44 protein-coding genes and 2 tRNA genes (2 of these 46 only partly in view) are annotated in these 57,375 nt (G+C 73.3%); 33 read left to right on the top strand and 13 right to left on the bottom strand.

Going from position 1 to position 57,375, the window contains the following annotated elements; all coding sequences use genetic code 11:
* Both FJM51_RS13350 and FJM51_RS13345 read left to right on the top strand, forming a co-directional pair.
* A protein-coding gene (locus tag FJM51_RS13350; protein ID WP_140454633.1) for an energy transducer TonB crosses the window boundary here: on the top strand, positions 1 to 826 show its 3' portion. It extends 29 nt beyond the left edge of the window; 826 of the gene's 855 nt are visible here — the last part of the coding sequence; its start codon lies off the left edge, out of view; it ends in the stop codon at positions 824 to 826.
* A gap of 146 nt (positions 827 to 972) precedes the next feature.
* A tRNA-Arg gene (locus FJM51_RS13345) sits at positions 973 to 1,049 on the top strand.
* Between the two features lie 237 nt (positions 1,050 to 1,286).
* Here the strand turns inward: FJM51_RS13345 and proA are convergent.
* The 7 genes from proA to rsmI form a co-directional block, all read right to left on the bottom strand.
* A complete protein-coding gene (proA, locus tag FJM51_RS23790; RefSeq protein ID WP_181164552.1) occupies positions 1,287 to 6,755 on the bottom strand; it encodes an anti-phage protein ProA in 5,469 nt (1,822 codons plus the stop codon).
* Between the two features lie 19 nt (positions 6,756 to 6,774).
* Entirely contained in the window at positions 6,775 to 10,158 is a 3,384-nt protein-coding gene (locus FJM51_RS13310; protein ID WP_140454632.1) for a YhaN family protein, read from the bottom strand.
* Positions 10,158 to 11,420: a metallophosphoesterase family protein gene (locus FJM51_RS13305; protein WP_140454631.1), complete on the bottom strand. Its 1,263-nt coding sequence runs from the start codon at positions 11,418 to 11,420 to the stop codon at positions 10,158 to 10,160. The genes FJM51_RS13310 and FJM51_RS13305 overlap by 1 nt, the downstream gene beginning before the upstream one ends.
* Before the next feature lie 80 nt (positions 11,421 to 11,500).
* Positions 11,501 to 12,091 carry a bifunctional DNA primase/polymerase gene (locus FJM51_RS24900; protein WP_140454663.1) on the bottom strand — a complete coding sequence of 197 codons (591 nt, stop codon included), beginning with the start codon at positions 12,089 to 12,091 and terminating at the stop codon, positions 11,501 to 11,503.
* A gap of 608 nt (positions 12,092 to 12,699) precedes the next feature.
* Positions 12,700 to 12,774, bottom strand: a tRNA-Phe gene (locus FJM51_RS13295).
* A gap of 176 nt (positions 12,775 to 12,950) precedes the next feature.
* Entirely contained in the window at positions 12,951 to 13,325 is a 375-nt protein-coding gene (locus FJM51_RS13290) for a YraN family protein (protein ID WP_140454630.1), read from the bottom strand.
* Positions 13,322 to 14,206 (bottom strand): 16S rRNA (cytidine(1402)-2'-O)-methyltransferase, encoded by an 885-nt coding sequence (gene rsmI / locus FJM51_RS13285; protein WP_140454629.1) that lies wholly within the window; start codon positions 14,204 to 14,206, stop codon positions 13,322 to 13,324. The genes FJM51_RS13290 and rsmI overlap by 4 nt, the downstream gene beginning before the upstream one ends.
* Positions 14,207 to 14,307: 101 nt before the next feature.
* On the opposite strand from rsmI, the gene FJM51_RS13280 reads away from it, so the two are divergent.
* The 20 genes from FJM51_RS13280 to FJM51_RS13190 all read left to right on the top strand — a co-directional run bounded on the left by FJM51_RS13280 (position 14,308) and on the right by FJM51_RS13190 (position 36,293).
* Complete coding sequence (locus tag FJM51_RS13280) at positions 14,308 to 15,504, top strand: penicillin-binding protein activator (protein WP_140454628.1); 1,197 nt, start codon at positions 14,308 to 14,310, stop codon at positions 15,502 to 15,504.
* Positions 15,494 to 18,289 (top strand): [protein-PII] uridylyltransferase, encoded by a 2,796-nt coding sequence (locus FJM51_RS13275; protein WP_140454627.1) that lies wholly within the window; start codon positions 15,494 to 15,496, stop codon positions 18,287 to 18,289. The genes FJM51_RS13280 and FJM51_RS13275 overlap by 11 nt, the downstream gene beginning before the upstream one ends.
* Positions 18,286 to 19,845, top strand: a complete 1,560-nt coding sequence (gene murJ, locus FJM51_RS13270; RefSeq protein ID WP_140454626.1) for a murein biosynthesis integral membrane protein MurJ — start codon at positions 18,286 to 18,288, stop codon at positions 19,843 to 19,845. Before FJM51_RS13275 ends, murJ begins: the two co-directional genes overlap by 4 nt.
* A gap of 86 nt (positions 19,846 to 19,931) precedes the next feature.
* Positions 19,932 to 20,960 carry a tryptophan--tRNA ligase gene (gene trpS, locus FJM51_RS13265; protein ID WP_140454625.1) on the top strand — a complete coding sequence of 343 codons (1,029 nt, stop codon included), beginning with the start codon at positions 19,932 to 19,934 and terminating at the stop codon, positions 20,958 to 20,960.
* A gap of 4 nt (positions 20,961 to 20,964) precedes the next feature.
* Positions 20,965 to 22,074 (top strand): hypothetical protein, encoded by a 1,110-nt coding sequence (locus tag FJM51_RS13260; RefSeq protein ID WP_140454624.1) that lies wholly within the window; start codon positions 20,965 to 20,967, stop codon positions 22,072 to 22,074.
* Between the two features lie 59 nt (positions 22,075 to 22,133).
* Positions 22,134 to 22,589 carry a universal stress protein gene (locus FJM51_RS13255; RefSeq protein ID WP_140454623.1) on the top strand — a complete coding sequence of 152 codons (456 nt, stop codon included), beginning with the start codon at positions 22,134 to 22,136 and terminating at the stop codon, positions 22,587 to 22,589.
* A gap of 134 nt (positions 22,590 to 22,723) precedes the next feature.
* Positions 22,724 to 23,284: a NifU family protein gene (locus FJM51_RS13250; protein WP_140454622.1), complete on the top strand. Its 561-nt coding sequence runs from the start codon at positions 22,724 to 22,726 to the stop codon at positions 23,282 to 23,284.
* Complete coding sequence (tsaB, locus tag FJM51_RS13245) at positions 23,274 to 23,951, top strand: tRNA (adenosine(37)-N6)-threonylcarbamoyltransferase complex dimerization subunit type 1 TsaB (protein WP_140454621.1); 678 nt, start codon at positions 23,274 to 23,276, stop codon at positions 23,949 to 23,951. The genes FJM51_RS13250 and tsaB overlap by 11 nt, the downstream gene beginning before the upstream one ends.
* Entirely contained in the window at positions 23,941 to 24,357 is a 417-nt protein-coding gene (locus tag FJM51_RS13240; RefSeq protein ID WP_140454620.1) for a GNAT family N-acetyltransferase, read from the top strand. Before tsaB ends, FJM51_RS13240 begins: the two co-directional genes overlap by 11 nt.
* 146 nt (positions 24,358 to 24,503) lie before the next feature.
* On the top strand, positions 24,504 to 25,505 hold the full coding sequence (locus FJM51_RS13235; RefSeq protein ID WP_140454619.1) for a BMP family lipoprotein: 1,002 nt from the start codon (positions 24,504 to 24,506) through the stop codon (positions 25,503 to 25,505).
* Complete coding sequence (locus FJM51_RS13230; RefSeq protein ID WP_140454618.1) at positions 25,502 to 27,076, top strand: ABC transporter ATP-binding protein; 1,575 nt, start codon at positions 25,502 to 25,504, stop codon at positions 27,074 to 27,076. Before FJM51_RS13235 ends, FJM51_RS13230 begins: the two co-directional genes overlap by 4 nt.
* Positions 27,073 to 28,164: an ABC transporter permease gene (locus FJM51_RS13225; protein ID WP_140454617.1), complete on the top strand. Its 1,092-nt coding sequence runs from the start codon at positions 27,073 to 27,075 to the stop codon at positions 28,162 to 28,164. The genes FJM51_RS13230 and FJM51_RS13225 overlap by 4 nt, the downstream gene beginning before the upstream one ends.
* Entirely contained in the window at positions 28,164 to 29,129 is a 966-nt protein-coding gene (locus FJM51_RS23785; RefSeq protein WP_181164551.1) for an ABC transporter permease, read from the top strand. Before FJM51_RS13225 ends, FJM51_RS23785 begins: the two co-directional genes overlap by 1 nt.
* The gene (locus tag FJM51_RS23780; RefSeq protein WP_181164550.1) at positions 29,130 to 29,921 is read left to right on the top strand and encodes a purine-nucleoside phosphorylase; all 792 of its coding nucleotides are present in this window, start codon (positions 29,130 to 29,132) and stop codon (positions 29,919 to 29,921) included.
* 122 nt (positions 29,922 to 30,043) lie between these two features.
* Positions 30,044 to 30,955: a sulfite exporter TauE/SafE family protein gene (locus FJM51_RS13215; RefSeq protein WP_140454616.1), complete on the top strand. Its 912-nt coding sequence runs from the start codon at positions 30,044 to 30,046 to the stop codon at positions 30,953 to 30,955.
* On the top strand, positions 30,955 to 31,734 hold the full coding sequence (locus FJM51_RS13210) for a TIGR02186 family protein (protein WP_140454615.1): 780 nt from the start codon (positions 30,955 to 30,957) through the stop codon (positions 31,732 to 31,734). The genes FJM51_RS13215 and FJM51_RS13210 overlap by 1 nt, the downstream gene beginning before the upstream one ends.
* Before the next feature lie 139 nt (positions 31,735 to 31,873).
* Positions 31,874 to 33,166, top strand: coding sequence for a YcaO-like family protein (locus FJM51_RS13205; protein WP_140454614.1), 1,293 nt, complete (start codon positions 31,874 to 31,876; stop codon positions 33,164 to 33,166).
* Positions 33,163 to 34,476 (top strand): TfuA-like protein, encoded by a 1,314-nt coding sequence (locus tag FJM51_RS13200; protein WP_140454613.1) that lies wholly within the window; start codon positions 33,163 to 33,165, stop codon positions 34,474 to 34,476. The genes FJM51_RS13205 and FJM51_RS13200 overlap by 4 nt, the downstream gene beginning before the upstream one ends.
* Positions 34,473 to 35,738 carry a gluzincin family metallopeptidase gene (locus tag FJM51_RS13195; protein WP_140454612.1) on the top strand — a complete coding sequence of 422 codons (1,266 nt, stop codon included), beginning with the start codon at positions 34,473 to 34,475 and terminating at the stop codon, positions 35,736 to 35,738. The genes FJM51_RS13200 and FJM51_RS13195 overlap by 4 nt, the downstream gene beginning before the upstream one ends.
* Before the next feature lie 54 nt (positions 35,739 to 35,792).
* Entirely contained in the window at positions 35,793 to 36,293 is a 501-nt protein-coding gene (locus FJM51_RS13190; protein ID WP_140454611.1) for a hypothetical protein, read from the top strand.
* 18 nt (positions 36,294 to 36,311) lie between these two features.
* On the opposite strand, the gene FJM51_RS13185 is transcribed toward FJM51_RS13190, so the two are convergent.
* The gene (locus FJM51_RS13185) at positions 36,312 to 38,003 is read right to left on the bottom strand and encodes an AfsR/SARP family transcriptional regulator (RefSeq protein ID WP_497707167.1); all 1,692 of its coding nucleotides are present in this window, start codon (positions 38,001 to 38,003) and stop codon (positions 36,312 to 36,314) included.
* A gap of 280 nt (positions 38,004 to 38,283) precedes the next feature.
* Between FJM51_RS13185 and FJM51_RS13180 the strand changes: the two genes are divergently transcribed.
* Positions 38,284 to 38,571 (top strand): hypothetical protein, encoded by a 288-nt coding sequence (locus FJM51_RS13180; RefSeq protein ID WP_140454609.1) that lies wholly within the window; start codon positions 38,284 to 38,286, stop codon positions 38,569 to 38,571.
* Between the two features lie 230 nt (positions 38,572 to 38,801).
* Complete coding sequence (locus tag FJM51_RS13175; RefSeq protein WP_140454608.1) at positions 38,802 to 40,592, top strand: SGNH/GDSL hydrolase family protein; 1,791 nt, start codon at positions 38,802 to 38,804, stop codon at positions 40,590 to 40,592.
* A gap of 35 nt (positions 40,593 to 40,627) precedes the next feature.
* Here FJM51_RS13175 and FJM51_RS23775 read toward each other — a convergent pair whose 3' ends face one another.
* Both FJM51_RS23775 and FJM51_RS24805 read right to left on the bottom strand, forming a co-directional pair.
* Positions 40,628 to 41,935 carry a hypothetical protein gene (locus FJM51_RS23775; RefSeq protein WP_181164549.1) on the bottom strand — a complete coding sequence of 436 codons (1,308 nt, stop codon included), beginning with the start codon at positions 41,933 to 41,935 and terminating at the stop codon, positions 40,628 to 40,630.
* Positions 41,932 to 42,468, bottom strand: a complete 537-nt coding sequence (locus FJM51_RS24805) for a DapH/DapD/GlmU-related protein (RefSeq protein WP_140454607.1) — start codon at positions 42,466 to 42,468, stop codon at positions 41,932 to 41,934. Before FJM51_RS24805 ends, FJM51_RS23775 begins: the two co-directional genes overlap by 4 nt.
* Before the next feature lie 306 nt (positions 42,469 to 42,774).
* Here FJM51_RS24805 and FJM51_RS13160 point away from each other — a divergent pair, with 306 nt between their 5' ends.
* From FJM51_RS13160 to FJM51_RS13125, 8 genes are read left to right on the top strand one after another with little or no spacing between them, the layout of a single operon-like run.
* Positions 42,775 to 43,983, top strand: coding sequence for a polysaccharide biosynthesis/export family protein (locus FJM51_RS13160; RefSeq protein ID WP_181164548.1), 1,209 nt, complete (start codon positions 42,775 to 42,777; stop codon positions 43,981 to 43,983).
* Positions 43,980 to 44,813: a WecB/TagA/CpsF family glycosyltransferase gene (locus FJM51_RS13155; protein ID WP_140454605.1), complete on the top strand. Its 834-nt coding sequence runs from the start codon at positions 43,980 to 43,982 to the stop codon at positions 44,811 to 44,813. The genes FJM51_RS13160 and FJM51_RS13155 overlap by 4 nt, the downstream gene beginning before the upstream one ends.
* 30 nt (positions 44,814 to 44,843) lie before the next feature.
* On the top strand, positions 44,844 to 45,944 hold the full coding sequence (gmd, locus tag FJM51_RS13150) for a GDP-mannose 4,6-dehydratase (RefSeq protein WP_140454604.1): 1,101 nt from the start codon (positions 44,844 to 44,846) through the stop codon (positions 45,942 to 45,944).
* Between the two features lie 4 nt (positions 45,945 to 45,948).
* Positions 45,949 to 46,902: a GDP-L-fucose synthase family protein gene (locus tag FJM51_RS13145; protein WP_210240282.1), complete on the top strand. Its 954-nt coding sequence runs from the start codon at positions 45,949 to 45,951 to the stop codon at positions 46,900 to 46,902.
* A gap of 28 nt (positions 46,903 to 46,930) precedes the next feature.
* Positions 46,931 to 48,598, top strand: coding sequence for a hypothetical protein (locus FJM51_RS13140; RefSeq protein WP_140454602.1), 1,668 nt, complete (start codon positions 46,931 to 46,933; stop codon positions 48,596 to 48,598).
* Positions 48,588 to 49,871: a hypothetical protein gene (locus tag FJM51_RS13135; protein ID WP_140454601.1), complete on the top strand. Its 1,284-nt coding sequence runs from the start codon at positions 48,588 to 48,590 to the stop codon at positions 49,869 to 49,871. Before FJM51_RS13140 ends, FJM51_RS13135 begins: the two co-directional genes overlap by 11 nt.
* Positions 49,868 to 50,836, top strand: a complete 969-nt coding sequence (locus FJM51_RS13130; RefSeq protein ID WP_140454600.1) for a hypothetical protein — start codon at positions 49,868 to 49,870, stop codon at positions 50,834 to 50,836. The genes FJM51_RS13135 and FJM51_RS13130 overlap by 4 nt, the downstream gene beginning before the upstream one ends.
* Positions 50,833 to 52,062 (top strand): glycosyltransferase family 4 protein, encoded by a 1,230-nt coding sequence (locus FJM51_RS13125; RefSeq protein ID WP_140454599.1) that lies wholly within the window; start codon positions 50,833 to 50,835, stop codon positions 52,060 to 52,062. Before FJM51_RS13130 ends, FJM51_RS13125 begins: the two co-directional genes overlap by 4 nt.
* On the opposite strand, the gene FJM51_RS13120 is transcribed toward FJM51_RS13125, so the two are convergent.
* Both FJM51_RS13120 and FJM51_RS13115 read right to left on the bottom strand, forming a co-directional pair.
* The gene (locus tag FJM51_RS13120; protein WP_140454598.1) at positions 52,026 to 53,354 is read right to left on the bottom strand and encodes a sigma-54-dependent transcriptional regulator; all 1,329 of its coding nucleotides are present in this window, start codon (positions 53,352 to 53,354) and stop codon (positions 52,026 to 52,028) included. The genes FJM51_RS13125 and FJM51_RS13120 overlap by 37 nt on opposite strands.
* A complete protein-coding gene (locus FJM51_RS13115; protein WP_140454597.1) occupies positions 53,351 to 55,138 on the bottom strand; it encodes a sensor histidine kinase in 1,788 nt (595 codons plus the stop codon). Before FJM51_RS13115 ends, FJM51_RS13120 begins: the two co-directional genes overlap by 4 nt.
* A 235-nt stretch (positions 55,139 to 55,373) precedes the next feature.
* On the opposite strand from FJM51_RS13115, the gene FJM51_RS13110 reads away from it, so the two are divergent.
* Positions 55,374 to 56,714: a dicarboxylate/amino acid:cation symporter gene (locus tag FJM51_RS13110; RefSeq protein ID WP_140454596.1), complete on the top strand. Its 1,341-nt coding sequence runs from the start codon at positions 55,374 to 55,376 to the stop codon at positions 56,712 to 56,714.
* Between the two features lie 52 nt (positions 56,715 to 56,766).
* Here FJM51_RS13110 and xylB read toward each other — a convergent pair whose 3' ends face one another.
* Positions 56,767 to 57,375, bottom strand: the final stretch of a protein-coding gene (xylB, locus tag FJM51_RS13105; protein ID WP_140454595.1) for a xylulokinase. 864 nt of this gene lie beyond the right edge of the window; only the last 609 of its 1,473 coding nucleotides appear in the window; its start codon lies off the right edge, out of view — the gene reads right to left on this strand; the stop codon is at positions 56,767 to 56,769.

The following is a 57,375-nucleotide window of genomic DNA, read 5'->3' as shown; positions in this document are numbered from 1 at the left end:
CGTCGGGGACCTCACCCGCGCATGGCCGCGGCATCCGCTGCGCGAAGCCGGCGCCTACGCCGCCGCCGGCATGGCCGTCCTCGCGCTTCACGCCGGCGTCGCGGTCTGGGCGACGCGGAGCGGCCCGGAGCCGCTTTCGGACGCTCCCGCCGCCGCCGAGGCCGTGCTGATCGACCTCGCGCCCGAACCCGTCGCGCCGGTCGCCGAGGAGACCCGGATCTCGGACAGCCTGACCGATGCGCCGCCGGCCGAGACGGAGCCGCTCGACCCGCCGACCGCGCTCGACGAGGTGGAGACCGTCGCGCCTCCCGACCCCGCTGAGGAGGCGCCACCCCGGGACGAGACGCCCCGGCAGGTGGCCGAGCCCGCCCCCCCGGCCGAGCCCGATCCGCCCGCGCTCGACACCGCCGAGGCGGTGCTCCCGGCGAAGCCGCCGCCCCGGCCCCCGGCCGAGACGCCGCGGGCGGCCGAACCGGCGCCCCCGAAGAAGACCCCGCCCCGGGAATCCGTGCGGCGGACCTCGAAACAGCCCGCTGTCCCGGCCGCCGCCACGCGGAAGTGGCAGTCGCGGCTGCTCGCGCACCTCGAGCGGCGCAAGCGCTATCCGGCGGCCGCGCGCCGCCGCGGCGACGAAGGCGTGGCGACGCTCAGCTTCTCGATCGACCCGGCCGGCAACGTGCTGAGCGCGCGCCTGTCGCGCTCCTCCGGCGTGGCGGAACTCGACGCGGAAGTCCTCGCGATGGTCCGCCGCGCCTCCCCCGTACCGCCGCCCCCGCCCGGCAGCCGGCTCGACATCGCCGTCCCGGTCCGCTTCGCCATCCGCTGAGCGCGATCCGGCGTCCCCGGATCGCGCCGCCCCCGGACCTTTCCGGCCCGCGTCGGCCCCGGTGGCGAAAACTTCGGGAAAGAAGCGAAAAATCCGCCACCCGCCCCTTGCGAATCCCCGCCCGCCCGGCTATCTGCACCCCCGACGGATTGGTAGCTCAGTTGGATAGAGCACTTGACTACGAATCAAGGGGTCGGGGGTTCGAATCCTCCCCAGTCCGCCACTTATCTCCCAGAACTTCAGTAGATATGCTCGCGGGACTTGATGCCTCGCCATGACGGAATCCGCTGGCGTCACCGCGAGACGGGGACGGTCCGGCCACTGGATCCTGTCTCCAGGGCAAGTGATCTCCGGCCGTGAGTCGGAGGGCCCGCGCCCGAGGCCCAAGACCGGATCAGGGGTCGTCTCCGCCTTGCCCTGAGCGCGGGATCCGACCTCGCAGGCGGTCGCGCCTCGGCCGTCACGGGTCGCCCGATCGCCACGACCGCGCGACGAGCGCCGCGAGACGCGGCGTGTAGCCGGCTTCGAAGGGAGGGTCGGGCTCGGTCTCCACGTCCCCCGCCTCTGCCCTCAGCTCACCGAACTCCGGCGCGCCCGCGGGCTCGTCGCGGGGCGGCGCGGGCGCCGGGATCTCGGCGGCGGAGTCCGGCGCCGCGGCGTCGGGCGCCACGGCTTCCTCCTCCGGCGGCGCCGGCGCGGCGTCCTGCGCCGGTTCACCGGCCTCGGCCTCGGCCGCGGCGGCGCGGCGCCGGCGGTCGGCCTCAAGGATCTCGCGCAGCCGGGCGTCGAGCCCGTTCGCCACCCGGACGGGATCGCGGAACCAGTCGGTCGACCAGACGCGCAGGATCGTCCAGCCGAGCCCCTCCAGCACCGCCTGGCGGATCCGGTCGCGGTCGCGCGCGGTGGCCGCGGCGTGGTAGCGCGCGCCATCGCATTCGACGCCGGCGAGCCAGACCCCGGCATGGTCGGGATGGCGCAGCCCGAGGTCGATCCGGAAGCCCGAGACGCCGATCTGGCTGCGCGCCTCCCAGCCCCGGTCCGCGAGCGCGTCGCGCACCGCCTGTTCGAACGGCGACTCGACGCCCCCGAGCGAGCCCTCGTCCCGCGCGGCGAGCGCGACGGGCCCGCGCGCGGCGAAATCGAGGAAGGTCCGGAGGTCCCTCACGCCGCGCGCGCCGGTGCGCGCGAGATCGATCTGCTCGGCGCCGAGCGAGCTGAAGACATGCAGTTCGGCCCGCGCGCGGGTGACGGCGACATTGAGGCGCCGCTCGCCCCCGTCGCCGTTCAGCGCGCCGAAGTTCATCGTGGTCTTGCCCGCCTGGTCGGGGCCGAAGGTGATCGAGAACAGCATCACGTCGCGCTCGTCACCCTGGATGTTCTCGAGATTCTTCACGATCACCGGCTCTTCCCGCTCGTCGGAGAAGAACCATTCGAGCGTGTCGTCGGCCTTCCGCTCCGCGTCGAGCAGGTCGAGGATGAGGCTCTGCTGCTGCGCGTTGAAGGTGATGACGCCGAGCGTGGGCCGCTCCTTCTCCGGCAGCCGCGCCCACTCCGTGAGGCGCGCGCGGATCATCGCGACGATCGCGCGCGCCTCCTCGGGATTGGTCCGGGCCGTCCCGCGCTGATAGGTGCCCGCGACCGGGACCAGCCGCACCGCGCGGTGGGTGGCGTCGGGCGAGGGGAAGGTGACGAGGCGGTCGTCGTAATAGAGGTGGTTCGAGAAGGCGATCAGCGACTCGTCGCGGCTGCGGTAGTGCCAGTTGAGCCGGTGCGTGGGAATGCCGGCGGCGGCCACCTCGTCGAGGATCGAGGGCATGTCCTTCTCCACCTCGGCGATGTCGGGATCGTCCTCGTCGGAATCCGCGCGGCCGAAGAAGTTGGTCGGCGGCAGCTGCCTCGGGTCGCCGACGATGATCGCCTGCCGGCCGCGCGCGATCGCGCCGATCGCGTCCCAGGTCGAGATCTGCGAGGCCTCGTCGAAGATCACGAGGTCGAAACAGGCCTGACCCGCCGGCAGGTACTGCGCGATCGAGAGCGGCGACATCAGCACGCAGGGCGCGAGCTTGCCGAAGGTGGTCGGCATCTGCGCGAGGAGGTTGCGGATCGAGACCGAGGGGCGTTGCAGGCCGATCTGGTGGCGCAGCGTGCCGAGTTCCGAATTGCGCGGCACCGAATCGCGGGCGGGCAGGTCGTTGCCGAGGCGGCGCATCGCCTCCGCGGCCGCCATCCCGGTCATCGCGTCGTCGAGTTCCCGGAACCGCGCGATCAGCGCCTCGTGCTCCCAAGAGGCGAAGCCCCGCAGCGCCGGCTCGGAATCGAGCGCGAGCGGAAGCCACCAGGCGCAATAGGCCCGTTCGAAGGCGAGGGCGGCGTCCGCGACCGGCTCCCCCGCCTCCAGCGCGTCCACGAGCGGTTCGAGCCCGCCCGCGACCGCCCGCTCCCGGACCGCCAGCCATTTCATCCAGTCGGCGAGATGACCCTTCGCCGCCTCGAGCGCGTCGAGCTCCGCCGCGAGCCGGTCGGGACGCGCCCCCGGCCGCCCCCCCGCCGCCGCGAACCGCGCGAGATCCGCCCGCAGACGCTCCCCGGCCGCGGCCAGGGCGCGCAGTTCGGGTTCCAGCACGCCGCCATCGCGCAGCGTCAGGTTGCCGCGCAGGAGTTGGAGCCAGTCCTCCGGCGCGCCGATCGCGGCGAACCGCGCCTCGAGCCGCAGATAGGCCTCGGCGGCGTCGAGTTGCGCCGCGAGCGTGTCGGGATCGCTCGCCTCCCCCGCGAAGCCCGGGATCCCCGCGAGCGGCGAGGCGGCGATGCGCGTCAGCGCGCGCGCGAGCCGCCGCAGCGCCGGAAGGTCGCGCTCCGGATCCGCCGCGCCGGACTGGGCATGCGCCTGGAGCCGCTTGCGGACCTTGCCCTGGGCGAGCCCCGCGAGCGGCCAGACCTTCCCGAGCGCCTCCCGCCACTCCTGTTCGAGCGCGTCGAGCGGCAGGGCGAGGATCGCCTCGTCGGAATAGCGGGCGGAGAGCATCGCCCGTTGCGCCACGCAGTCCCGGCAGGCGGCGGCGAGTTCGTCCAGCGCGGCCCGCCCGCCCTCGGGATCGGCGAGCGCCGCCGCCGCGAGATCCCGGCGGCCGAGCCGCGCGGCGGGCAGGAGCGCGAGCACCTCCGCCACCTCGGGCCGGTCCGCCTCGCCCGGCGGGCAGCCGAGGCGATCCGCGAGCGCGTGCCGCGCGGCGTGCTCGGCGCGCAGCGAGTCGCGCAGGGCGCCGAGGGCGGCGAGAAACCGCTCCTGCCAGCCGTAGGACCATTCGCCCGGCGCGACGAGGCCGAGCGGCCCCGCCTCCCCGAGCTCCGCGACGATCCGGCGCCGCTGGCCCACCTCCTCCGCGAGGGCGCGCAGGCGCGACCAGCTTTCCTCGTCATGGCAGTCCCGGCCGGCGAAGGACAGCCGGAACGGCGCGGGCGCTCCGGTCGCCTGGCCGATGGCCTCGAAGATGCTGAACCCCTGGCTGCCCGGGCGATGCAGCGCGGCGACATAGGTGTTGAGCCGATCGCGCGCGGCGCGCAGATCCTCGGTCGCGCGGCGCCATTCCCGCGTGCCCTGCCCGGCGGCGCGCTCCCACGAGCGGCCGAGCTGGGCCAGCACCGCCTTGCGGTCGGCCTTGTTCGAATGCAGTTCCAGCACCGCCTCGCCGAGCCCCGCCCGCGCGAGCCTGCGCTGCACCACGTCGAGCGCGGCGGCCTTCTCGGCGACGAAGAGCACCGTCCTGCCGCGGCCGAGCTGGTCGGCGATGATGTTGGTGATGGTCTGGCTCTTGCCGGTTCCGGGCGGGCCGATCAGCACGAAATCCCGCCCCTCCGCCGCCGCCAGCACGGCCGAGAGCTGCGAACTGTCGGCCGGGAGCGGGGTGAGCAGGTCGCCCGGCGCCAGCCGGTGGTCGATGTCGGCGGCGCGCGGCATTCCCGTCCCGCCGCCCTCGAAGGCCTCGGTCGGGTTGTCGACGAGATGGCGCACGAGCCGGCTTTCGCGCAGGCTGTCGACACGGTCGACCAGATCCTTCCACATCAGGTATTTCGCGAAGGAGAAGGTCGAGAGCGCGCATTCCTCGACCACCTCGAACCCGGCCGCGTCGCGCACGCGCCGGCGGAAGATCTCGAGGATGCGGGGAATGTCGAGGCCGTTGCCATCCGCCGGCAGCGCCCCCTCGAGTTCCGGCAAGCGCAGCTCGAAATCCCGCTTGAGCAGTTCGAGCAGCGTGGCGTTGACGCGCGCCTCGTCCTCGAGCAGCGAGAGGCGGAATTCCGAACGCGCCGAACGGCGCTCGAGCTTCACCGGCAGCAGCAGGAGCGGCGCGCGGTAGACGCGCTCCTCGGCGGCGTCGCGCTTCCAGCGCAGGAAGCCCACGGCGAGGAAGAGCGTGTTGGTCCCGCCCTCCTGCGCGTCCGCGCGCGCCTTGCGGTAGAGCTCGGTCAGGCGGACCAGCATCTCCCTGCCCGTCAGCGGCGTCGCGATCTGGCCCCGCTCCAGCGCCTCGCGGGCCAGATCCGCCTCGATCCCGCGCGCCTCCTCCGCGGGCAGATCGCGCCCGGCCAGCGCCCGCTCGTCGCTGAGCGCGAGCAGCCGGAAGGCCTCGCCACCCGCGAGCCGGTCCTCGAGCCGCGGCAGGTCGGGACAGATCATCGGCACCGCGAGCTTCGTCTCCCGGAAGTTCAGCAGGCGGTTGGCGAGCGAGAGGTCGAGGAGCTTGCGCTGCCAGCGCTCGATCCGGCCCTTCGGCGTCGTCGGCGCCTCGTCGATCACGTCGCCGGGAAGCTGCCCGAGGTCGAGCGGCCGCGGCAGGGCCGCGGGCGCGACGCTCTCCTCCTCCGCCCCCGCCTCCTCCTCGCGGAGCCGATGCGAGGCGAGCGGGCGCACGCGGGCGGCGCGGGCGCGGTTGATGTCGACGGCCTGGATGAATTCCGCCTCGCGCGCCTCCGAGAGCCGGTCGCGCCCGGCGGCCACCGCCGCCTCGAAACCGACGCTCGGCCGCTTCGTCAGCAGCGTCGTCTCGAGCGGCACGAATTCGCGCGCCGTCGCCGCCTTGCGCACCGCGACGACATCGGGCTCCACCAGCCGGCCGAAATCGCGCGGCGTCAGCCAGACGCCGACCCAGGCGTGTTCCCGCGCGAAGAGGATCGCCGTGTTGAGCCCGGCCGCCTCGAAAGCCGCGGCCAGCAGGAGCGACGCGTCGAGGCAGGTCGCGAGCCCTTCCGCGCCGATCCGCTCCGGATCGCGGACCTTCTGCCCCGCGCTCTCGAAGGAGGCCGGCGGCACGGCGTAGCTCAGCCCGAGGCCGGTCGCGGCCGACCAGATCGCGCCCGCCATCATCCAGACCCGGAGCGGGTCCTTCGACTGGTAGCCCTCCATCGCCCCGGAATGGCCCGCGCGCTCCAGCAGCAGCGACGCGTCGCGCAGGAGCCGCGCGACGAGCGGCTGGTTCGGCGAGACGAAGGCCGCGAGGATGCTGTCCTGCTCGGCGAGTCCGCCCCATTCGTCCCGCGCCAGCAGTTCGATCGGATGCCGGCTCGCCTCCACCGTGGCGCCGTCCACCGTCACGCGGAAGTCGAGCCGGCCGATCTCGGCCTCGTCGAGACCGCCGAGGATGGTGGTGTCGAGCGGGGTTTCCAGATCGCCGAGCGCGATCTCGCCCCCCGGGGCGACGCGGTCGAGGCGCCAGGTCTTCTCCCGCAGGATCCCGGGCGAGGCGGAGAGCGTGAGCGTGACCGCCTCGGCCGCGGCCTCGCCCGTGTTGACGATCGCGAGCTCGCGCAGCACCGAGACGCCGTTCTGCGCGGCGGCGAAGTTCACCCTGGTCCGGACCCTCGCCCGGACCGCGAGCCGATGTTCCGGAGCGTCGTCCGCCGGGGCGGAGGAAGGGATCGCGTCGGTCATGATAGCCCCCGATGCGCGCTCAGCATGCGCGCAGGTCGATGAATTTGCATCGCGGGCACGCGGCGCGCGCGATGTCGCAGAGATGCTGGTGATGGGTCAGGTAGATGACCTGTCCGAGGCGCGACATGTCGCCGAGCAGCGCGAAGGCCTCCGCGGCGCGGTCGTCGTCGAAGGTCTCCATGATGTCGTCGGCGATGAAGGGCACCGTCGGCCGGCTCCGCGCGAGCTCGTGATAGCCCGCGATCCGGAGCGCGAGATAAAGCTGGAACCGGGTTCCCTTCGAGAGGTCCACCGCCCGTTTCGCGCCGCTGGGCGCCAGCGCCACCAGCGTCTCGCGCCCCCCCTCCGGCACGGCGGCGAGCCCGGAATAGGCGCCCCGGCTCAGCTGCCGGAACGCGTCCGAGGCTCGCTCCAGCATCGCGCTCCGGTGCTGGTCACGGTAGCGTCGAAGCCCCGTCTCGAGCGCGGCCAGGCCGAAGCGCGCGGCGAGATGGGCGCGGGCCTCGACGCGAAGCCCGTTCAGCAGGTTCTCCCGCTCCGCGTCGAGCCTGGCGACGGCCTCGTCGGCGCCGATGGCCTCGACCTTCCGGCGCGCCTCGCTCAGCGCCGCGAAACACGCCTGCGTCTCGCTCCGGCGCAGTTCGAGATCCGAAGCGGCCTCGGCCTCTTGCGCGGCGAGCCCGTCCGGATCCGTCGGCCCGGAGGGCGCGGGATGCGCGGCGAGCGCCGCCAGGGTCTCGGCGATCTCGCGCCGGAGCCGGCTCGCGCGGAGCGCGTCGGCGAGACGCGTCTCCAGCTCACCCCCCTCCTCCGCCCCCGCGCCGAGCGCCGCGCCGAATTCGCCCCGCGCCGCCGCGTTCTCCGCGGCGAGGCGCGCGTCGTCCGCCTGTTCCCGCTCCGCCTTCCCCAGCTCCGCCGTCAGGCGCCGGTGCTCGGCCTCCGCCGCCTCGGCGGCGCGGAGCCGGGCGGGGATGCTCTGCCAGGGCATTTCGGACGGGAGATCGAGCGCGGCGAAAACCCCCGCCACCCCGTCGCGGAACCGGGTGACATTGGCCTCCATCTTGGCGATCCGGTCCATCAGCCCGAGGCGCCGGGCGCTGGCCCGCCCCAGCGCGTCGAGCAGGTCGAGCATCTCGCCCGCCCCCTCCGGCGGAACCTCCGCGAGAAGACTCCCGCGCGCGGCCCCGGTCCAGTCCGCCTGCCAGGCCTCGGCCTCCGCCTCGGCCCGCGCCGCGGCCGCCGTGCGTTCCTCGAGTTCATGGCGGAGCTCGGCCAGCCGCCGCCGGATTTCCCGCCGCTCCGCCGCGTGGTCGAGCCGGCCCTCCGCCTCGGCCCGAAGCGCCTCGAATTCTCCCCCGGAAGCGCCGAGCAGCGCGCGGAGCGCCTCCGCCGCGGCGTCCCGCGCCGCCTCGGCGCGGGTGAGCGCGTCCTCCGCCGCGCGGAGCGCCGCGCGCTCCGCGAGCGCGGCGGTCCGTGCCACGAGCCACGCCCGAAGATCGCCGAGCGGCGCGGCGCCGATCCCGAGCGCGCAGGAGGCCTGGGCCACCTCCGCCTCATGCGCCGCGCGCCGCGACCGCGCCTCCTCCACGCGGGAACGGGCCTCCTCCTCGGCGGCGCGCAGCCGCGCGAGCTCTCCCGCCGCCGCGCCCGCCCGCCGCGCCTCGGCCAGCGCCTCCGCGAGCAGCGCGGCGATCTGGTCGTCCATCCGCATCGCCGCCTCGAATGCCTCGGCGCTCTCCGGCGTCAGCGCGGCGCGATGCGCGGTCCAGGCACGCTCACGCCGGCCCCTCGCCTCCGCCGCATCTTCGAGCGCCAGCCCCGGCGCGCCGCCCCGATCCCGCCGCTCCTCGTCCTCCGCCTCGGCACGGTCGCGTTCGGCGCGGCGAAGGGCATGCTCCTGCCCGGCCTCCGCGCAGCCCCGCCGGAGCGCCTCGGCCTCCGTCTCCCAGGACTCGAGACACCGGACCGGCGGGACCGGCAGCGCCGCGAGGCTCTCCGCGTCACCCCGCCACGGCTCCAGCGCGCCGAGCGCGGCGGCGAGGCGCGCGCGCGCCGCGTCGCGGGCTTCGCCGGCCCGTGCCACCTCCGCCGCCGGATCCTCGGCGCGGAGCCGGGCCATCAGCGCGGCGAGCGCGCCGGGCTCGGTCTCCGGCCCCGGATCGCCCTCGCGCCGCTCGGTCCCGGCCAGCCGCGCGCGCGCCGCCTCCGCCTCGCGCCGCGCGTGATCGCGCGCCGTCTCGACGCCCGACCGGCGGCCCAGCAGCTGGCGGAGCCGGGCGAGCCGGGCGGGGTCGAGCAGAAGCGCCTCGGCCTCGGCCCCCGGCCGGCCGAGCCGGGCCAGGGTCTCGCGGATCCCGCCTTCCTCCTGCTCGGCCTCCCGGCGGCGGCGGGAGAGATCGTCCAGCGCGGTCTCGTACGCGGGCCGCGCCGCCTCCGTCGCCGCGATCGCCTCCGCCGCGGCGAGCACGGCGGGATCGGGCACGACCCGGTCGAGCGCCTCCCGCCACCGCGCGATCCGTTCGCCCCGGTCCGCGATCCGTGAGGCGAGTTCGATCTCCGCCGTCCTCAGCCGCTGGAACCGGCGTTCCTCCTCCTCCCCCGCCCCGGGAAGGTCGGCCAGCGGGGCGAGCTCCGCCTCCAGCCGCGCGAGCCGGTCGCGCTCGGGACCGAGCGCGCGGAGTTCGCGCAGCCGCCCGAGCGCCTCCGCCGCCGCGTCCTCCTCCGCGCGCGCCCGCCTCCAGGCGGCCTCCGCCTCCCGCGCCTCGCGCGCGAGCCGCTGGCTCGCCGGCGCCGAGACGTCGATCTCGCGGCGCTCGCGCTCGATCTCGGCGAGCCGCGCCTTGGCCTCCCGCAGCTCGCCCTTGCGGCCGCCCGGGCGATGGAACGCGTCGAGTTCCGACCGGATCTCGCCCAGCCGCGCGCCCAGCCCCGCGAGCCCCGCGCTCGCCGAGAACAGCATCTCGCCGAGATCGCCGTTGCTCGCGAGGATCCCGTCGCCGCCCTTCTCCAGCGTGTCGTCGTCGAGCGAGAACATCGCCGCGTAGCCCTCCCGCGTGAGCCCGCCCAGCACCGACTGGAGCACCGCCTCCGGGATCGGCGCGTCATGGGCGTCGCGCAGGCTCGGCGCCGCCCGCTTCAGCCGGGAGAGCACGAGCCCGCCGCCCGCGTGGGAGAGTTCCGCGCCGAGGCGCAGCGTCGGGCCGGGATGCAGGAATTCGTAGCCGCAGCGCTGCGGGATCCCGAAGAGCAGGTCGAGCCAGCCCGCGAAGAGCGTGGACTTTCCCGCCTCGTTCGGCCCGAAGACGACATGCAGATCCGCCTCCCCCGCCGCCGGCGGCTCGAAGACCAGTTCCGTGTCGGTGAAGCGCCCGTAGCGCGTGAGCGCGAGCCGGTCGAGACGCATCAGCCCTCCCTCGGATCGATCAGCCGGGCGAGAACGAGGCGCGTGCCCTCGTCCAGGAGCTCCGAACAGGCCGCGGCGAAGCTCGCCTCGTCGGTCCCGAACACCGCGCGCGCCTCCCCGGGCAGGTTTCCCTGGAAGTCCCGCGCGAGATCCGCGAGCGCGGCGGAGAGCGCGGGATCGCCCGGCAGTTCCTCCTCGACGATCCGCAGCAGCTCGTCCGGCAGCGCGCCGGTGCCCGCCAGCCCCTCCGCGCCGCCGTCCGTCGCGTTCTCGATCCGGTCGATCGAGAGCCCGTCGAGAAGCCCGGCGGTGGCGCGCGCCTCCTCCGTCAGCGCGTCGAGGTCGCGTGCGATGCGCCAGGCGAGCGGCGTCGCGCCCCGCAGCCGCGGACGCGCGACCAGACGCGCCTCCGCGCGCGGCTCCGCCGCGAGCGCGCGCAGCGCGTGATCGAGACGGGCGACCGCCTCGCTCCAGTCCCCGACGCCGTCGAGATCGACCTCCCGCCGCTCGAACCGGACCGAGGCGACGACCCGCTCGGCGATGTCGAGCCGGCCGTCGTCATGGAGCGTGACGAGCGTGACCGAACGGTGCCCCGCCTCGCCGATGTCGCGGCCCTGCGGGATGCCCGGCATGACCACGGCGCAGCGCCCGCGATGCTCGCTCCGCCGGTGGATATGCCCGAGCGCCCAGTAGTCGTAGCCATGCGCCTCGAGATCCGCGAGGCGGCAGGGCGCGTAGACGTCGTGGCCCGCGCTGCCGTTCAGGCTCGTGTGCATCATCCCGATGTTGAAGGCGCCCGGCTCGGGCGGCGGATAGGCCGGCAGCGCGCTCTCCGGCGCCCGCGCCTCGGCGAAGCTCAGCCCGTGAACGGCGATGGCGCGCCCGCCGGCCTCGAACCGCCCGGTCGCCGCGCGCGCGCCGAAGATCGTGGTATTGGGCGGCGGATCGAGCTCCCGCGTCACCTTCGACAGCGCGTCGTGGTTGCCCCGGATGACGAAGACGCGGATCCCGGCGTCGTGAAGCCGGGTCAGCTCCCGCTTCAGGAACCGCGGCGCCTTCACCGAGACCTGCCCGCCATCCCAGAGGTCGCCCGCGATCAGGAGCGCGTCGACTCCCTCGGCGAGGCAGAGCTCGACCGTGGCGGAAAAGGCCGCGCGCGTCGCGACGCCCACCTGCCGGGCAAGCTCCGGATCCCGGAGCGACAGGGCGACGAGCGGGGAGTCGAGGTGAAGGTCGGCGGTATGAACGAATCGGAAGGTCAAGGTCGCGGGCGCATCCCAGGTGGCAACGGTCAGGTATCCGATTGATAATCAACGAAGCGCCCGTTGAACATCCACGATTTTCACGTTTTGTACCTGCGCCGGGGTCGCGGCCGGGCCGATGGCGCCCCGCCCGCCGGCTTCGCACACGCACGAAAAACGGTCGGCCCCATATCGTTCACCCGACGGCGCCCTCCCTCCGCGAGATCGGGGATCGGCCGTCCATGGGCGCGGCACGGCTCATGCCAGGGCGGGCGTCGGTCGTCTCGAGCCAGACCGGCGCGTCGGCCGGCAGGCCGCTCCCCGGGACCCACCGGCAGGTACCTTCGCATCCCGCTCGCCTCGACCAAGCGACCGAAGGGGGCAAGGACGTATCCGACGCCGACACAGAGCTTTCCTCCATATCTCGCGCCGGGTCCGGCTCTAAAGCAGAAGTGCATCCCGCCGCTGGGCGTGATCACTCGGGCCGTTTCAGGAACAGGCAGCCCATGGTCAGACAGAAACTGCCTCCAAGCCTCGACATCATCGATGTCGACAACCACGAGTCCGCTCGCCGCGCAGGCGACGCCGATCTGAGGGTCATCGAGGGTGGCGGCCCATTGCTCGATCGCGTGGGGGCAGGTGGTGGCGTCCTTGTACCCGTTACGGTCATCGGTTCCTTGGTCCGGAAGCAGGGAAAGACGTGCATGCCCGACTTGGCGAAAGCCAGAGTACTTGCGGCGAACTTTTCGGGACGGGTGCGAAGATTGGTCATGGGGTTCTGGGGAATCTTCGAGCCGACGGAGGAGTGGGCGCCTTCGCTCCGGTCAGCCTCCGGGCTGCGAAGGCCCGACCGGAGGGGCGCCGACCACGCACCTAGCCGGCGGCGCGGGCAGCCTTGCGCGCTCCGATGAAGGCCGCGACCTCCGAGGCCGGCTAGCGCGAGGCGCTGCCGCATTTGACAGGCCTCGGAAAGGCTTGAGGTGGCGGCGCTTCTTCGAGCATGACGCCGAGCGCGGCCTACGGTTTGCATCCTGATCCAGGCCGGGCCCTGTAATAGGGTCGCGCAGCCGCTCAGACCGTGGGAGGAGCGGCTGCGAGGTGATCCGCGGGTTGTAAACGCCAACGCAAGCGGCGCGGCCGCTCCTCCCAAGGTCCTCGCTGTCCTTCCCCGTTGTCCTCGTCGTCGGGGCGGAGCAGGCCCGAGTCGCAAGCAACAGCCATAAGCGCCCCCGGAGCGCCCCAGCGGACAGGTCAGTGCCGGAAGGAAGCACTGTGGAACGCTCTAACTCATTGATTTCAATGGTGCCCGGGGGCGGATTTGAACCACCGACACGCGGATTTTCAATCCGCTGCTCTACCCCTGAGCTACCCGGGCGTCGAACCGGATCACCGGTTCGGGCGTCTCACTAGGCCAGTCGCGCGCCGGTGTCCAGAGGGGCGCGCGAAAATTCCGTCCGGAAACTCCGTTGGAAAATCGGCCCGGGGAACCGGCCCCCGGACCGGGCGGCGAGCGCGCGCCCTCCGGCCCGCGCGGGAGGTGGCGGCGGGCGGTCAGAAGGTGTCGAAGCTCAGCGCGTTCTCGACGCGCTCGACCCGGCCGGCGCGGTCGACCAGGACGAGGTCGAAGCGGCAGGCGCGGCCTTCGCGGCCGGCGAGGTAGACCTCCGCCGCGCGGGCGAGGCGCGCCGCCTGCGCCGGGCGCAGCGCCTCGGCCGCTCCGGCGAGGTCGCGGCGGGCCTTGACCTCGACGAAGACCGTCTCCGCGCCCAGGTCCACCACCAGATCGATCTCGCCGCCCCCGCCCCGCCAGCGGCGCGCGGCGATCCGGCCGCCGAGGCCGAGATAGAGCCGCTCCGCGATCTCCTCCGCCGCGCGGCCCGACTGCGCGGCGACCCGCCCCTCACCCCGCCGCGGGCCGGGCGTCACTCCGCCCGCTCCAGCGCGCGGGCATAGACGAGGCGCCGGGGCAGGCCGAGCGCGCGCGCGACCTCCGCCGCCGCGTCCTTGACCGAGAGCCGCGCCAGCGCCGCGTCGAGCGCCGCGTCGAGCGCCTCCTCTCCGACCTCCTCGGCGGCGGGCGGGCCGATCACCACGACGATCTCGCCCTTCGGCTCCGGCTCCGCCGCGAAGGCCGCGGAGAGTTCGGCGAGCGTGCCCCGGCGGGTCTCCTCGAACCGCTTGGTGAGTTCGCGGCAGACCGCGGCCTGGCGCGCGCCGCCAAGCGCCTCGGCCATGTCCGCGAGCGCCGCCGCGAGCCTTCGCGGCGATTCGTAGAACACCAGCGTCGCCGGCACCCCCGCCACCCCGGCGAGGAAGCGCAGCCGCGCCGCCTGTCTGGGCGGCGCGAAACCCGCGAAGAGGAAACGGTCGGTCGGCAGCCCGGCGACGCTCAACGCCGCGAGCAGCGCCGAGGCGCCGGGCGCGGCATGCACCCGATGGCCGGCGGCGATCGCCTCGACCGCGAGCCGGTAGCCCGGATCGGCGACGAGCGGCGTCCCCGCGTCGGAGACGAGCGCGACCGAGCGTCCCTCGGCGAGCGCGGCGAGCAGCCGCGGCCGCTGCCGCGCGCCGTTGTGGTCGTGATAGGGCACGAGGCTTCGCGCGTCGCGCCGCACGCCGTGGATGTCGAGCAGATGCCGGGCGCGGCGGGTATCCTCGGCCGCGAGCAGATCGGCCCCCGCGAGGATGTCGAGGGCGCGCAAGGTTATGTCGCGCGCCGAGCCGATCGGCGTCGCCACCAGATAGAGTCCCGGCGCCAGCGCGCGCGGGCCGTTGGCGTCCGGGTCGCCGCCCGTCCCCGTCTCCATGATCGTCTGGCCATCCCGGTTTACTTCACGGGGCCTTGACCCTAGCTTGGGGGTCCGACCACCGGTAGACGTTTCGCAAGATTAGGTCACGACGGGGAACCATGCTGTCAACACGTATTTCACGGCGCGGCCTCGGCCTGCGCGCGCTCGCGGGCGCCGCGGCGCTGGCGGTGATCAGCGCCTGCGCGCCGACGAAGCCGATCGCGTCCGGCGAGACCGGAATCAGCGTGGATCCGAACCAGACCGTGAAGGTGGCGCTGCTCGCGCCGCTCGGCTCGGGCGATCCGGGCAAGGAGCGGATCGGGACCAATCTCGTCAACGCGGCGAAGCTCGCCCAGGCCGACCTGACCAACGCGAGCATCGATCTCGTCGTCTATCCCGACTCCGGCACCTCGGCGGGCGGCGCCGCGGCGGCGCGCCAGGCGGTGGACGAGGGGGCGAAGATCATCATCGGCCCGCTCTTCTCGACCGCGACGGCGGGGGCGGAACCGGTGGCCCGCGCGGCCGGGATCACGGTGCTGAGCCTCTCGAACAACCCCGACGTCGCGGGGGGCAACGTCTATATCCTCGGCAATACCTTCGCCAATTCCGCCGACCAGATCGTCGCCTTCGCGCAGTCGCGCGGGCTGAACAGCTTCGGCGTGGTCTATCCGAGCGGCATCGAGGGCGAGGCGGCCCGCGCCGCCGCCGAGGCCGCGGTCCAGCGCCGGGGCGGCCTGCTCGTCGCGTCGCAGGCCTACGACCTCTCCGTCGAGGGCATCAATTCCGTCGCCCCGGCCGCCGCCGGGCGGCTCCAGAGCGCGGGGGCGAACGCGATCATCCTGACCGACGGGCCGACCGGCGGGCTCGGGCTGATCGCGAAGGGCCTGCGCGACGGCGGGCTCTCGCAGGATTACGCCCAGTTTCTCGGCATGCAGCGCTGGGACGTCTCGGCCGAGGCGGTGGGCGATCCCGCGCTGCAGGGCGGCGCCTTCGTCGCACCCGACCCGAGCTACGCCGGCGCCTTCGTCGGTCGCTACCAGAACACCTATGGCGAGGCGCCGCACGAACTGGCGAGCCTCGCCTTCGACGGCGTCGCCGCGGTCGGCGCGCTGATCTCGGAGGCGCGGAGCTCGGGCGGCGAGCCGTTCGATCCCGGCCGGATCACGCAGTCCTCCGGCTTCGCCGGCGCCTCCGGCCCCTTCCGCCTGCTGCCCGACGGCACGATTCAGCGCAACCTCGCGATCATGACGGTGCAGAACGGCACCGCCTCGCTCGCGCAGGGCGCGGCGAGGTCCTTTGACAGTCTTGGCAACTGAGCGGCGACCCGCGCCGCCCCCTCCCGGCTGGGCCGGGCTGATCGGATCGCCGCGGACGATCCTCGACATCGAGACCGTGCGCGCGGCGATCGGCCAGGCCGCGGTCGGCGCCGAGGACCGCGGCGCCATCCGGGCGGCCGCGGTGCCGATCCTGCGCGCCGCCTATCAGGCCGGACGCGCGGAGATCGCGGCCGAGGTGGCCGCCCGCCCGCGCGAGGCCCATCGCGCGACGCGGGACTACGCCTGGCTGATGGACCAGATCGTCCTGCTGACCTTCGAACTGGCGACGACCTGGCTGCATCCCAACCCGAGCCCGACCGCGGCCGAGCGGGTCGCGCTGCTCGCCGTCGGCGGCTACGGCCGGGCCGAACTCGCGCCCTTCTCCGACGTCGACCTGCTCTTCCTCACCCCCTACAAGCAGACCCCCTGGGGCGAGAGCGTGATCGAGAGCATGCTCTACTGCCTCTGGGACCTGCGGCTGAAGGTCGGTCACTCGGCGCGCACGATCGAGGAATGCCTGCGCCTCGCCAAGACCGACGTCACCATCCGCACCAGCATGCTGGAATTGCGCTTCCTCGTCGGGGAGCAGCCGCTGGCCGAGGATCTGTCCGACCGGCTCTGGAGCGAGCTCTTCGAGCGCACCGGCCCCGAATTCGTCCAGCTGAAGCTCACCGAACGCGCCGAGCGTCACAAGCGCCAGGGCGGATCGCGCTACCTGCTCGAGCCGAACGTGAAGGAGGGCAAGGGCGGGCTGCGCGATCTGCAGACGCTGTTCTGGATCGCGAAATACCTCAACCGCGCCCAGACGCCGGGCGAGCTCGTCAAGGTCGGCGCCTTCACCCCGGCCGAATACCGCGTCTTCGCCGAGGCGGCCGATTTCCTGTGGATGACGCGGGTGCATCTGCACCTGCTCGCGAACCGCGGCGTGGAACAGCTCACCTTCGACACCCAGGTCGAGATCGCCTCGCTGCTCGGCTACCACGCGACCGAGGGCCAGCGCGCGGTCGAGCGGTTCATGCACGACTATTTCCGCCATGCGAAATCCGTCGGCGATCTCACGCGCATCTTCCTCGCGGTGCTGGAGGCGCGGCATGTCAAGCCGAGGCCGAGCATCCGCTCGATGCGGCGGGTCTTCACCTTCGGCCGCGAGGCGGCGCGGCAGGGCTACCGCCTGCGCAACGGCCGGCTCGACCTGATCGACTACGAAGCCTTCCTCGCCGATCCGGTCAACATCCTGCGGCTGTTCCAGGAGGAGGCGACCAGCGGCATCCCGATCCATCCGGACGCGCTGCGCCTCGTCTCCTCGAACCTCGGCCTGATCGACCGGAAGACGCGCGAGGATCCGGAGGCGAACCGGATCTTCCTGACGCTGCTCTGCTCGCGCGAGGTGGAGCGCACGCTGCGGCTGATGAACGAGGTCGGCGTGCTCGGCGCCTTCATGCCCGAGTTCGGCCGGATCGTCGCGATGATGCAGTTCAACATGTACCACCACTACACGGTGGACGAGCATACGATCCAGGCGATCGCGACGCTCGGCAAGATCGAGGCGGGCGAATACAAGGAGGCGCTGCCGACCTCGAGCGCGATCATGAACGCCGGCGTCAACCGCCGCGTGCTCTACGCCGCGCTGCTGCTGCACGACATCGGCAAGGGGTCGGGGCGCGACCATTCCGAATACGGCGCCGAGATCGCGCTCGACGTCTGCCCGCGGCTCGGCTTCGACGAGGCCGATACCGAGCTCGTCTCCTGGCTGGTCCGCCACCACCTCGTCATGTCCGACGTGGCCCAGAAACGCGACCTGACCGAACCGCGCACGGTCCGCGACTTCGCCAAGACCATCAAGACGCCGACGCGGCTCCGGCTGCTGACCGTGCTCACCGTCTGCGACATCATCGGCGTCGGACCCGGCGTCTGGAACAACTGGAAGGCGGTGCTGATCCGCGCCCTCTACCACACGACGATGGAATACCTGACCGGCGGCGGACAGCCGAACGGCCGGGGCGAGCGCGAGCAGGCCGCGAAGGAGGCGCTGGCCGCCGCCCTGCCCGACTGGCCGGCCGAGGAGATCGAGGCGGAAACCTCGCGGCACTACCCGCCCTACTGGATCGGGTTCGACACGCGCACGCATGTGGTCTTCGCCGAACTCGCGCGCGACATGTCCGACGACAGGCCCGCGATCCGGATCGAGCTCGACGCGGCGCGCGACGCGACCGAGGCCTGTTTCGCGATGCCCGACCATCCGGGCATCTTCGCCCGGCTCACCGGAGCGCTCGCGCTGGCGGGCGCCAACATCGTCGACGCGCGCACCTATACCTCGAACAACGGCGTCGCGACGGCGGCCTTCTGGATCCAGGACAACGAGGGCCGGCCCTACGAGCGCGCCAGGCTGAGCCGCCTGCGCGACAGCGTCTCGCGCATCCTCGCCGGCAAGGTCAGCGCCCGCGGCGCGCTGCGCGACCGCGATCGCACGCAGATGAAGAAGCGCCACGGGGATTTCATCGTGCCGACGCGGATCCGGTTCGACAACCTCGGCTCCGACATCTATACGATCATCGAAGTCGAGACGCGCGACCGGCCGGGCCTCCTCTACGACCTCGCCCGCACGCTCACGGCCAACAACATCTCGATCGCCTCGGCGATCATCGCGACCTATGGCGAGCAGGCGGTGGACGTGTTCTACGTCAAGGATCTCTTCGGGCTGAAGCTGCACGCCGAGAACCGGCGGCGCGCGCTCGAGACCCGGCTCCGGGCCGCGATCACGCCCAATTCCGGACCCGAGCGTTGAACCCCATACGGCTTCTGCCAGCCTTCCTTTCCGTTGGATCCTGGACGATGCTGAGCCGCGTGCTCGGCCTCGTCCGCGACATGCTGATGGCCGCGATCCTCGGCACCGGGCCGGTGGCCCAGGCCTATCTGATCGCCTTCACGCTCCCCAACATGTTCCGCCGCTTCTTCGGCGAGGGGGCGTTCAACCTCGCCTTCGTGCCGATGTTCGCGAAGAAGCTGCACGACGGCGACGACCCGCGCGGCTTCGCCGAGGACGCGCTCTCCGGGCTCGGCGCGGTGCTGATCGTCTTCTCGGTGCTCGGCCATCTCGCGATGCCCTGGCTCGTGCTCGCGATGGCCTCGGGTTTCGCGGGGGACGAGCGTTTCACGCTCTCGGTCGTCTACGGGCGCATCGCCTTTCCCTACATCCTCTTCATCTCGCTGACCGCGCTGCTCTCGGGCGTGCTGAACTCGCTCGGCCGCTTCGCCGTGGCGGCGGCGGCGCCCGTGCTGATGAACGCGATCATGATCGCCTTCCTGATCGTGGGCGCGCGCGGCGACTTCCTCGACGTCGGGCTCTGGCAGATCTGGTCGGTGCCGATCGCGGGCGTCGCGCAGCTCTGGCTCTGCTGGTGGGCCTGCGACCGGGCCGGGATGCGGATCCGGCCGCGCTGGCCCCGGATCACCCCCGAACTCCGCCGCCTGGCCGTCGTGGCCGCCCCCGCGATCCTCGCGGGCGGGGTGGTGCAGATCAACCTGCTCGTCGGCCGGCAGGTCGGCTCGTTCTTCGACGGCGCGGTCGCCTGGCTCTCCTATGCCGACCGGCTCTACCAGCTGCCGCTCGGCGTGGTCGGCGCGGCGATCAGCGTCGTGCTGCTCCCCGACCTCTCGCGCAAGCTCCATGCCGGCGACACCCAGGGCGGGCAGGACGCGCTGAACCGGGGCGCCGAATTCACGCTCGCGCTCACGCTGCCGGCGGCGGTGGCGCTGGTCGCGATCCCGGGGCCGCTCGTCTCGGTCCTGTTCGAACGCGGCGCCTTCGGCCCGGCGGACACGGCGGCGACCGCGGTCGCCGTCGCGATCTACGGCGCGGGCCTGCCCGCCTTCGTGATGCAGAAGGTGGTCTCGCCGCTCTATTACGCGCGCGAGGACACCCGCTCGCCCTTCCGCTTCGCCTGGCATTCGATGATCGTGAACGTCGTCGTCGCGATCGGTCTCGCCCCGGTGCTCGGCTTCGAGGCGGCGGCGCTCGGCACCACGGTGGCGGGCTGGACGATGTACTGGCAGCTCTGGCGCGGCACGCGGGCCATGGACGCCTCCGCCCGCGCCGACACGCGGCTGCGCCGCTCGGTGCCGCGCATCATCCTCGCCTCGCTCCTGATGGGCGGCGTGCTGGTTGTCGCGGCGCATCTGATGGGGGGCTGGCTCGCGACGCCTCTCGTCCGCTATCCCGCGCTGGCCCTGCTGGTCGCGATCGGGCTCGGCTCCTACGCGCTCGCGATCGTCGCGACCGGCGTGATGAGCTTCTCGGATCTGCGCGGCCTCGCGCGGCGGCGGCGCGGCGCGAACGCCTGAGCCGCCTTCCGCCCGGCCTCGGTTGACGCCGCGCGGGCGGGCGGCGATAACCCGCCGATCACAGCGAAGCTCCCGGAGTTCCTTCCATGTCCGACGCGGCCCCCCGTTCCCCGCGTGTCTTTTCCGGCATCCAGCCCTCGGGCAACCTGACGCTCGGCAACTATCTCGGGGCGCTCCGCCGCTTCGTCGAGAGCCAGGAGCGCGGCGTCGAGTCGATCTACTGCGTGGTCGACCTCCACGCGATCACCGTCTGGCAGGATCCCGAGAAGCTGCGCCGGACGATCCGCGAGCTCGCCGCCGCCTTCATCGCGAGCGGGATCGATCCTGAACGCTCGGTCCTCTTCAACCAGTCCCAGGTCAGCGCCCACGCGGAACTGTCCTGGATCCTCTCCTGCGTCGCCCGGCTCGGCTGGATGAACCGGATGACCCAGTTCAAGGACAAGACCCAGGGCAAGAACGCCGAGAACGAGAGCCTCGGCCTCTACGCCTATCCCGCGCTGATGGCCGCGGACATCCTCGCCTATCACACGACCCATGTGCCCGTGGGCGAGGACCAGAAGCAGCATGTCGAACTCACGCGCGACATCGCGGCGAAGTTCAACCACGACTACGGCGTCGATTTCTTCCCGATGCCGGCCCCGGTGATCGAGGGCACGGCGACGCGCGTCATGTCGCTCCGCGACGGCACGAAGAAGATGTCGAAATCCGATCCCTCGGACCAGAGCCGGATCAACCTGACCGACGACGCCGACACGATCGCGGCGAAGATCCGCAAGGCCCGCACCGACCCCGAGCCGCTGCCCGAGACCTGGGACGAGCTTTCCGAACGGCCGGAGGCGCGCAACCTCGTCAACATCTACGCCGCGCTCTCGGGCGAGGCGCGGGAGGTGGTGATGGAGCGCTTCGCGGGCCAGGCCTTCTCGGTCTTCAAGCCGGCGCTGGCCGAGGTGACGGTGGCGAGCCTCGCCCCGATCAGTTCCCGGATGCGCGAGCTTCTCGCCGACCCGACCGAGATCGACCGCATCCTCGGCCGGGGCGCCGAGCGCGCGGCCGAGATCTCGCTGCCGATCCTCGCGAAGGCGAAGGAGATCGTGGGCTTCGTGCGGAGCCGGTAGGACGATGCACGCGCTCGCGCGGCGGGCCGCGCGCCTCATCCTCTCGCTGCTCCTGCTCGTCTCGCTTGGCCTCGCGGCCTGGAACGCCTGGACGCTCGCGGCCAGCCCGGTCGGAGCCATGCTCGTCGCCCGGAGCGAGACCGAGATCGCCGCGCGGCTCGAGCGCCTGCTGGCCCGCGAGGTCACGCCCGAGGCGCTCGACCGCAGGCTGACCGCCCATCTCGACGCGAGCCCGCGCGACTGGGCGGCGATCGACGCGCTCTCCCGGCTCGCAGAGGAACAGGGCGTGGCGCCCTCGCCGGAGGTCGCCGCGCGGCTTTCGGCGGCGGACGCGGAGGACCGGAGCGCCATGGCGCGCACGCGCGACTGCCTCGCCTGCGCCTGGGATCCCGCGCGGTGCGACCTGAGCGCGATCGCCCTCTGTCAGGTCGCGGTCGCGCTCATCCCGTTCGGCGACGCGGTCTCGGTCGCGCGGGAGAGCGGCCATCTCGTCGCCGGCGCGGAGGTGGACGAGATCGATCTCGCGCTCTCGACGGTCGGCCTCGCCGCCACGCTGGCCGTGCCGCTGACGGCGGGCGCCTCGACGCTCGTGGACGCGGGCGCGGGCGTGATGCGGACGGCCTACCGGATGGGCGCGCTGTCGGAGCCGGTCGTCGCCACGCTCCGCCGGGGCGCGCGCACCGGAATCGACTGGGGACGGGTCTCGAAGCTGCGCCCGGGGCGGGGCTTCGGAGACGAGCTCGCCGCGGCGATCCGCCCGGGCGCGCTCCGGCCCGCGACGGCCTTTCTCGAGGACGCGGGCGGCCTCGTGAAATCGGCGGGCACGCGGGACGCGATCTTCATGCTGGGGAAGGCGAGACGGGCCGAGGACGCGAAGGTTCTCGCCGCCACCGCGAAGCCCCTCGGCCCGCGCGCGGCGGGCACGGTCGAATGGGCCGGGATGAGGCACCTGGGGCGGCTCACCCTGCGCTACGCGGACGAGGTCTGGTACGCCGCCGCCTCGGCGCTTTCCGCCGCCGCCGCGCTCGCCGGCCTCCTCCTCGCCACGCTGAAGTCGCTCACGCTGCGCGCGCTCCGCCGCCTCGCGCGCGAACCCCGGCTCGCGCGCGAATAGCCGTTGCGCCGGACCATCGCTTCGCGCGATCATCCCCGCGCCTTCCCGAGGACCTCCCCTTGCGCAAGTTCCTGATCATCCTCGACGACACGCCCGAGATGCTGAACGCGATCCGCTACGCGGCGATCCGCGCCTCCAAGACCGGGGGCGCGATCGAGATGCTCGGGATCATCTCGCCCGTGGACTTCCAGCCCTTCATGGGCGTGGCCGACGTGATGCGGGCCGAGGCGCGCGAGAAGATCGAGGCGCATTTCCAGGTGTTCAAGAGCCGGCTCGAGAAGCGGGAGGGGCTGACGCCCACGCTCGCGATCCGGGAGGGCGACAGGATCGAGCAGGTGATCGCGCATGTGAAATCCGATCCCGAGATAGGCGTGCTGGTGCTGGGCGCGGGGACCGACAAGGGACCCGGGCCGCTCGTGGCGGCGCTGACCGGGCGGCGGATGAACGAGATGCACGTTCCGATCACGATCGTGCCGGGCGGCATGACCAAGGAGGAGATCGCCGCCGTCAGCTGATCCCGCCGGGGGGCGACGGCCCGGCGACGGGTTCCCGGATCCGTGAGCCTTCTTAGAAGCATTCCAGAATAATTCTTGACTCGATCGCTCATGAGGTCCACCTAACGCTCCAAGCGACCGGAGGTGCTCCGACCATGTTCATCCAGACCGAATCCACGCCGAACCCGGCGACCCTGAAATTCCTGCCCGGCCGGGCCGTGCTCGCCGCCGGGACCGCCGATTTCCCGACCGAGGAGGCCGCCAGCGCCTCGCCCTTCGCCCGCCGCGTCTTCGGCGCGGGCGGCGTCGCGGGTGTGTTCTTCGGCCCCGATTTCGTCACCGTGACCAAGACCGACGAGGCGGACTGGGCGCATATCAAGCCGGGCATCCTCGGCGCGATCATGGAGCACTACCAGTCCGGCGAGCCGGTGATGGAGGGCGAGGCCGGCTCGGTCGAGCACGCCGCCCATGACGGGCCGGACGAGGAGATCGTGAGCCAGATCAAGGAACTGCTCGACACGCGGGTGCGCCCCGCCGTGGCGCAGGATGGCGGCGACATCACCTTCCACGGGTTCGAGCGCGGGGTGGTCTACCTGCACATGCAGGGCGCCTGCGCCGGCTGCCCCTCCTCGACGATGACGCTGAAGATGGGGATCGAGAACCTGCTCCGGCACTACATCCCCGAGGTGACGGAGGTGCGGCCGGTTGCCGGCTGATCCGCTCGTCCTCGCCTTCGACACCGCGGCCGCGCATTGCGCGGCCGCTTTGGTTCAGGGCGCCTCCGTGCGCGCCCGCGCCGCCGAGCCGATGGCCCGCGGCCAGGCGGAGCGGCTGATGCCGCTCCTCGGCGAACTGCTCGCCGGGGCCGGCGCGGGCTGGGGAGACGTCGGGCTCGTCGCGGTCGGCACGGGGCCGGGCAATTTCACCGGGCTCCGGATCGGCGTCGCCGCCGCCCGCGGCCTCGCGCTCGGCCGGGGTATCCCCGCGATCGGCGTCAGCCTCTTCGAGAGCCTCGCGCACGGCCATCGCGGCCCGGCGCTGGTCACGCTCGACGACCGCCGGGGCGGGCTCTTCGCGCGGATGCTCCGCGATGGCCTGCCGGCGGGACCGGCGATCGAGACCGCGGCCGGCCGGCTCGCCCCGGATCTCGGCCCGCTTCCCGCCGGCACGCTCTGCCTCGGCCACGCGGCCCCGGAGGTCGCGGCGGAACTCGGCCTTCGCGCGGGGAACGACGCGGCCCTGCCCGATGCGGTGGCGATCGCGCAAGTCGCCGCGCTCCGCCACCTCCGGGGAGAGGCGCCGAGGCCCGCGCCGCTCTACATCCGCCGCGCCGACGCCGCGCCGCCCGGCGAGGCGCCGGCGGTGATCCTCGATGACGCCTGAGGCGCTCGCGGCGCTGCATCTGCGCTGTTTCGAGGACACGCCGCCGCCCTGGTCGGCGGGCGAGTTCTCGCTGCTCCTCGCCCTGCCCGGCGCGCGCCTCGTGACCCGCGCGGGCGGCTTCGCGCTCGCCCAGACGGCGGGGCCGGAGGCGGAACTCCTGACCATCGCCGTCGATCCGGAGCTGCGGCGCCGGGGCACCGGCCGGGCGCTGCTCGAGACGCTCGCGGAAGGGCTCGCGGCCGAGGGGGTCGAGGAGATCTTCCTCGAGGTCGCGGTGACCAATCTCCCGGCCCGGGCGCTCTACAGGGCCGCGGGCTATGTCGAACGGGGGCTCCGGCGCGGCTATTACCGGCGCCGGAACGCGCCCGCCGTCGACGCGCTGGTGCTGGCGCGTGCGGCGCGCTGATCACGCCGCCCGGGCGGCCCCGGTCCCGCCCACAAAGCATTTGACCCATCGCCCCCCTTCGGCCTTACTTGGCCCGTTCCGGGCCGGCCCGCCGCCGCCCTCCCCCGATCCGAGGGCGCCGCGCGCCCGCGTTCCTGGAGTAGACGATGATCCTAGCCAGACCTCTCGCGACCGCCGCCGCGCTCCTGCTCGGAACCTCGGCGCTCTTCGCCCAGGAGGCCGAGCCGGCGGTCATCTTCGATCTCGGCGGCAAGTTCGACCGCTCCTTCAACCAGGCCTCCTACGAGGGGGCGGAGCGGTTCAAGGCCGAGACGGGCGTCGGCTATCACGAATTCGAACTGCAGTCGGACGCCCAGCGCGAACAGGCGCTCCGTCGCTTCGCCGAACAGGGTTACAACCCGGTCGTCGTCGCCGGCTTCTCCAATGAATCCGCGGTGAAGACCGTGGCGCCCGACTATCCCGACACCGATTTCGTGGTCATCGACGCGGTGGTCGACCTGCCCAACGTCCGGTCCGTGGTCTTCAGGGAGGAGGAAGGCTCCTACCTCGTCGGCCTGCTCGCCGCGATGGCCTCGAAGACCGGCGAGGTCGGCTTCGTCGGCGGCATGGACATCCCGCTGATCCAGAAATTCGCCTGCGGCTATGTCCAGGGCGTGAAGGACACCAATCCCGAGGCGACCGTCTTGCAGGCGATGACCGGCACCACCGGCGCGGCCTGGAACGACCCGGTGCGCGGCGGCGAACTCGCGAAGAGCCAGATCGACCAGGGGGCGGACGTGATCTATCACGCCGCCGGCGGCACCGGCATCGGCGTGCTGCAGGCGGCGGCCGACGCGGGCAAGCTCGGCATCGGCGTCGATTCGAACCAGGACTACCTCCATCCCGGCAACATGCTGACCTCGATGCTGAAACGCGTCGACGTCGCGACCTACACGGCGATGATGGATGCGAAAAACGGATCCTGGACGCCCGGCGTCCAGGTGCTCGGCCTCGCCCAGGACGGCGTCGGCTACGCGGTGGACGAGTACAACAAGCCCCTCCTGACCCCGGAGATGCTCGCCGCCGCCGAGGAGGCGAAGGCGAAGATCATCTCGGGCGAGATCAAGGTGCACGACTTCACCACCGACGGGAGCTGCCCCGCGAAGTGACCGTCGGCACGGATACCCGGGGCGCCGGGAAGCCCGATCTCGCGATCGAACTCGCCGGCGTCTCGAAGAGCTTCGGCCCGGTAGAGGCGAACCGCGACATCCATCTCGCGGTGCGCCGGGGCACGATCCACGGCATCGTCGGCGAGAACGGCGCGGGCAAGTCCACGCTCATGTCGATCCTCTACGGCTTCTACCAGGCCGACGCCGGCGAGATCCGCGTCGACGGCCGCCCGACGCCGATCCCCGACAGCCGCGCCGCGATCGCGGCCGGGATCGGCATGGTGCATCAGCATTTCATGCTGGTCGAACCCTTCAGCGTGCTCGAGAACGTCGTGCTCGGGGCCGAGGACGGGCGGCTGCTGCGCCCCTCGCTCGCCCGGGCACGCGACGCGCTGCGCCGCCTCGAGCGGGATTACGAGCTCGAGGTCGATCCGGACGCGATCGTCGGCGATCTCTCGGTCGGGGCGCAGCAGCGGGTGGAGATCCTGAAGGCGCTCTACCGCGAGGCCCGGATCCTGATCCTCGACGAGCCGACCGGCGTGCTGACCCCCGCCGAGGCCGACCATCTCTTCCGCGTCCTCGCCGCGCTGCGCGACGAGGGCAAGACGATCATCCTCATCACCCACAAGCTCCGCGAGATCATGGCGATCACCGACGCGGTGAGCGTGATGCGCCGGGGCGAGATCGTGCGGACGCTGCCAACCGCGGAGACGAGCCCCGCTGAACTCGCCGAGCTGATGGTCGGGCGCCGCGTGCTGCTGCGCGTGGACAAGGCGCCCGCCCGCCCCGGCGAGGTGGTGATCGAGGCGCGCCGCCTGTCGCTCACCGACGCGGGCGGCGCGCGGCGGCTCCGCGACGTCTCCTTCGAGGTCCGCGCGGGCGAGATCCTCGGCATCGCCGGGGTCGCCGGCAACGGTCAGTCGGAACTGCTCGAGATCCTCGCCGGGATCCGGCCCGCCACCTCGGGCGCGGCGCTGCTGCGCGGCCGGCCGCTCGATCTCTCGCGCGCGACGAATGGCGCCGACCGGCGTGCCAGGGGCATCGCCCATGTTCCCGAGGACCGGCACCGCCGCGGCCTCGTCATGCCCTTCGCCGCCTGGGAGAACGCCTGCCTCGGCTATCAGGACGAGGCGCGTTTCGCGGCGCGCTTCGGCCTGCTCGACCGGGACGCGATCCGCGCCGCGGCGCGCGCCGATATCGCGCGGTTCGACATCCGCCCGCCCTCCTGCGATCTGAAGGCCGCGAATTTCTCCGGCGGCAACCAGCAGAAGATCGTCATCGCCCGCGAGATGGACCGCGAGCCCGACGTGCTGCTCGTCGGCCAGCCGACGCGGGGCGTCGACATCGGCGCGATCGAGTTCATCCACCGCCAGATCGTCACACTGCGCGACCGCGGCAAGGCGATCATCCTCGTCTCCGTCGAACTCGACGAGATCCAGGCGCTCTCCGACCGGATCCTCGTCATGTTCGACGGCGCGGTCTCGGGCACGCGGCGCGCGGAGGAGACGGACGAGCGCGAACTCGGCCTGCTGATGGCCGGGATCGATCCGAAGGCGAAGGGCGCGGCATGAGGACCTCCCCGCCGCGCTGGGCCGATCTCGCGCTGATCCCCGCGGTCAACCTGCTGCTCGCGCTCCTCGTCGCCGGGCTCGTCGTGATCCTGATCGGGGAGAACCCGCTCCGCGCGGTCGAGCTGCTCGTCACCGGCTCGCTCGGCTCCTCCTACGGGATCGGCTTCACGCTCTATTACGCGACGACCTTCGTCTTCACCGGGCTCTCGGTCGCCGTCGCCTATCACGCCGGCCTCTTCAACATCGGCTCCGAGGGGCAGGCGCAGCTCGGCTGCCTCGGCGTCACGCTGGTCTGCCTCGCGCTCGACCGGACGCACTGGCTCCTCGTCCTGCCGGCGGCGATCCTCGCCGGCGCGGCCTTCGGCGGCGCCTGGGCCTTCCTCCCCGGCTGGCTCCAGGCGAAACGGGGCAGCCATGTCGTGATCACCACGATCATGTTCAACTTCATCGCCTCCGCGCTGATCGTCTACCTGCTGGTGAACACGCTGAAGGTGCCGGGCTCCATGTCGCCGGAATCGCGCACCTTCGAGGCCGGCGCGCATCTGCCCTTCTTCCACGAGATGCTGGCCGCGATCGGGATCCGGGTCTCGCGCACGCCGCTCAACCTCTCGGCCCTGATCGCGCTCCTGGCCGCGGGCCTCGCCTGGGCGCTGATCTGGCGCTCGCGCCTCGGCTACGAGATGCGCGCGCTCGGCCATTCGGAACCGGCGGCGGTCTACGCGGGGATCGACCCGGCGCGGATCATCGTGATCGCGATGGTGATCTCGGGCGCGCTGGCGGGGCTGATGGCGCTCAACGTCATCATGGGCTCCCAGCACCGCTTCGTGCTCGATTCCGTCGGCGGCGCGGGATTCGTCGGCATCGCGGTGGCGCTGATGGGGCGCAACCATCCGGCCGGCATCCTGCTCGCCGCGCTCCTCTTCGGCATCCTCTACCAGGGCGGATCGGAACTCGCCTTCGAGATGCCCGACATCAGCCGCGACATGATCGTCGTGATCCAGGCGCTGGTGATCCTCTTCACCGGCGCGCTCGAGAACCTGACGCGGGCGCCGATCGAACGGCTCCTCGCCCGGCGGGGGGCGGGCTGATGGATCCCGAGACCCTGCTCCAGCTCGCGGGATCGAGCCTGCGCCTCGCGACGCCGCTCCTCCTCGCCTGCCTCGCGGGGCTCTGGTCCGAACGCGCCGGGATCTTCGACATCGGGCTCGAAGGCAAGATGCTGGCCGCGGCCTTCACCGCCGGCGCCTTCGCCGCGGTGACGGGCTCGGCCTGGCTCGGGCTTCTCGGAGGGATCGGCGCCTCGCTCCTGCTCGGGCTCCTGCACGGCTTCGCCTCGATCACGCTCCGAGGCAACCAGATCATCTCCGGCGTCGCGATCAACTTCCTCGCCTCCGGGCTCACGGCGCTCGTCGGCCAGAACTGGTTCCACCAGGGCGGCCTGACGCCGCAACTCTCGGGCGCGGCGCGGTTCGAGCCGATCACCCTGCCCTTCGCCGCCGCGCTCTCGCAGGTGCCCGTGCTGGGGCCGGTCTACGCCGGGCTCGTCTCGGACCACAACATCCTGCTCTATCTCGCCCTCGCCGCGGTGCCTCTCACCTGGTGGGCGCTGCATCGCACGCGCTTCGGGCTGCGGCTGCGCGCGGTGGGCGAGAACCCGGCGGCGGTCGATACCGCGGGCATTTCCGTCACGCGGCTGCGCTATGGCGCGGCGCTGATCGCGGGCCTGCTGTGCGGGATCGCCGGCGCCTATCTCTCGACGGCGATGGCGGCGGGCTTCACGCGCGAGATGACGGCGGGCAAGGGCTTCATCGCGCTCGCCGCGCTCGTCTTCGCGAAATGGCGGCCCTGGCCCGCGCTTGGCGCCTGCCTGCTCTTCGGGCTGCTGGAGGCGATCGGGATCCGCTACCAGACGATCACGCTTCTCGGCTGGACAGTACCGGTCCAGCTGATGCAGGCGCTGCCCTACATCCTGACGGTGGTGATCCTCGCGGGATTCGTCGGCCGGGCCGTCCCGCCCAGGGCCGGCGGCAGACCTTACGTGAAGGAGCGCTGAATGGCCGCCATCGACATCATCCGCGACCGCGCGGGGGCCGAGCCTGTCCGCCTCGGCCTCATCCTCGGCTCCGGCCTCGGCCATCTCGCCGAGGCGGTCGCGGGCGTGGCGATCGACTACGCCGACCTGCCCGGCTTTCCCGGCACCGGCGTCTCCGGCCACGCGCCGAAGCTCGTGATCGGCATGCTCGAGGGACAGCGCGTCGCGGTCCTCGGCGGGCGGGCGCATTACTACGAGCGCGGCGACGCCCAGGTGATGCGCGCGCCGCTCGAGACGCTCGGCGCGCTCGGCGCGGAGGCGCTTCTGCTCACCAACGCCGCCGGCTCCCTGCGGCCCGACATCCCGCCGGGCGATCTGATGCTGATCCGCGATCACATCAACTTCTCCGGGCGCAACCCGCTGATCGGCGAGCCGACCGACGCGCGGTTCGTGAACATGGTCGACGCCTACGACCCCGCGCTCCGCGCCGCGCTCGCCCAGGCGGCGAAGGCGGAGGAGATCGCGCTCGCCGACGGCGTCTATGCCTGGTATTCCGGCCCCTCCTTCGAGACCCCGGCCGAGATCCGGGCGCTCCGGGTGCTCGGCGCCGACGCGGTCGGCATGTCCACGGTGCCGGAGGTGATCCTCGCCCGCTTCCTCGGCCTCCGGGTCGCGGCGATCTCGACCGTCACCAACATGGCCGCCGGGATGAGCGACGAGGCGATCAGCCACGAGCACACCAAGGCCATGGCCCCGCTCGGCGCGGCGAAACTCGAACGCATCCTGCGCGCCTTCCTCCGCGCCCTGACCTGAGGCGAGGCGCGCGGATATGCATATGCATATTCGCCAAGGGCCACCCGCCGGATCACCGAAATTCGGGATGAAAAGCCGCGGCGGACCGGCTATGCCAGAAGAACCGCATCGGGGTCGCGCGCATGCAGATCTACCTCCCCATCGCCGAGGTTTCCGTCAACCTCCCGCTGCTGCTCGCCATCGGGACGATGGTCGGCGTGCTCTCGGGGATGTTCGGCGTCGGCGGCGGCTTCATCCTGACGCCGCTCCTCTTCTTCATCGGCATCCCGCCGACGGTCGCGGTCGCCTCCGCCGCGAACCAGATCGCGGGTTCCTCCTTCTCGGCCCTGCTGGCCCATCTCAAGCGCCGGACGGTGGACTTCCGGATGGGCACGATCCTGCTCATGGGCGGTCTGCTCGGCTCCTGGATCGGCGTGCACATCTTCTCGCTCCTGCGCCGGGCGGGGCAGTTCGAACTGGTGATCAGCCTGCTCTACGTCGTGATGCTCGGCACGATCGGCGGGCTGATGCTCGCCGAGAGCCTCCGGGCGCTGCGCCGGGCGAAGGATCCGAACGCCGGGCTCATCCGGCGGCGGCGGCATACCTGGGCGCACGGCCTGCCGCTCAAGATGCGCTTCCGCACCTCGCAGCTCTATGTCAGCGCGATCCCGCCCTTCGCCATCGGCGCGATCGTCGGCGTGCTGGCCGCGGTGATGGGCGTCGGCGGCGGCTTCGTCATGGTGCCGGCGATGATCTACATCATCGGCATGCCGACCCAGGTCGTGGTCGGAACCTCGGTCTTCCAGTTCCTCTTCGTGACCAGCTTCACGACGATCCTGCAATCGATCTCGAACCGTTCGGTCGATGTCTTCCTCGCGCTGATCCTGCTCGTCGGCGGCGTGATCGGGGCGCAGATCGGGGTGCGCTTCGCCGCGAAGCTCCGCGCGGAGCAGCTCCGGATCCTGCTCGCGCTCCTCGTCCTCGTCGTCTGCCTCAAGCTGCTCGTCGATCTCGTGATCCGCCCGGCCGAGGTCTACTCGCTCCTGGCGGGCTGATGACGCTCGCGCGGCTTCTCCTCGCCCTCTGGCTCGCCGGCCTCGCCGGTCAGGGGGCGGCGGCGCGGGAGTCGGTGGTGACCGGCCTCTCGACCGACCGGATCGCGCTCACCGCGCGCTACGAAGGATCCGAGATCCTCGTCTTCGGCGCGATCCGCCGCGACGCGCCGACCCCGCCGGGCATGGGCCCGCCCGATGTGATCATCACGCTGAAGGGTCCGCCGAAATCGGTGATCATCCGCCGCAAGGACCGCCGCCTCGGCATCTGGCTCAACACCGAGGCGGTGCGGGTGCGCGGCGCGCCGAGCTACTACGCCATCGCCTCGACCCGGCCGCTCGACGCGGGGCTGCTGACCGAGACGGAGCGCCTGCGCCACCAGATCGGCATGGACCAGGCCGCCCGCCGCGTCGAAGGCGTGGCCGGGCTGACCGACACGAGCCGCTTCACCGAGGCGCTGGCCCGGATCCGCGAGGACCGCGGCCTCTACAGCGAGCAGGACGAGGGCGTCGACCTCGCGCAGGAGACGCTGTTCCAGGCACGGTTCGAACTGCCGGCCAACCTGGTCGAGGGGGATTACGACGCGGAATTCTTCCTCGTGCGCGACCGGCGCGTGATCAGTTCCGCCCATACCGTCATCACCGTCGAGAAGGAGGGGATCGAGCGCTGGCTCTACAATCTCGCGCGCCAGGAGCCGCTGCTCTACGGGCTGCTCGCCGTGGCGCTCGCGCTCGTCTGCGGCTGGCTCGCCAACGCGGCCTTCGCCCGCGGCCGGCGCTGAGGCGCGATCGGGGCTTGCCAGAACGGCCCCGCCCGGGGAAGAATGCGCGGAGCAATTTGGCACGGGATCCCGCGTGGATCCGCGCAAGATCATTTCACGGGCGGGCGCTTCGACCCGCCGGCGTCAGGGCGGGGGCTCCATGACCGTCGGAACGGCCGGGAAGGCGGAAGGACGGCGCCACGCCGGGGGAAACGCGCCGTTCCCGGGCATCGAGACACTGTCGCCGGAGCGGATGGACCCGCTGCCGAAGGCGCTCGCCGAGGGCACGCACCGGACCGAGCGGCTCGAGGTCACGCTGGCGCGGATCCTGCCCCGGATGGCGGAATTCGGCATTACCAGGCTCGCGCGGCTGACCGGGCTCGACCGGCTCGGGATCGAGGTGACGATGGCCACGCAGCCGAATGCGCGCGGCGTCTCGGTCGCCAACGGCAAGGGGCTCTGCCTGCCCTCCGCCAGGGTCTCGGCGCTGATGGAGGCGGTCGAGCGCTGGCATGCCGAGCGACCCGATCTCGCGCCGCGCTTCGGCCTGCCCGAGGATGTGGCGAGGCCGGGATGTCCCGCCTGGCTCGACGGACTGCCGCGCCGGCCAGAGGCCGCGGCGGAGCCGGGGCCGATCCTCTGGGCCGAGGCGCGCGACCTCATGACGGGCGGCCCGGCGCTTCTCCCCTTCGATCTCGTGCATTGCAACTGGCTCGAAGGCGTGTCCGACCATGGCTTCCACACATCGACCAACGGGCTCGCCTCCGGAACGCATCCGGTCGAGGCGGCGCTGCACGGGCTTTGCGAGGTGATCGAGCGCGACGCCTGCGCGCTCTTCGACCTGCTGCCGCCCGAGCTTCGCGCGGGACGGCGGCTCGGCCTCGCGGAGGCCCCCGGGGGCGCGGTCGCGGCGCTCGTCGCGCGGGCGGAGGCGGCGGGGTTCCGGCTCGCGCTCTGGGACGCGACGAGCGATGTCGGCGTGGCGGTCGTGATGGCCGCGCTGATCGACACGCGCGCGCCCGACACGCCGCCGGGCTTCGGTTCCGGCTGCCATCCCGATCCGGGCGTCGCGGCGGCGCGGGCGATCACCGAGGCGGCGCAGACCCGGCTCATCGCGATCACCGGCACGCGCGACGACCTCGGCCCGGAGGTCTTCGCCGGCACGACGGGGCTCCGCTTCCGCTGGGCCGCGCGCGAGACCGGGGCGCCGGCGCGGGACTGGGCGGCGCTGCCCGACCTCGCGGGCGATTGCCTGCGCGCGGATCTCGCCCGGGTGGTCGCCGCGCTGGCGCGGGTCGCGAAGGCGGCCTTCGCCGTCGATCTCTCGCGCGAGCCGGGGATCGCGGTCCTCCGGGTGATCGTGCCGGGCCTCGAGCCGGCGGGCCCCTCCGAGGTCCGGCCCGGCCCCCGGGCGGCGCGGGCGGCGGAGATCATGGCGGGAGCGACGGCATGAGGGCGGTCGTCTTCGCCGGGCCGAGCCTCGGGAGCATGCCGGTGCCTCCGCCCGGCGTGGAGATCCGGGGACCGGCCGTGGCGGGCGATCTTCACGCCGCCACGTGCGCGGGCGTCGCGGTGATCGGACTGGTCGACGGCGCCTTCGAGGATCGCCCGACGGTCTGGCACAAGGAGATCCTGTTCGCGCTCTCGCAAGGGGTCCGCGTCCTCGGCGCGGCGAGCCTCGGGGCGCTGCGCGCCGTCGAATGCGCGTCCTTCGGGATGGAGGGCGTGGGCGAGATCTTCGCGCGCTTCCGCGACGGCGGGCTCGAGGACGACGCGGAGCTCGCGCTCGTCTTCGGCCCGGCGGAAATGGGCTATCCGGCGCTGAGCGTGCCACTCGTGAACATCCGCGCGACGCTGGAACGGGCGGAGGCGGAGGGGATCCTCGGATCCGGCGAGGTCCGCGGCATGCTCGCGCTGGCGCGCGCGGTCTTCTTCAAGGAGCTGACCTGGCCCCGGCTCCTCTCCGGCGCGGCCGGGATCGGCTGGGCGCCGGAGACGGCGGCGCGCTTCGCCGGCTGGTTGCCCGGCGGCGCGGTCGATCTCAAGCGCGCCGACGCGCAGGCGCTGATCGCCGCGGCCGCCGCCGCGCTCGACGGGCCGGCGCCCGCGGTCCCTACCTTCCGCTTCGCCGGGACGCGGACCTGGCGCCGCGCCGTCGAGTGGTTCGAGCGCCGGGGCGGCGCGCTCGCCCCGGCCGAGGAGGCGGTGCTCGACGAGATGCGGCTCGACCCGATCCGCTTCGAACGGGCGCTGATCCGCGCCTATGCCCGCCGCGCCGCCCGCGACAGGGTGACGGAGGCGGAGCGGTCCGAGAGCGAGATGATCGAGGAACTGCGGCTGCGCCTCGACCTGCCGACGGCCGAGGCCTTCCGCGGCTGGCTCGCGGAGGTGGGGGGCGAGGCGCGGGCGCTGGTGCGGGCGCTCGACGACGAGGAGCGGCTGCAGACGGCGCTGGAGGGGTCGATCCCCGAACTCGCGCCCGCCGTGCTCGACGACGCGCGGATCGAGGGGCGGTTCGGGGCGCTGGCCGCGCGGGCGGAGGCGAAGCGCGCGATGCTCGGCCACCGCCCCCCGCCGCGCTACGACGAGGCGGAACTGCGCGCGATGCTCGACGTGCTCGGCGCGCGGCGGCGCTTCACGATCGAGATCGACGACCTCGACCTGCTCGCGCGCGCGCTCGGGCTCACCGACCGGCGGGCGCTGCACCGGCTGCTCTGGCGCGAGGAGGCCTTCGCCGCCGCCCCGCGGGAGAAGAGCGCATGAGCCACGCGGAGGCGAAGCCGGAGCGGACGCGGGCGCGGCTCTATCCGCAATCGCCCGTGGCCGGAACCGCGCGGCTCGAGACGGTGGAGCTCGCGCCCCGGCGGGGCATGGTGCGCGCGGGGCCGGAGGACGACCGGATGTACGTCGCCGTCGCGCCGGGCAAGCGGCCCTATGGCGAGGACCGGGGGCGCGGGGCCTTCCCGCCCTACGAAGGGCTGATCGGGCCGGCGGTCGCGCCCGGACCGGACGGGCATTTCGACCATCTCGGCCCCGGCGATCCGGGCTTCCGGCAGGTGCATCTCTACGGCTGCGCGCGCATGGCGCTCGACATCTGGGAGGGCTATCTCGACCGGCGCATCCCGTGGCATTTCGAGCGGGATTTCGACAAGCTCGAGGTGCTGGCGCTCAGCGCCTGGAACAACGCGCACATGGGCTACGGCTATCTCGAGGCCGGGGAATGCCCGCTCGAGGACGGGACGACGGCCGACTACGCGCTCGATTTCGACGTGCTCGCGCACGAGGTGGGCCATGCGATCATGATGAGCTTCGCGGGCGAGGTGCCGGCGCAGGCGCAGACCGCCGAATACGGCGCCTTCCACGAGGCCTCCGCCGACTGGGCCGCGCTCGTCGCCTCGATGCATTTCGAACAGGCGGTCGCGGATTTGCTGGAGATGACGCGGGGCGATCTCGACGGGTTCAACCAGCTCACCCGCTTCGGCGAACTGAGCCCGAAGGCGCAGATCCGGCAGGCGAACAACACCTTCACCATGTGGGACTTCCAGGCGGGCTGGCATGACGAGCACGAGCTCGCGCTCCCGATCATCGCAGCGCTCTACGACGCCTTCGTGCAGATCTACAAGACGATCCTCGTGCGCGGCGGCGTGATCCCGCCCGGCCTCTCCCGCCTCGCGGAACGGGCGGAGCTCGCGCCCGGGCTACGCGCGGAGGTGTCGCGGCGCTTCGCGCGCTGGTATGCGCGCCGGCCCGAGGCCTTCCACGACGCGCTGGTCGAGGCGCGCGAGATCGCGGCGGTGATGCTGATCGGGCTCTGGGAGATCGCCGATCCCCGGCGCTTCAGCTTCGCCGCGCTGCCGGGGCTGCTGCGCGAGGTCGACCGGCGCGAATTCGACGGGGCGATCTATCCCGTCGTGCGCGGCTGTTTCGGCCGGCGCGGCGTCGGCCTCGTCCCGCCCGGTCCGCGACTGCGCCCGCCCGACGCGTCGAGCCACATGCATTCGGCGCGAACCGCGATGCCCGATTGACGCGAATCTGTTCACGTAAGACATTCCCAAGTATCACCAAGGAGATTTCAAGACATGGCAGAGACATTATTGTCAGGATCGACCGTCTGGCTCTTCGGCGGTGTGATGACCGACATCACGTTCACGCCGCCCGCCGGCCAGAGCGGGCCGGGGCCGCAAGGCCGCCTCTTCGAATCCATGAAGCACAAGGACGCCAGGCTTGCCCGGATCTTCAGCTTCGGATTCGAGGGCCAGTTCGTGTCCCTCGAGAAGCCGGCCATCTTCCTGGTCCATGGCGACGGCGCGGAAATCACGAAGGAACTGCTCGCCGGGATCGGGCTGCCACTCACGCAGAAGGATTTCGCCGCCGGCGTGAAAGCGTGGGAATACGACCGCGACGACATGACGCTCCGGCTCGATCAGGTGACCGGGAGCTTCAGCCGGGTGCTGATCGACTACGAGATGGGGCGCGAGGGCTTGCAGGATTACGTGCGGGGCGGCCGGCAGGTCGGCGCGCCGACCGCGCTGAGCCCGGCGCCGCGCCGCGGGCGCCGGTTCCGGTCCGACGACGACTGATCGCGCGCGCGGGCCCGTTCAGAGGCCCGCGAGCCGCATCCCCTCGAGGAAGCGCAGGCTGTCCTCCTCGCAGCGGTCCGGCACCATCCGGATCCAGGTCTCGGGATCGAAGTTCGGGAAGACCGAGCGCACCTCCCGCGCCGTGCGCCGGGCCGCCTCGATATCGCCGGCGAGGCCGTAGCTCGCGGCGAGGATCACGTTCGAAAGCTGCGGCCGGCGCATCCGGTGGATCGTCCGGATCGCGAGATCGTATTCGCCGCAGACGAGATGGGCGCCGGCGAGATCCTTCAGGTAGTGGTCCGACGCGTAGGGATTGAGCCGGATCGCCCGTTCGAACAGCGGCACCGATTCCGCCGCCGAGCCGTTGTGCGTGAGCGCGTCGGCGTATTCCGCGAGGATGTCCGCGTCGCTCGGGTTGAGCTGCATCGCGCGGCGGTAGGCCTCGATGCAGCGGTCGTGCTCCCGGCGATAGAGCGCGACCCAGCCGAGACCGGCGTTGGCGCTGGCGTCGTTGATGTCTGAATCGATCGCGCGCAGCGCGAATTCCTCGGCCCGGTCCATCGCCGCCGCGCGATCCTGCGCCCAGCGGTATTTCCACTGGAAGCCGTAGGCGCGCGAGATGCCCGAGAGCGCGCGGGCATAGCCCCGCTCACGCTCCACCGCCTGGTTGAAGAAGCCGATCGCGCGCAGGCAGCAGTTCGGATCGACGCGCAGGATCTCGTCGAGGCCGCGGATGCAGAGTTCGTAGGCGGCGAGCGAACTCGGGTCGCGGGCGCGCACGCGCGCGCGCTCGATCTGGTCGATCTCCACCATCAGCCCGGCGGCGACCGAGGTGGCGATCTCCGCCTCGACCTCGAACATCTCCTCGCAGGCGGTGGTGATATTCTCGCTCCAGACGACGCGGCTCGTCTCCGCCTCGATCAGGTCGAACTTCAGCCGCATCTTCGAGCCCATGACCCAGAGCGTGCCCTGGGTGATGTAGCGCGCGCCGAGCCGCGCGCCGATCTCGGCCGCGCCGAGCCCGGCGGCGGCGAAGTTCATCGTGGTCTGGTGCGCGATCACGTCGACCCGGCGGAACCGCGTCAGATGGCCGATGATGTCGACGACGAGACAGGTGGCGAGGAACGACCCGTCGGAGGGATCGCCGAGCGCCACGATCGGCAGGATCGCGATCGAGGGCGGATGGAAGGCCGGCGCCTCCGCCACCGGGGCGAGGGCGCGCGCCTCCACCGCGGCGGGCGCGGGCCGCATCGCCTCGTAGCGTTCGGAGAGCGCGATGCGCTGGTCGCGCACCCAGTCCTCGAATTCGGGATCGGGCACGTCGAGCCCCTCGACGAATTCAGGCGGCTCGCCCGCGATCTCCCAGTCCTGGGGCTCCGGATCGACGCGCACGCGCACGCGCCTCGGGTCGAGCCCGAGACCGCCATGGTCGGAGAGGATGCAGTCGCGGCTCTCCCCCAGCAGCCGGCGCAGCCGCGCCAGTTCCTGCCGCAGGCTGGCGCCGCCGAGCTCGCTCGGCTGCGTGCTCCAGAGCTTGTCCTGGAGCCAGGCGCGGCTCCGGCGGTATTCGGGCGCGACGCCGAGCAGCGCGAGCAACCCCTGCGCCTTTCGCCCGGTCGGCGTGACATCGGCGCCGTCGCTTCGTGTCAGGCGCAGCCGCCCGGCCAGACGAAGCTCGAGTTCGAACTCGGCGCTCTCCGTGTTCACCATCAAGTTCAACTGCCTGGCCCTCCGGGGCCCAATTCTCCAACACCGAAAGGGCGCGAGGCAACCGAAACTTGGCACCTCCGCCCGAAACACGAATGACATTTCCCCGATGCGCGGCGCGGCGGGGAGCAATGCGACCAGCCTAATCGATCGGCGACGATCCGCCACCCGAAAACGCGAGCGGCTGACGCCTTTCTGGGCACTTGGCGCGCGGGGCCGGCTGGATTAAGCGCGCGTGAAGGGTTGGTGCGCGGAGAATCAGTCGGATGCTGGAGATGTTCCGATGACCCGCCTGACCGCCCTCGCGGCCCTTCTCTGCCTCGCCACCCCCGCCGGCGCGCTGACGCTGAGCGAACTTCGCGCCGATCCGCGATGGGTCTGCGCGCTCTACCGCGCGCGGGGGGACCTGCTCGCCGAGGAGGTGGTGCGCCCCCGTGGCCTCCCCGCCGGGACCGACGCCGCGCCCGAACGGGTCGCGCTTCTGCTGCGCGAGGCGGAACGGCGCGGCGATCGTTACGCGACCGCGGCGCTCGGCTGGTGGAAACGCGCGGACGAGGCCGGCTGCGACTGAGCCCCCGCGCGGGGCGCGTTCATCACCCGTTAACCCTGGCCGTCTATCAGACGCGAGCCGGCATTCTTCGTCCGGCCCGCGCCCCGTTCCCGGACCGCGCATCCCGCCCCCCGAGCACAGCCCTTCAGGAAAAGGACGGCACCCTTGCGCCTGGCCTCTCACCGCATCTCGCGCGCGACCGCCGTCCCCGGGGGGCCTCCCCTCCCGTCCGTCAGCCCCGAGGACCCGCGATGATCACCATCGGCATCACGATCGAGCGCCTGCCGCTGCCCGCCGCCCCGCCCGTCCGGCCCGTCTCGGCGGGCGTCGTCGCCTTCTACGGCGACAGTTTCGCCGAAGGCTCCTCCGGCGGCGGAGACGTGGCCGCCTTCGACTCGCTGCAACCGACGCTGCGGCGCTATCTGCTCGCGACCGGCCTCGGCTACCGGACGGTGAACCACGCGGTTCCCGGCTCCGCCTCGGAGGTGGCCGTCGCGGCCTGGCGCGCGCGCGCGGTGCATCGCCAGTACAACTACGTCTGCGCCGGCCGCAACGACGCGACGCGCACGGCGGCCGAGATCCTCGCCGGCATCGACGCGATCCTGGCCGACCGGGTGCCGGGCGAGGTGGTGATCCTCGGCTCGGTCCACAACTACAACAACGGAACGGAGAATCCGGGTTCGGCCGGCTATGCCAAATGGGCCGAGGTCAATGCCGGGCTCGCCGCGCGGGCGGATGGCGCGGCGGTCTTCTTCGCCGACCACCGCGCCGAGGCGGTACGCGAGCACAATGCCGACTGGGCCGATGACGTCGCCCGCGCGGCGAACGACCTGCCCTCGGCGAGCCTCGTCGTCTCGGCGGAGGACGCGCTCCACCTGAACGCGGCGGGCTGCGAGACGCAGGCGCGGGTGATCCTGAAGGCGATCCTCGCCCATCGCGCGCTGACCGAGCCGCTGCCGAACCTGCTCGCCAATCCCGGTTTCGCCGGCGGCTCGACCGGGGGCTGGACCGTCCCGGCCGACACCACGCTCGCGGCGAGCGGCGGCGCCGTCGCGGTCTCCGGCGCCAATCCCTTCAAGGGGCTGTCGCAGCAGGTGCTGACCGGAGGCGCCGCCGGGCGCCGGTTCTTCGCGCTCTGGGACGTGCCCGCGATCGCGACCGGCGGCGGCGCCGGCCTCGCCGTCCGGCTGCGCGAGAGCACCGGCGGGGGGGCCATCTACGCCGCCGCCGACGCCGCCTACGCGCGGACCGGGCGGGGCATGTTCCTCGCCGCCGCGCCGACGGCGGAGGGGCTCGCGCTGCAGTTCGAGGCGATCAACAACGCGGCCCTCGACTGGTCGATCGCCGCGCCCGTCGTCTGCGAGGCCTATCCGCTCGACGTCGCCGATTACGCGCCCGAGAACGTCGCGGCGCCCGCCATCGCGCCCGCGCCCTCGGTCGGCGCGACGCTGAGCGCCAATGCCGGCGCCTGGGACGCCTATCCGGATGCGACGCTCAGCCACCGCTGGCTGGTGGACGGCGCGGTCGTGGCGGAGAACGTCGCGACCTTCACGCCGGACGAGTCGCTCGAGGGGGCGGTGCTCTCGCTGGAGGTGACGGCGACCAACGCCGCCGGCACGACGGTCGCGCATTCGGCCAGCGCGCTGGTCCTGCCCCGCCAGCCGCTGGTGCGCGAGACCTTCGAGAGCCTCGCCGGCTGGGCCGCCGGGGCGGGCAATGCGATCTCGCTCGTCGAGGGCCGGCTGCGCTGCGCCAACAACGGCGGCGCCTGGAGCAAGTGCCACCGCGCCGCGCCGATCCCCTGCGAGGCGGGCGCGCGCTACCGCGTGAGCTATGATTTCCTGAAGGCGGGCCATGACGGCGTGCTCCGCCTCGGCTGGGCGCCGGACGGGGAGGACGTGCGCCTGGCTCTCTCGGCGAGCGGGACCGGGCAGCACAGCTTCACCGCCGGGGCCCCGGCCATGTATCTCTCGCTGGCCTGCGACAGTCCGGCCACGACCGGCTATTGCGACTGGGACAACATCCTGATCGAGAAGCTCTGACCGCGGGGCCGCGCCGGATCCTCCCGGCGCGGCCGTCATGGCGCTTCGCGCTCCGCCCGGCGCAGCATGGCCGCCTGCGCGCCGGCGAGGAAGTAGAAGGGCACGGCGACGAAGCTCACCTCCATCCCGCCCTCCCCCAGCGCGTAGATCGCATGCATCCCGAGGAAACAGGCGATGGTGAGCGCCGCGGCGGAAAACTCGGCGTCGCCGCGGGCGAGGCGGATCAGCCGCGCGCTCGTGCCCGCGGTCGTCGCGAGGAAGGCGAGGAAGAGCGCGATCCCGACGCAGCCGAGCCTGCCGTAGACCGAGACGTAGGAATTGTGCGGCTCGCGCACCACGTCGTCGCTGACGCCCCGAAACGGGGTCAGCGGCATGCCGTAGCCGAGGCCGAGGAACCATTCGGCGGGGCTTCGCGCGAGATCGCGGTGGATCTCCGCCCACCAGCCGAGGCGCAGATCCACCCCCGCCGCGGCGTCGCGCGTGCTGGCGCCGCCCCCGCCCCAGGTCGCCTGGACGTGGCTCACCAGGAAATCGAGCGAGACGGTCTGGCCGAGCCGGCCCGGCAGATGGACCCCGCTCGCGAGGAAGAGCGCCAGCAGGAGCGCGGCGACGGCCCCCGCCCGCGCGAACCGCGCGAGTTCCCGGCGCGCGGAAAGGCCGAGCAGCGCGGCGAGGAAGACGATCTGCGGATAGGTGATCCGCGTCTGTGCGAAGGCGATCAGCACCATCACGACGAGCCCCGCCACGAGGCTCCGCGCGAGCGGCGGCCAGCGGTCGCGGAGCAGGATGTGGCAGACCGCCGTCAGCGCGACCGAGGAGGTGTCGACGAAGGTGAAGAAGAGCGGCGCGTCATAGCCCGACATCGACGCCACGCTGGGCGAGAACCGGACGAGCCAGGCCTGGAACGGATAGAGCAGCGCGTAGCAGGCGGCGGCGGGGAAGACCGCGTTCAGCCAGCGCGTCAGCGCCGGCCGGAAGCGCCCGTCCTCCGCCAGCGCGAAGCCGATCACGAAGAACCCGCCCTCGATCATGTTAGCCGCGTCGCGGATCGCCCAGGCGCCGCGGCGCGGCACGTCGAGGATCAGATGGCCCGCCGCGAGCACCCAGAGAGCGCAGAGCGCCGCGAAGGCGGGCGTCTCCGCGATCCCGCCGAGCCCGCGGCCGCCGAGCAGCAGCGCGCCGAGGCCGAGGCCGAGCACGATCTCGTTGACCGGCACGCCCGGGCCCACGGGGGGCACGCGCAGCAGCATGAAGCCCCCCGTCAGGATGATGTCCGCGGCCAGCGTCGCCAGCATGAGGTGGAGGAGCGGGCGGTAGAGCCGGCCGGGCAGCGCCGGGGTCATGACCAGCCGCGCGCGGCGAGCGCCGCCTCGTGCGCGGCGATCTCCTCCGCCCCGAAGCGCATCCCGAGGCGCCGGGCGGGATCGCCGCCCCGGATCTCGTAGGGCGCGACATCGTCGATGACGACCGCGCCCGCGGCGATGACGGCGCCCCGGCCGATCCGGACGCCGGAGAGGATCACCGCGCCATAGCCGATCCAGACGTCGTCGCCGATCTCGACCCGGCCCGACTGGCCGCCGCGCCCGGGATCGCCGACCCAGGGCGCGCGGCGCACCGGGACGCCGACCGAGCGGAAATCGTGGTCGCGCCGGCCGACGATGCCGACCGCGTTCGCGATCAGGACGCCCCGGCCGATGCTCCCGTCGACCTCGATCGTGCACCAGCGGCCGATGTAGCTGTCTTCGCCCACCGTGAGCCGCCGGGGCGCCCAGAGGCGGGAGCCGGGGCCGACATGCACGCGGGGCCCGAGCGTGACCCCCGCCCCCACCGCCAGCCGGCGCCAGACAAAGGCGCGCACCCTCTCCGGAAGGATCATGCGCTCAGCCTCGCCGCCGTCGCGACGGGAGAGCCGCGATGGTCCGCCGCCTGGCCACGTGTCCCGGACGGGCAACCGGCGCGGCTTCTCGCGGACGACGGGGCGGGCGGCCTTGCTTCACAACGGGGATTCCTTCGCGGACCGGGCCAGATCAGCGGCGAAACCGTTAAGAAGCCGATAAGAGGCGCGGTCCGGCGGCCAGGGCATCGGAAAGGAAGCCGACGCGCCGCTTCGCGCCCGAAACGATGGCTTAACCTTCCTCCTCTAGCCCTGAGCGGCGCCGGATCACGCCACAGGGAGGGACCGATGGCCACGCACCTCCGTCTCGCCGCCCTCCTCGCCGCGCCGCTCCTCGCCGCGCCCGCGCTCGCCGGATCCTACCTGCTCCAGCCGGGCGACGTGCTCGAACTCTATGTCGCCGGACGCGCCGAGATCCGCGCGCGCATGCCGGTCGACATCGACGGCGAGATCGTGGCGCCGCTCGCGGGCGTGCTGCCCGCCGCCGGCCGGCCGCTCGCCGAGATCACCGAGGAGATCCGCGCGCGCATCGCGATGGCCGCCCTGCCCGTCACCGGCGGGAACGGGCTCAGCAGCGCCGAGCACATCCATCCGAGCCTCGTCAGCGTGGGCCTCGGCGGCTATCGCCCCGTCTATGTGGATGGCGCGGTACGGCGCCCCGGCGCGCATGATTTCGTGCCCGGCCTGACGGCGCGCCAGGCGATCGCGCTCGCGGGCGGGATCGGTCCCGCCGGCGAGAGCGGCGATCCCGCGCTCCGGACGATCGAGCTCCGCGCCCGGATCGACGGCCTCCGCGCCCGCCTCCGCGCCTCGGAGGCGCGGATCGCGCGGCTGCGGGCGGAGGCCGATCCCGAGCCCGATTCCGCGACCGATCCCGAACCCGAGGCCGGGGACGCGCCGGAACCGGTCGCGCTCGAACGGCTGACCGGATCGCTCCGCCGGGCGCGGAGCCAGGCCGATCTCGCCTATCTCGACGCGGCGGCGGGCCTCGCGGCGACCGAGCACGACGCGCTCGCGCGCCAGCTCGCGGCCGAGACCGAGGGGGCCGCGGCCGACGCGGCCGAATTCGCCCGGCTGAGCGAGGCGGGCAAGGCCGGTTCGATCACCGCCGCGCGGCTCGCCGAGTCGCGCCGCGGCCTGCTCTTCGCCCGTTCCGGCCAATGGGAGACCGAGGCCCGTCTCGCCAGCCTCGCGCGCGACCAGCGCCTGCTCGGCAACCTCCGCGCCCAGCGCGCGCTCCAGGCCCGCGAGGAGGCGGCGGCGGCGCTCGCCGGCGAACTGCCGGCGCTGGAGGGACTCCGCGCCGAACTCGCCGCGGCCGGGGAAACGCTCGCCCGCGTCGCGGGCGCCGGCGCCGCGTCGCGGCTCCGCGTCGAGGTGAGCCGGGGCGCCGCCCCCGCCCTGGCCGTCGCGCCGGGCGAGGACGCGCCGCTGCGGCCGGGCGACATCGTCCATGTCGCCCCCGCCCCCGATCCCGCCAGAGGAGACCGCGAATGACCGACTGGAGCTTCCCCGCCGCGGCCGCCTGGGCGCCCCCCGGGACGCGCGAGACCGCGTGCGAACTCGACGCCGCGCTCGGCGCGGCGCGGGCCGGGATGCGCTTCTTCCTCGGCGACATGCCGGAGCTTCTCGACCTTCTCCGCTCCGCCCCCGCGGGCGGGCGGATGATCACCGTCTGCAACGTCCACATGCTCGTCGCCGCCGGCCGCGACCGGGCGCTCGCGAGGGCGATGCGGGGCGCGGCCTTCTCGCTCTGCGACGGCCAGCCGGTCGCCTGGCTCCTGTCGCTCCTGACCGGGGGCCGCGTCCCCCGGATCACCGGCCCCGACCTTCTCGCGGCGATGCTCGCGGCCCCCGGCCTGCGCGTCGCGCTCGTCGGCGGCGGCGAGGCGGTGCTGGCCCGCCTCGCCCGAGACCTGCCGGAGGCGCGGCGCGGCGACGTGCTGATGATCGCGCCGGGCCATGTCGCGGAGGGCGAGGGGCCGAGCCCGGAGATCCTGGCGGCGCTTTCGGCCTTCGGACCCCGCTTCGTCCTCGTCGGGCTCGGCTGCCCGAAACAGGAGAAATGGATGGCGCGGGCGGTCGCGGAACTGCCCGCGACCTTCGTCGGCGTCGGCGCCGCCTTCGACTACGCCGCGGGCGGGATCAGCCGGGCGCCGCGGGCGCTCCAGGCCGCGGGCGGGGAATGGCTCTGGCGGCTCGCGCAGCAGCCCCGGCTCCTGCGCCGCTACGCCGGCACGATCCTCCCCTTCCTCGGCATCCTCGCGCTCGGTCTGCGCGCGGCCGCGCTCCGCCGCCCGCGCGCGCCGCTGCCCCGCCGCCTCTGAACGTCAACCCCGCCCGCCCCGGACCCCAGCATGGAGATCGATGTGGACCAGCAACCCAAAGTCGCGCTGATCACCGGGGTGACGGGTCAGGACGGCGCCTATCTCTCGGAATTCCTGCTCGCGAAGGGCTATGTGGTTCACGGGCTGAAGCGCCGCTCCTCCTCCTTCAACACCGGGCGGATCGAGCATCTCTACCAGGATCCGCACGAGGGCGACCCCCGCTTCATCCTCCATTTCGGCGACCTGACGGACGCGACCAACCTGATCCGCGTCGTGCAGGAGGTCCAGCCGGACGAGATCTACAACCTCGGCGCGCAGAGCCATGTGCAGGTGAGTTTCGAGACGGCGGAATACACCGCCAACGCCGACGGGCTCGGCACCCTGCGCCTGCTGGAGGCGATCCGGCTGCTCGGTCTCGCGGGCAGGACGCGGTTCTACCAGGCCTCGACCTCGGAACTCTACGGCGCGGTCCGGGAGACGCCGCAGCGCGAGACGACCCCCTTCCGCCCGCGCAGCCCCTACGCGGCGGCGAAGCTCTACGCCTACTGGATGACGGTGAACTATCGCGAGGCCTATGGCATCCACGCCTCGAACGGGATCCTCTTCAACCACGAGAGCCCGCTCCGGGGCGAGACCTTCGTCACCCGCAAGATCGCGCGCGCCGTCGCGGCGATCTCGCGCGGCCGGCAGGAGCGGCTTCACCTCGGCAATCTCGACGCCCGGCGCGACTGGGGGCATGCGCGGGACTACGTGCGCGGCATGTGGCTGATGCTGCGGCGGGACACCCCGGGAGACTACGTGCTCGCGACCGGGGAATGCCACAGCGTGCGCGAATTCGTCGAACTCGCCTTTCGCGAGGTCGGGATCGCGATCCGGTGGCGCGGCGAGGGGGTCGAGGAGCGGGGCTACGACGCGGCCGGGCGCTGCCTCGTCGCGGTCGATCCGCGCTACTTCCGCCCGACGGAGGTGGACCTGCTGCTCGGCGCGCCGGACAAGGCGCGCGAGACGCTGGGCTGGCGCCATACGGTGCGCTTCGAGGATCTGGTGGCGGAGATGGTCGCCGCCGAACTTGGCGCGTTCGACACCGAACCGGCGGAGGTCGTCCGCCTCGCCCGCCGCTCCAATGGCTGAGCCGATGACGCCGCCCTATCGCCTCGCCGGCAAGCGCGTCTTCGTCGCCGGGCATCGCGGCATGGTCGGTAGCGCCCTCGTCCGCCGCCTCGCGCGCGAGGATTGCGAGATCCTGACCGCGCCGCGTCCCGGCGTGGACCTGACGCGGCAGGAGGAAACCGAGGCGTTCCTGCGCCGGGCGCGGCCCGAGGCGGTCTTTCTCGCCGCGGCGCGCGTCGGCGGCATTCTCGCCAATGCGACGGCCCCGGCGGATTTCCTCTACCGGAACCTGATGATCGCCGCGAACGTGATCGAGGCCTCCCGCGCGGTCGGCGTGGAGAAGCTCCTCTTTCTGGGATCGAGCTGCGTCTATCCCCGCCTCGCGCCCCAGCCGATCCCGGAGGAGGCGCTCCTGACCGGCCCGCTCGAGCCGACGAACGAGGCCTACGCGGTGGCGAAGATCGCCGGGATCAGGCTCTGCCAGGCCTGCCGCGCGCAGCACGGCGCCGACTTCATCGCCGCGATGCCGACCAATCTCTACGGTCCCGGCGACGATTTCGACCTCGCCACCAGCCACGTCCTGCCCGCGCTGATCCGCAAGGCGCGCGAGGCGCGGCGCACCGGCGCGCGGCGGATCGAGCTCTGGGGCACCGGGACGCCCCGGCGCGAATTCCTGCACGTGGACGACTGCGCCGACGCGCTCACGCATCTGATGAAGACCTTCTCGGGACCGGAGCCCGTCAATATCGGCGCGGGCGCGGATATCGCGATCCGCGACCTCGCCGCGCTCGTCTGCCGGCTGACCGGCTGGGAGGGCGAGTTCGCCTTCGACGCGACGAAGCCCGACGGAACGCCCCGCAAGCTCCTCGACACCTCCCGGCTCGCCGCGCTCGGCTGGCGGCCCCGGATCGGGCTCGAGGACGGGATCCGCGCGGTGATCGACTGGTACGACCGCGAGGCGGAGGCGGCGCCCGCCTGAGCGCGGCGCGGCGGATGGGAGACGCCCCGTGAACACGATGAGCCCGCGCCACCGGCCGGAGGAGCCGCTTCCGCCCCCGGCGGACGACGGCGTGCCGAACCTCCGGCGCCTCGCGATGATCGCGGCGCGCCATTCCCGCGGGCTCACGCTCGCGGGGCTCGCCGGGCTCGGCCTCGCGAGCCTCTGGCTCGCCCTCGCCCGCCCCGCCTACGAGGCCCGGGCGCTGGTGCTGATGAGGCGCCCGGCGCCGCTCGCGGCCGGCCTGCCGGACGGCCCCGGCACGATCCCCGCCGCGGAGCTCCGCGGCGAGCTCGAGGTGATGCGCTCGCGCGAACTGGCCGGGGAGGTGCTCGCCCGCCTCGGCCCCGACCATCCCTTCGCCGAAGCGGAGGAGGATCCGCTGCGGGACCGGGTGCGGGTCTCGCGGCTCGAGGAGTCGCACATCTTCCTCGTCGAGGCGACCGGCCCCGACCCCGAAAGCGCCGCGCGGCTCGCCAACGCGGTCGCCCGGAGCTACGTCGCCCGGCGCGAGGCCGCCGCCGCCGCCGCCGCCGGCGCGCGCCGGGCGGCGCTCGGCGCGCGCGTGGCCGAATTGCGCGCCGCCCTCGGCGCGCGCCAGGCCGAGATCCTCGCCGCCTCCCGCGCGCCGGGGGGGTTCGACGAGGCGATGATGCGGCGGGGAGAACTCGAACAGCTGCTCGAGAGCGACCGCGCCGCCTATGCCGGCGCGCTCTCGGCGCTGCGCGCGGCCGATCACGACGCCGATCCGGGCGAACTCCGCGCCAGCGTCCTGAGCGACGCGGCGCCCCCGCTGGAGCCCAAGGGGCCGAAACCCTTCATGATCCTGACCCTCGGCCTCTTCCTTGGCCTCGCCTGCGGCGGCGGGCTCGCGCTCGCGCGGGAAAATCTCGACGACACGCTCCGGACCGGCGACGAGATCCGCCGCCGCCTCGGCCAGCCCTTCCTCGGCTACCTGCCCCGCCTGCCCGCCGTGCGCAGCCGCGCCGGCAATCCGGCGCATCCGGTCTGGCGCGCCGCCGCCGCGCATCCGCGCTGCCGCTACGCCGAGACGCTGCGCTTCCTCCGCGCCCGCGCGGAGAGCCGCCGCGTTCCCGGCGCGGCGCTCACCCTCGGCCTCTGCTCGGCCCGGCCGGGCGAGGGCAAGTCGCTCGCCGCCGCCAATCTCGCCGCGCTGCTCGCCGCGGAGGGCGGCCGGACGCTGCTGATCGACGCGGACCTGCGCGGCGAAGGCCTCGGCGACACTTTCGCGCCCGAGGCCCGCCTCGGCCTCGGCGACCTGCTCGCCGCGCCCGAGTCCGCCTGGATACCCCGCCGGGGAGAGGGCCCGGGCGGCGAAGGCCTCGCCTTTCTCCCCGCGCGCGGCGCCAGCGCGCCGCTCCATGTCGAGGCGGAAGCCTTCGGCCGGTTCCTCGCCGCCCGGCGCGCGGATTACGACTTCATCCTCGTCGACCTGCCCGCGCTGGAGGAAGCCGCCCTCACCCGCGCGATCCTGCCGCTTCTCGACGGCTGGGCGGCGCTCGTCCGCTGGGGCGCGACCCCCGCCCACGCGCTCCGCGCCATCCTGCGCGAGGAGCCGGGGCTGACGCGGAACCTGCTCGGCGTGCTGCTCACCGACCTCACGGCCAGGGATCTCCGCCGCCACACGCCGCACGCCGGGCCCGCGCATGACGGCTGAGCGGATCCTCCGCGCGGCGCCGCTCATGCTCCTCGCCGAGCAGGCGGCCTTCGCCCTCACCGGCCTCGCGACCCAGCTCCTGCTCGCCCGCGCGGTGACGCCCGCGACCTTCGGCGCCTACAGCGTCGCCTCCACCTTCTTCCTGATCGCGGCGATCGCGCACCAGACCTGCGTGATCGAACCGATGCTGGTCTTCTCCGCCGGCCGGCTCCGCGACGCGCTGCCGCGCTACCACCGGCTGCTGCTCGGGCGCTGGTCGATCCGGTTCAGCCTCGGCCTCGTCGCGGCGGGGCTGGCGCCGGCGGCCTTCGCGCTGGCGCGCGGCGCGGCGCCGGTCGCGGCCGCGCTGCTCGCCTTCGCCCTCGCCGCGCCGCCGATCCTCTACCTCTGGCTCCTGCGCCGGATCGCCTTCGCGCTCGGCCGGCCCGGCCTCTCGCTCGCCGCGACGCTGATCCACGCCGCCGCGACGCTCGGCCTTCTCGGCGCCGCCCGCGCGCTCGGCGGGCTCGGCCCCGCCGCCGCGATCCTCGGCCCCGCCCTCGCCGCGGTCGCCGCCTCCGCCTTCCTCGCCCGCCGGCTCAGCTGGCCGCCGGGGAGCGCGACCCCGCCCGCGGACCTGCGCGCGCGCCACCTCGCCTACGGCCGCTGGGCGCTCGGCGCCGAGGCGGTGAACTGGGCGCTGACGAACGGGCCGCTGCTCGTCCCGCCGCTCTGGCTCGGCCTCGCGGCGGCGGCGCAACTGCGCATGCTCGCGCTCGTCTTCATGCCGCTCTCGCAGGCGAGCGCGGTCGCGAGCCTGCTGCTGCTGCGCCGCTTCGCAAGGACCGGCGGCGGGGATGCGATGACCACCATCACCGCGCTCCTCGGCTTCGCCGGCGGCGGCGCGGCCTATACGCTCGCCACCGTCGCCGCCTGGACGAAGGCCGAGCCACACCTGCTCGGGCCGGACTACCGGATCGAGCCGCTGCTCCTCGCCATCGCGGGCTGCGGCGCGACCTGCCTCGTCGCGGCCCAGGCCTTCATCGTGAACCTGCGCGCGCGCGAGCGGACCGGGGCGGTGCTCGCGGCCAGTCTCGTCGCGCTCGCGACCCTCGCGGCCCTGCTGCCCGCGGCGCTTCCCCATGGCGTCGCGGGGGTGCTCACGGCCCAGGCCGCCGCCTGGGGCGCCGCGCTTCTCGCGGCGGGCCTGCTCGCCACGCTTCCCGCGGTGTCGGCGCGCGCGCGACACTTTCCCGGAGAGACAGGGACAACGGAACCGGAGGCCGCCCCTTGACCCGACGCTCGATCACCATGGTGGCGGGCCGCGACGCGCTCGGCTACGCCGAAGTCGCCATCGGCTCGCTGCTCGCGAACTGCCGCGATCCGATCCGCTTCACGATCCTGACCGACGGCCCGGCGGAGAAACGCGCCTACGCGGAGCTGCTGGCCCGGCTCCCCTCCGACACGCCGCGCGCGGTCCACGACGCCGCCGAATGCGACGCCCGCGCCGAGGCGGCCTTTCGCGCGCATCCGGCGCTCCGCGCCTTCCGCCGGGGCCACCCCTGCTGGCGCAAGATCACCGACCCGACGCTCTTCGCCGCGCCGGGCGCGGAGATCGTCGTGCTCGACCCGGATCTCGTGTTCCCGAACCCCTTCACCTTCGAACCGGCGCCGCCCGGCCGGCTCCTGCTGATGCGCCAGCGCCGCCACTGCCTGCTGCCGGCGGAGGTGGTCCGCGCCGCCTTCCGCGCCGGCTACGCGCTCGTCCATCACACCGACATCGGCGTGGCCCAGCACGGCCCCCTGCCCTGGGACTGGATCGAGGAGGCCATCGCCCGGATCGGCGGCGAGAGCCTGCCGCGCGTCGCTCATGTCGAATCGATCCTCTGGGCGATGATCGCGGCGCGGATCGGCGGCGGCTATCTCTCGCCCCGCGCCTGGGCCTGCTGGGAGCGGTCGGCGGGAAAGCGGCTCCTGATGCTCGCCGGGCTCGGCGGACCCGGCCTGCTCCGGCTCGAACGCGCCCACCGGCTCAAGTGCTTCCATGCCAGTTCGGGAGCCAAGGACTGGCTGGCCGAGGCCGCCCGGCGCGGCATCCCGCGCCCGGGCGCCCCCCGCCTCGCCCCGACGCCGGTCGAGCCCTTCGTGACCATCTCCCCGGAGGAATTCGAGCGCGGCGAGCGGGCCAAGGCGCGCTATCACGCGGCGACGCGGCGGCTCCGGCTGCGCGACCCGTTCCACCCGGCACCCGCGCCATGAGCCGCCGCTTCCTGCTCTCCTGCTTCGCCTGCGACCCGCGAGCGGGATCGGAACCCTATGTCGGCTGGCACTGGGCGCGGCGCGTTCATGCCGGGCACGCGCGCATCGTGCTGACCCGCCGCCACCACCGCGCCGCGCTCGCGCCCCACGCGGGCGACGGGCTCGAGTTCCGCTTCTTCGACCTGCCCTTCCTCGCCGGGCTCGACCACCGCCACCGGCTGATGAAGCTCTATTACATCCTCTGGCAGATCGCGGTCCTGCCCTACGCGGCCTGGATCGTCCGGCGGGAGCGGATCACCGACATCCATCACGTCACCTACAACGCGGTCGATTTCCCCGGACTGCTCTGGGCGATCCCGGGGCCCCGGTTCCTCTGGGGGCCGGCCGGGGGCGGCCAGACGCCGCCCCGCGCCCTCGCCGCCTTCTACGGCGCGGGCTGGCGGCGCCAGGTCTGGCGCGCGCGGATGAAGGCGGGGCTGCGCTTCAATCCCTTCGTCCGCCTCGCCCTCGCCCGCGCCACGCTGGTGCTCGCCGCCAACGCCGAGACGGAGGCCCGGCTCGCGCCGCTCGCGCGGTCCGGCCGCGTCCGGCGGATGCTGGAGACGGCGATCGACCCGCCGGCCGCGACGCCCCGGCAGGCGCGGGATCCCCTCCGCGTGCTCTGGGTCGGCCGGTTCGAGCCGCGCAAGGCGCCGGGGCTGCTCCTCGGCGTCGCGCGCGCGCTCTCCATCGCCCGGCCCGGCGACTTCGCCTTCACGATGATCGGGGCCGGCCCGCTCCTCGCGGAGATCCGCGCCGCCGCCCTGGATATCCCCGGCCTCGCCGTCCGGGGCGAGATCCCCTTCGCCGCGATCGGCGACGTCTATGCCGCGGCGGATGTGCTCGCCTTCACGAGCCTTCAGGACACCTCCGGCAACGTGGTGCTGGAGGCGCTGGCGGCGGGCATTCCGGTCGTGGCGCTCGACCATCAGGGCGCCGCGGAGATCCTGCCCCCGGGCGGCGGCCTGCTCGTGCCGGTCGGCCCGCCGGAAGCCGTCATCGGCGGCTTCGCGGAGGCGCTGATCCGGTTGACCGATGCCGAAACCTACGCCGCCGCGTCGCGCGCGGCGCTCGCCAATATCCGCGCGCATCACACCTGGGACAGCCGCGCCGCCCGCTTCGCCGGGCTGATCGACGCGGCCTCGCCCGCTCAGCCCTCGGCGAAATCGGCGCGGGCGATGCCGTAGCGGCGCAGCTTGTCGTAGAAGGTCTTCTTCGGCAGGCCGAGGCTTTCCATCGTCGCCCTCGGATCGCCGCCGCTCGCGCGGAGCGCGGCGCGGATCTCCTCCGCCTCGAACCGTTCCACCCGTTCGGGCAGCGTCGGACCCGCCGCCGCCGGAGGCGCCTCCGGCGGCTCGACGCCCAGCACCACGCGGTCGGCGTAATGGGCGAGTTCGCGCACATTCCCCGGCCAGTCGTGCGTGGCGAGCCGCGCGGCGATGGCGGGGCCGATCTCCGGCGCCGGCCGCCCGAACCGCGCCGCCGCGGCCTGGGCGAAATGCGCGAAGAGCAGCGGCGCGTCCTCCCTGCGCTCCCGAAGCGGCGGGATGCGCAGCGTGACGACGTTCAGCCGGTAGTAGAGATCCTCGCGGAAGCTCCCCCGCGCCGCGGGATCGCCGAGATCGACCTTGGTCGCCGCGACCACGCGCAGGTCGAGCGCGCGCCGCTCGTTGGTGCCGAGCGGTTCCACCTCGCGCGTCTCGAGCACCCGGAGCAGCTTCACCTGCGTCGCGGGCGCGCAGGATTCGATCTCGTCGAGGAAGAGCGTCCCCCTGTGCGCGTGCTCGATCCGCCCGACCCGCCGCTTCTGCGCGCCGGTGAAGGCGCCCGCCTCGTGGCCGAAGAGCTCGCTCTCGAGCACGCTCTCGGGCAGCGCGCCGCAGTTGAGCGCGACGAAATGATGCTTCGCCCGGCCGCTCCAGTGGTGCAGCAGCCGCGCCACTACCTCCTTGCCCGAGCCGGTCTCGCCGAGGATCAGCACGTCGACGTCCATCGCCGCCACGCCCCGAATCGTCTCGCGCAGCCGCCGCATCGCGGGCGCGTCGCCGAGCAGCGGCACCTCGTCGGGCGCCGCCGCCGCGGCCGCGCGCAGCCGCCGGTTCTCGAGCACCAGCCGCCGCTTTTCCGCCGCCCGCCGCGCCGCGCCCAGAAGCCGCTCCGCGTCGAAGGGCTTCGGGATGAAGTCGTAGGCCCCCTCCTTCAGCGCCGCCACCGCGAGGTCGATGTCGCCATGCCCGGTCACGAGGATCACCGGCAGGTCGGGATCGAGCGCCCTCACCTGGTCGAAGAGCTGGAGCCCGCTCATCCTGGGCATCCGGATGTCGGTGATGACCGGCCCCTCGAAATCCGCGCCGAGCGCCGCGAGCGCCGGCTCCGCCGCCTCGAAGGCGCGGACATCGAACCCCGCCAGCGCCAGCATCTGCCGCGTCGCCGCGCGCAGGTCCGCGTCGTCCTCCACCAGCAGGATCGGCTGCGTCATTCCACCCTCCTCAGCTCCAGCGTGAACGAGGCGCCCAGCGTCCCGTCCTCCGGATCGAGCCGAAGCTCGCCGCCGAATTCGCGCGCGAGGTCGCCCGAGATCACGAGGCCGAGGCCGAGCCCCGTCTCCTTCGTCGTGTTGAAGGGCAGGAACAGCGTCTCCCGCGCCGCCGCGCCGATTCCGGGGCCGTTGTCGCGGATCGAGATCGAGACCGTCTCCGGCCCCTCCGCCACCGCGATCCGGATCTGGGGCGCCTCCCGCCCCCGCAGCGCGTCGAGCGCATTGCCGAGCAGGTTGACGAGGATCTGCTCGAGGCGGATCCGGCCCGCGCGCACCGCCGCGCCGCTGAGCGGTCCCCTCCGGATCTCCACCCCCGCCTCGCGGATCCGGCCCGAGAGGAGCGCCAGCGCGCCCTCGATCGCCTCCTCCACGCCGACGCGCCGCTCCTCCGCCGCGCCGCGGCGGGCGAAGCCGCGCAACTGCGCGGTGATCGCGCCGATCCGCTCCGTCACCTTCGCGATGGCGCCGAAATTCCCGCGCGCCTCCTCGGCGTTCCCGAGCGCCGCGAACCGCGCCCCGGTATCGGCATAGGCGCGGATCGCGGCGAGCGGCTGGTTGATCTCGTGCGCGACCCCGGCCGCGATCTGGCCGAGGATCGAGAGCCGGTTCGCCTGCGCCAGTTCCTCGCGCAGCCGCCGCGCGCGGTTCTCCGCGCCCTCGCGCTCCGCGATCTCGGCGCGCAGCTCCTCGGTCCGCGCCGCCACCCGCCGCTCCAGTTCCGCGTTCATCTCCGCGAGCGCCCGCGCCCGCTCCGCCGCGCGCCGCCGCCGCCGCCAGAGCGCGTAGGCGCCCGCGACGAGCAGGAGCCCGGCGAGCAGCGTCGTCAGCGCCGCGTTCCAGGCCGCGGCCGCGATCCCGCCGGCGACCGGCGCGAAGAGCATCAGCCGCCAGCGGAGCCCCGCCTCGGTCACCGGCCCCGCCGCGCTCGCATGGATCCGCCCGTCGAGCCGGGCGAAACCCTCGCCCGTCCAGTCGATCGGCACCACCGGGATCGGCGCCGCGCCCAGTTGCAGCGCCCGCCGCGCCTCGGCCGGATCGCCAAGCTCGCGCGTCGCGGTGAAGCGCCGTTCCGGCGCGCTGGTCGCGAGCACGACGCCGCGCTCGTCGATCACCAGCGCGACGAGCCCGCTCTCGCGCCAGCGCGCCTCGAGCTCGTCGAACTCGACCTTCACCACGACGACGCCGAGCGGCCCGGCCGGCCCCTCGACCCGGTGCGAGAGATAGAGCCCCGGCCGCCCGCTCACCGTGCCGAGCGCGTATTGCGCCGCCGCTCCCTCGCGCAGCGCCCGCGTGAAATAGGCGCGGAACCCGTAGTCGGCGCCGACGAAACTGTCCGGCCGCCCCGCGTTGCTCGCCGAGATCGCCACGCCGTCGCGCCCGATCACATAGATGACCGAGGCGCCCGATTCCGTCGCGATCGCGGCGAGCTTGGCATCGAGCTCCGCCCGGCCGGCCCCCTCCGCCAGCGCCGCGCGCACCTCCGGATCGCGGGCGAGCACGACCGGGACGACGCGCTGCTTCTCGACCACGCCGGTCAGCGCGCTCGAGGCGAGCGGCAGCGCCGCCGCCACCCGCCCGAGCTCGGCCGCCGCCGCCCGCTCCCCGGCGATCCGCGCCGCGAGCAGGGCGAGGCCGATCACGGCGAGAAGCCCGAGGAGAAGCGCGAGCCGGACCTTCCGGCGCGAAGGCGCGGCGGATGCCGCGGGCGGAACGGGATCGTCCATCGCCCGAAGCTAGTGCGGATTTCCGCACTCGGCCAGTCCGGGCGGTGCGGAATCCCGCCCCGCGCGCGCGTCACCGGGCCATGCGTCCGGCGGCAAGCGGCCATGCCGCAAGGACATTCCGTCCCTCCGGCCACCTGGCACGAAACATGCTTGAACGCCTTTCATCCGGGCGGCGGTCCGGACGGAAAGCGGGGCGCGCCGACGCGGGCGATCCCCCGATAACGGAGGAACACGCATGCATCTCGCACCCCCCGCCCCCGGCGAAATCCGCGCGGCGACCCCGCTCTACAGGCAGCTCTACGTCCAGGTGCTGGTCGCGATCGCGCTCGGCATCACCATCGGCCATTTCTGGCCCGAGATCGGCGCGAGCCTGAAGCCGCTCGGCGACGCCTTCGTGAAGCTCGTCAAGATGATCATCGCGCCGGTCATCTTCCTGACCGTCACCACCGGCATCGCCGGCATGAGCGACCTCAGGAAGGTCGGCCGGGTCGCGGGCAAGGCCTTCGCCTATTTCCTGACCTTCTCGACGCTCGCGCTGATCGTCGGCCTCATCATCGGCAACCTGATCCAGCCGGGCGCCGGGCTCAACATCGACCCGGCCTCGCTCGACGCCGCGGCCGTGGCCGACTACGCGAGCAAGGCGCATGACACGACCGTGGTGGGCTTCCTCTCGGGCATCATCCCGGCCACGCTCGTCGGCGCCTTCGCCGATGGTGACATCCTGCAGGTGCTTTTCATCTCCGTCCTCTTCGGCATCGCGCTCGGCATGGTGGGCGAACGCGGCGCGCCGGTGCTGAGCTTCCTCCAGGCGCTGACCGAGCCGATGTTCAGGCTCGTCGCGATCCTGATGAAGGCCGCTCCCGTGGGCGCCTTCGGCGCGATGGCCTTCACGATCGGCAAGTACGGCATCGGCGCGGTGCTGAATCTCGCCTTCCTCGTCGGCACCTTCTACCTCACGGCGCTCATCTTCGTGCTCGTCGTGCTCGGCGCGGTCGCCCGCTTCAACGGCTTCTCGATCCTGAAGCTGATCCGCTACCTCAAGGAAGAGCTGCTGCTCGTGCTCGGCACCTCGTCCTCGGAAGCGGCGCTGCCCTCGCTGATGGAGAAGCTCGAGAACGCCGGCGCGAAGCGTTCGGTCGTCGGCCTCGTGGTTCCGACCGGCTACAGCTTCAACCTCGACGGCACCAACATCTACATGACGCTGGCCGCTCTCTTCATCGCGCAGGCGACGAACACCCATCTCTCGCTTGGCGAGCAGATCCTGCTCCTCCTCGTCGCGATGCTGTCCTCGAAGGGCGCCGCGGGCATCACCGGCGCGGGTTTCATCACGCTGGCCGCGACCCTCTCGGTCGTGCCCTCGGTCCCCGTCGCCGGCATGGCGCTGATCCTCGGCGTCGACCGCTTCATGTCCGAATGCCGCGCGCTCACGAACTTCGTCGGCAACGCGGTCGCGACGCTGGTCGTCGCCCGCTGGGAGGGCGAGCTCGACCAGGAGCGGCTCCACGCGGTGCTGAACGGCGAGATCGCGGTGGACGAACAGGGCGAGCCCCTCGACGGAACGGCCGCCGCCGCCTGACTTCCCCCGCCACTCGAAGCAGGAAAGGCGCGCCCCCCGGGGCGCGCCTTTCTCATGCCCGGGCCAGCGCGGCGAAGGACGGGCGCAGCGCCCGGTAGAGCGCGCGGTACCGGGGCAGCGCCCCGGCGAGCGCGCGGGCGAGATCCGGATCGGGCAGGATCCGCCCCGCCTCCGGCGCCGGGGTCAGGAAGGTCGCGGGCTCCGCCCCCTCGAGCGTCGCCAGCGCCACCCGCGCGACGCCGAGCGCCGCGCCCGAGCCGCCGCCGTCGCGCAGCACGAGCGGCGTGTCGAGCGCCGCGGCCACCAGCGCCAGCAGATCGGGCGAGCGCGTGCCCCCGCCCACCACCGAAAGCTCCGCCGGCACCCCGCCCGCGCCCCGGAGCGCGGCGAGCCCGTCGGCGAGCGCGCAGGCGAGGCCGCGCAGCACCGCCCGGCCGAGATGCGCCGGCCCGTGCGCGAGGCCGAGGCCGAAGACGACGCCGCGCGCGTCCGGATCGTCATGCGGGGTGCGCTCGCCCGCGAGATAGGGCAGGAAGACCGGCGCCTCCTCCGCGGGATCGAGCGCCGCCGCCTCGGCGAGCAGTTCCGGCACGCTCCGCCCGGTCATCCGCGCCGCCCAGGCGATCGCCCCCGCCCCGCTCTGGAGCGCCGCCGCGCGGTA

This window comes from Amaricoccus solimangrovi (genome assembly GCF_006385685.1).
Taxonomy (GTDB): Bacteria; Pseudomonadota; Alphaproteobacteria; order Rhodobacterales; family Rhodobacteraceae; genus Amaricoccus; species Amaricoccus solimangrovi.
The sequence above is the reverse complement of the archived record's forward strand: the minus strand, read 5'-3'. Positions and strand labels throughout refer to the sequence as shown.

What these genes read in the sequence shown, in the direction of transcription:
- trpS (WP_140454625.1), top strand. Translation starts at nt 19,932, where the DNA reads ATGTCCGACGCGGCCCCCCGTTCCCCGCGTGTCTTTTCCGGCATCCAG.
- FJM51_RS13210 (WP_140454615.1), top strand. Translation starts at nt 30,955, where the DNA reads ATGACGCTCGCGCGGCTTCTCCTCGCCCTCTGGCTCGCCGGCCTCGCC.
- FJM51_RS13185 (WP_497707167.1), bottom strand. Translation starts at nt 38,003, where the DNA reads ATGGTGAACACGGAGAGCGCCGAGTTCGAACTCGAGCTTCGTCTGGCC.
- FJM51_RS13195 (WP_140454612.1), top strand. Translation starts at nt 34,473, where the DNA reads ATGAGCCACGCGGAGGCGAAGCCGGAGCGGACGCGGGCGCGGCTCTAT.
- FJM51_RS13190 (WP_140454611.1), top strand. Translation starts at nt 35,793, where the DNA reads ATGGCAGAGACATTATTGTCAGGATCGACCGTCTGGCTCTTCGGCGGT.
- rsmI (WP_140454629.1), bottom strand. Translation starts at nt 14,206, where the DNA reads ATGGAGACGGGGACGGGCGGCGACCCGGACGCCAACGGCCCGCGCGCG.
- FJM51_RS13260 (WP_140454624.1), top strand. Translation starts at nt 20,965, where the DNA reads ATGCACGCGCTCGCGCGGCGGGCCGCGCGCCTCATCCTCTCGCTGCTC.
- FJM51_RS13110 (WP_140454596.1), top strand. Translation starts at nt 55,374, where the DNA reads ATGCATCTCGCACCCCCCGCCCCCGGCGAAATCCGCGCGGCGACCCCG.
- FJM51_RS13145 (WP_210240282.1), top strand. Translation starts at nt 45,949, where the DNA reads ATGACGCCGCCCTATCGCCTCGCCGGCAAGCGCGTCTTCGTCGCCGGG.
- FJM51_RS13240 (WP_140454620.1), top strand. Translation starts at nt 23,941, where the DNA reads ATGACGCCTGAGGCGCTCGCGGCGCTGCATCTGCGCTGTTTCGAGGAC.
- FJM51_RS24805 (WP_140454607.1), bottom strand. Translation starts at nt 42,468, where the DNA reads ATGATCCTTCCGGAGAGGGTGCGCGCCTTTGTCTGGCGCCGGCTGGCG.
- gmd (WP_140454604.1), top strand. Translation starts at nt 44,844, where the DNA reads ATGGAGATCGATGTGGACCAGCAACCCAAAGTCGCGCTGATCACCGGG.
- FJM51_RS13280 (WP_140454628.1), top strand. Translation starts at nt 14,308, where the DNA reads ATGCTGTCAACACGTATTTCACGGCGCGGCCTCGGCCTGCGCGCGCTC.
- FJM51_RS13225 (WP_140454617.1), top strand. Translation starts at nt 27,073, where the DNA reads ATGAGGACCTCCCCGCCGCGCTGGGCCGATCTCGCGCTGATCCCCGCG.
- FJM51_RS23785 (WP_181164551.1), top strand. Translation starts at nt 28,164, where the DNA reads ATGGATCCCGAGACCCTGCTCCAGCTCGCGGGATCGAGCCTGCGCCTC.
- FJM51_RS13215 (WP_140454616.1), top strand. Translation starts at nt 30,044, where the DNA reads ATGCAGATCTACCTCCCCATCGCCGAGGTTTCCGTCAACCTCCCGCTG.
- FJM51_RS13310 (WP_140454632.1), bottom strand. Translation starts at nt 10,158, where the DNA reads ATGCGTCTCGACCGGCTCGCGCTCACGCGCTACGGGCGCTTCACCGAC.
- FJM51_RS13175 (WP_140454608.1), top strand. Translation starts at nt 38,802, where the DNA reads ATGATCACCATCGGCATCACGATCGAGCGCCTGCCGCTGCCCGCCGCC.
- proA (WP_181164552.1), bottom strand. Translation starts at nt 6,755, where the DNA reads ATGACCGACGCGATCCCTTCCTCCGCCCCGGCGGACGACGCTCCGGAA.
- FJM51_RS13180 (WP_140454609.1), top strand. Translation starts at nt 38,284, where the DNA reads ATGACCCGCCTGACCGCCCTCGCGGCCCTTCTCTGCCTCGCCACCCCC.
- FJM51_RS13205 (WP_140454614.1), top strand. Translation starts at nt 31,874, where the DNA reads ATGACCGTCGGAACGGCCGGGAAGGCGGAAGGACGGCGCCACGCCGGG.
- FJM51_RS13200 (WP_140454613.1), top strand. Translation starts at nt 33,163, where the DNA reads ATGAGGGCGGTCGTCTTCGCCGGGCCGAGCCTCGGGAGCATGCCGGTG.
- FJM51_RS13120 (WP_140454598.1), bottom strand. Translation starts at nt 53,354, where the DNA reads ATGACGCAGCCGATCCTGCTGGTGGAGGACGACGCGGACCTGCGCGCG.
- FJM51_RS13160 (WP_181164548.1), top strand. Translation starts at nt 42,775, where the DNA reads ATGGCCACGCACCTCCGTCTCGCCGCCCTCCTCGCCGCGCCGCTCCTC.
- FJM51_RS13155 (WP_140454605.1), top strand. Translation starts at nt 43,980, where the DNA reads ATGACCGACTGGAGCTTCCCCGCCGCGGCCGCCTGGGCGCCCCCCGGG.
- FJM51_RS13115 (WP_140454597.1), bottom strand. Translation starts at nt 55,138, where the DNA reads ATGGACGATCCCGTTCCGCCCGCGGCATCCGCCGCGCCTTCGCGCCGG.
- FJM51_RS13135 (WP_140454601.1), top strand. Translation starts at nt 48,588, where the DNA reads ATGACGGCTGAGCGGATCCTCCGCGCGGCGCCGCTCATGCTCCTCGCC.
- FJM51_RS13250 (WP_140454622.1), top strand. Translation starts at nt 22,724, where the DNA reads ATGTTCATCCAGACCGAATCCACGCCGAACCCGGCGACCCTGAAATTC.
- FJM51_RS23780 (WP_181164550.1), top strand. Translation starts at nt 29,130, where the DNA reads ATGGCCGCCATCGACATCATCCGCGACCGCGCGGGGGCCGAGCCTGTC.
- FJM51_RS13125 (WP_140454599.1), top strand. Translation starts at nt 50,833, where the DNA reads ATGAGCCGCCGCTTCCTGCTCTCCTGCTTCGCCTGCGACCCGCGAGCG.
- FJM51_RS13235 (WP_140454619.1), top strand. Translation starts at nt 24,504, where the DNA reads ATGATCCTAGCCAGACCTCTCGCGACCGCCGCCGCGCTCCTGCTCGGA.
- FJM51_RS23775 (WP_181164549.1), bottom strand. Translation starts at nt 41,935, where the DNA reads ATGACCCCGGCGCTGCCCGGCCGGCTCTACCGCCCGCTCCTCCACCTC.